Origin of the sequence: Thermomonas sp., from assembly GCF_041905325.1 — a bacterium.
Lineage (GTDB): Bacteria > Pseudomonadota > Gammaproteobacteria > Xanthomonadales > Xanthomonadaceae > Thermomonas.
On sequence record NZ_JAYRLK010000010.1, the window covers coordinates 1 to 57,671 of the forward strand.

The window sequence follows — 57,671 nt, forward strand, 5'->3', positions numbered from 1 at the left end:
CAAAGATCTCAAGGTCAGGCCTCAGCGCCTTCCCTTCTTGCCCCTCGACGCCGTAGCGTCCGAGTGAGCCGCCCATCATACAGGGGTTTGCATTGCTGTCAACACCCTGCCGTGAACTTTTTTCTTCCGCTTCAGGCCGGAGCCGTTGGCAGGAGGGCCGCAAATAATACCGGGGTTTGGATTGCTGTCAACACCCGGTGCGCTTCGCTTTCCTCGTCCTTGCCGCGGCGGCGGGCCGTCATCGACAAGGGCGCGCATCTTGCACCAGTCGGGCGCGTTTTGGAAGCCTTGTTTTCGCCCCCTGAATGCGGCTATTGCGCGCGCATGCAGGACACCCCATCAGTACATCAGCCCGCCCGGCGCAGGCGCACGCGCGCGAAGTTGCGCTTCCCGACCGCCAGCACTCCCTCGAAACCGGGCGTGAACACGCGCGCCGCATCCTCGAACAACTCGCCATCGACGCGCACCGCACGCTCCTTGAGCTTGCGGTTGGCCTCGGAGTTGCTGGGCATCAGCCCGGCCGCCACCAGCAGCGCCGCGATACGCAGCCCCTCCGCCGGCACCGCCACCTCCTGCAGCGGGAGGGTCGACAGGTCGCCCTCGCCGCGCACGGCGGCATGCCAGCCGGCGATGGCCTGCTCGGCCTGGGCCGCGTCGTGGAAGCGCGCCGCCAGCTCGCGCGCCAGCCGCAGCTTGATGTCGCGTGGATTCAACCCGGCCGCCACCTCGGTGCGCAGCCGCGCCGCCTCGTCGATGCCGATCTCGAAGCTGAGCAGGTCGATCCACTTCCACATCAGCGCGTCGCCGATCTTCATCGTCTTGGTGACGATGTCGATGGCCGGCTCATTGATGCCGATGTAATTGCCGAGCGACTTCGACATCTTGTTGACGCCGTCCAGGCCCTCCAGCAGCGGCATCGTCAGCACGATCTGCGGGGGCTGCCCGTGGTGCTCCTGCAGACCGCGCCCCATCAGCAGGTTGAACTTCTGGTCGGTGCCGCCCAGCTCGACATCGGCCTTCAGCGCGACGGAGTCGTAGCCCTGCACCAGCGGATACAGGAATTCGTGGATGGCGATGGACTGCTGCGCGGCATAGCGCTTGGCGAAATCGTCGCGCTCCAGCATGCGCGCCACGGTGTGCTGGCCGGCCAGCCGGATCATGTCGGCGGCGCTCATCGCGCCGAACCACTCGCTGTTGAAGCGCACCTCGGTGCGCTCGCGGTCGAGCACCTTGAACACCTGGTCGGCGTAGGTCTGCGCGTTGGCCAGCACTTCCTCGCGGGTCAGCGGCTTGCGGGTGACGTTCTTGCCGGTCGGGTCGCCGATCATCCCGGTGAAGTCGCCGATCAGGAAAATGACCTGATGCCCAAGCTCCTGGAATTGCCGCATCTTGTTGAGCAGCACGGTGTGGCCCAGATGCAGGTCGGGAGCGGTGGGGTCGAAGCCGGCCTTGACCCGCAGCGGGCGGCCGGAAGCCAGCCGCGCCGCCAACTCTTCTTGCTTGAGGATTTCATCGCTGCCGCGGGCGAGCACACCCAGCGCGTGTTGCAGTTCGGACACAGGCATTCCTCGGCGAGCGCCCGGTGGCGCTACGTATTCAGGGTGAAGTTAAGGACACGTTAACCGAAAAATCGGAAATTACCAACAGATTCAACGGGTTGACGCACACCCATCATGTGTCTATGGTACCGCGTCGGTCAAAATGCCACACGCGGGGATCACCACATGGTGGACAGCAATCATGACGCCGTTCGGCGCGAGAACCTTGAACGCGCCCGGGTCAATGCGGATCGTCCCACCACCACGCCCCCGATCGCGGCCTTTCGTGGCCGCTGGACCCGCCGGCAATGGGCGCATGCCAGTGTCCTGACGTCGATGGGCGTGCTGTTGGCAGCCATCGTGCCCGGTTTCTCCAGCGTGCTGGACAACCATGCCAGCCCGCAGACGCAGCGGATGACACTGCAGCTCACCCTGCCCAGGCCGGGCCGGCTGGCCGGCAAGGTGACCGATGACAATTGGCAATCGGTCACCCTCAAGCCCGGGCAAACCCTGAGTGGGGTGTTCGAGGAACTGGGCATCCCCTACGACCAATTGGCGCGGGTGATGCAGCACCCGCGAATCAAGCCCACCCTGCGCAAGCTGCGTCCCGGCACGCAGCTGAGCTTCAACCTGCCGCGCGACGGCAGCGTGCGGGCGATGCGGCTGGAGCCGGGCCCGGGGATCGGCGAGGCGCCGATCGAACTGGAATTCAACGGCGACACCCTGCGCGAGCACGCGGTGCCGGTGGAAATCACCACCCGCACGGTGGTACTGACCGGCGAGGTAGGCAAGTCCCTGTTCGCATCGGCGCGGCAATTGGGCCTGGGCAGCGCCCAGCTCAACCAGCTGACCGACGAGATGTTCAAATACGACATCGACTTCGACTCCGACCTTTCCGAAGACGACCGTTTCAGCGTGGTGGTGGACCAGACCTGGAAGAACGGCCAATTGGTCAACACCGGCCCGGTGCAGGCCGCCGCCTTCACCGTGGATGGCAAGGTCAAGAGCGCCTTCCGCTTCCTGCGTGATGGCAAGCCCGAATACTTCACCCCCGATGGCCGCTCGCTCAAGCGTCCGTTCATCCGCATGCCGATCCCCTATGCGCGCATCACCTCCGGCTTCGGCATGCGTCGCCATCCGGTGCTGGGCCTGATGCGCGGCCACATGGGGATCGATTACGCGGCCGGCACCGGCACCCCGATCATGGCGGCGGGCGATGCGCGGGTGGAGTTCGTCGGCCGCAAGGGCGGCTACGGCAACGTGGTGATCCTCAACCACGGCGGCGGCAAGACCACCCTGTACGGGCACATGTCGCGCTTTGCCGGCATCCACGTCGGCCAGCGCGTGGCGCAAGGCACGGTGATCGGCTACGTGGGCGCGACCGGCCTCGCCACCGGCCCGCACCTGCACTACGAATTCCGCGTCAATGGCGCGCACATGAACCCGATGAAGATGACCTTGCCGCCGCCGCAGCCGCTGGCCGGCAGCGACCTGGTGGCGTTCAAGGGCGAAACCGCGCACGCACTGGAAAAGATCCGCGAGGTGGAAAACGTGGTGTTCCAGCTTGACGACGGCAGCCGCATCGCCAGCACCGCCAAGCCCGCACCGGCGACGCGGAAGAAGGGCTGAGCACCTGCGGCGATGCGATACTGCGGGGCATGAGCACCGCAGCCCCCCTCTATCTCGGCCTGATCTCCGGCACCAGCGTCGACGGCATCGATGCGGCGCTGGTGCGTTTCCATGGCGACGGCCCGCAGGCACGTCCGGAACTGGTCCATGGACAGGTACTCGCGTGGGAGCCGTCGTTGCGCGCGCAGCTGCTGGCATTGGGGCAGCATGCGCAGGCGCTGACACTGGACGCGGTGGGCACGCTGGATGTCCGCATCGGCCACGCCTTCGCCGCCGCCGCGACGACCACGCTGCGTGCCGCCGGGGTGCCGGTGCAAGCCGTGATGGCCATCGGTTCGCACGGCCAGACCTTGCGCCACCGTCCGCACGGGGATACGCCATTCACGCTGCAACTGGGGGATGCGCACGTGATCGCCGAGCGCATCGGCGTGCAGGTGGTGGCCGATTTCCGCCGTCGCGACGTCGCCGCCGGGGGCCACGGCGCACCACTGGTGCCGGCTTTCCACGCCGCCACCCTGCATGACCCCGGCGAAGACCGCGCGGTACTCAACCTCGGCGGCATCGCCAACGTGACCCTGCTGCCCGCGCGGGGCACCGTGCGTGGCTTCGATACCGGCCCGGCCAACGGATTGATGGATGCCTGGTGCCTGCGCCACCGCGCGCAGCCGTATGACGCCGGCGGCGCGTTTGCGGCAATCGGCCGGGTGGATGCGGCGCTGCTGGCGCGCCTGCTGGCGGAGCCGTGGTTTGCCGCGCCACCGCCGAAATCGACCGGACGCGACCAGTTCCATCTCGACTGGGTGGAAGCCGCACTGGCCGGCAACGAAACCCCCGCCGACGTGCAGGCCACCCTGCTGGCGCTGACTACCCACAGTGCGGCCACGGCCCTGCAAGCCACCCAGCCGCACACGCGGCGGGTGATCGTCTGCGGCGGCGGCGTGCACAACCCGGTGCTGATGGCCGCCCTCGCCGCGGCGCTACCGGACGCGGTGGTCGAATCCAGCGCCGCGCACGGGCTGGACCCGGATTACGTGGAAGCGATGGCCTTCGCGTGGCTGGCCCGCGAGCACCTGGCCGGGCGGCCTGGCAACCTGCCCGCCGTCACCGGCGCGGCAGGCCCGCGCGTGCTGGGTGCGCGTTATCCGGCCTGAGCGGACACGCGGCCATTCAATGGGCCAGCCCCGTAAACCATGTCGGCGCGCATGCCCCCATGCCCGATGCGCCTGCTCGGCCCTGTCACCATCCACAAGCCGCGTGTCGGGTGGGGATTGAACTCCCTATACTCCTGTCACTTTTTTGGATGAGCTCCCTTCATGGCACTGCGACTTTGGGCATTCGCGTTTTTTCTCTGCGCCTTTTCCGCAGCGAGCGCAAAACAGCCAGCGCTCCTCTCGACGCCCGCGTTGCAGGTCGACGCATCCTTCGCGATCCGGACGTACACGGACAAGGAAGCCACGGCCAACCACCTGATACGCCCACTGAACGCATCGAATTCCATCCTCTATGAGCAGCAGTTCGGCGGTGGCGGTGCTGCGGTCGGCGTGCTGCTCGGCCCCCTCGGTGTCGCGGCCAACATTGCGGCCATCAAGAAGCGGACGGACACCGAAGCCCGGGCGCTGTCCGGGAAAATCCCGATCGATCCGGTGGCGCTGCTCGCGCCGATGCTGCGGGAAGCGGGCTTGTCCCGGGCGGACGAAGGCGGCACCGGCACGCTCAACATCAAGCCGTACATGACGCTGGTGAGTGCGGGCGACGGGAACGTCTGGGTTGGCACCGGGATCGACGTGAGCGATAACGCGGCTCGCCCCTGGACGGGCAAGTATCTGTATCAACTTCCGTCGCGGTGGTCGCACAGCGAATTGGCGGCGGGCCTGTCAGCGGAGCGCCAGCAAGCACTCGAAGCGCAGGTGAGTGCGGGATTGCGCGAAGCGCTGCGGTTGTACGTCGATGATGCAAGTGGAAAATTGACGGGCACGGAGCGGGTGAACTTTGCCGCGCCGTTCTTTTCACCGCGGTTCAAGCTGCAATTCCTTGGGATGGTCCTGCCGACGGACGGCGACCGGAAGCTTTTCCGCACGACGTTCGGCATCGTTTCGTTCCCTGCGGATGCCGCCGAAGTCACCAAACGCCTGAACTAGCGGGGCGCGCAGCTCGGGAAAAACTCAGGGCGGAGTCAGCTTGACTCGACGACGTCTTCCTCGACGAACACCCGCTGCCGCAACGCTGGCGTGAGCCAGACATACAGCAGCGCGGCGGGGATCAGCGCCAGCACGGTGATGACGAAATACATGCCGTAGCCGGTGGCCATCACGATGCCTCCGGCGAAGAAACCGAGGATCTTGCCCGGCAGGTTCACCAGCGAACTGAGCAAGGCGTACTGGGTGGCGGTGTGCTCCTGATTCACCAGTGCCGACAGGAATGCCACGGTGGGCGGGCCCAGCATGCCCAGGGTGAAGTTTTCGGCGGAAATGACGGCGGTCAGCACCCACAGATCGCCCTTGTGCAGCATCAGCAGCAGGTACAGCAGATTGCAGCTGCCACACACCAGCATCATGATCCCGAGTGATTTCCATGCCCCCAGCCGGCTCACCAGCGCGCCGCCGCAGAACACGCCCAGGATGCCCACCCACACGCCCCACAGTTTTGTGATGGAACCAATTTGGGTTTTGGTGAAGCCCTGATCGACGTAGAACGGGCTCATGATGCCGCCCACCGTGGCCTGTTCCGGCACCTTGAACAACAGGATGTAGGCCAGCACCGCGAGCGCCAGCGCCACCCCGTAGCGACGGAAGAAATCGGCAAACGGGTCCACCACCGCGCTGACCATGGCATCACCCCAGGCGGGATGCGGCTTCCGCAATACCTGCGGCTCGCGCGCCAGCAGGTTGGCCACCAGCGGGATGCCCATCGCCGCCGCCATCACCGCATAGACCAGGCTCCACGCGATGTGGTCGGCCATGATCGCGGCGAACGCGCCGGCCACGATCAACCCGATGCGGTAACCCAGCGAATAGGTGGCCACCAGCGCGCCCTGCGCATCCACCGGCGCGATCTCGATGCGATAGGCATCCACCGCAATGTCCTGCGTCGCGCCGAAAAACGCCACCCCAAGCGTGGCCGCGATGAACAGGCCCAGTTGCGCGGGCGTCAGCGCCGCCATCAGCAGCAGGCAGGCGACGACGCCCAACTGCGCCGCCAGCAGCCAGCCACGCCGCCGCCCCAGCCGTTTGAAGCCGGGCAGTTGCCAATGATCCAGCAGCGGTGCCCACACGAATTTGAAGGCATACAGCATGCCGGCACTGGCGATCATGGTGATGTCCTTCAGCACGATGCCGACATCCTTCAACCAGAACGCCAGCGTGCCGGCCACCAGCAGGAACGGCAGGCCGGAGGAAAATCCGAAGAAGAACATCGTGCCCGCCGCGGGCTGCGCGAACGATGCCCAGACCGAGGGCTTGGTGGGCCTTGAGGCATTCACTCGGCGTACTCCACCAGCAGCGGCGCGTGGTCGGAAAACTTCGGCTCGGGGAAGATCTCGGCACCGCGGATGCCGGCGGCGAGCCCCGGCGTGCACAACTGGTAGTCGATGCGCCAGCCGACGTTGTTGGCGCGCGCGGCACCGCGCTGCGACCACCACGAGTACTCCACCGCATCCGGCTTGGCGACGCGGAAAGCGTCCTTCCAGCCGTTGGCAGGCGGCACGATCAGGCCGTCATGGCAGCCGTCGGCGATCATCCCGCTGAGCCAGGCACGCTCGTGCGGCAGGCACCCGGAATTCTTCTGGTTGCCGGTCCAGTTCTTGATGTCGTTGCGGGCGCGGACGATGTTCCAGTCGCCGCACAGGACATATTCCCGGCCGCTGGCCAGCCAGCCATCCAGGATGGGTTTGAGCCAGGCCATCACCTCTTCCTTGAAGCCCTGGCGCTCCTCGCCCGAGCTGCCGGACGGGATGTAGAAGCTGACCACCGACAAGTTGCCGAAGCGCGCCTCGATGTAGCGCCCCTCGTCGTCGAACGGCGCCCAGCCCAGCGCGGTGCGCACCTCGTCGGGCGCGCGCCGGCTGTAGATCGCCACGCCGCTGTAACCCTTCTTCTGCGCATCCTTGAACCACGCCTGGTAGCCGTCGGGCCGGAACACGGCGTCGGCGAGCTGGTGCTCCTGCGCCTTGGTTTCCTGCACGCACAGCACATCCACGTCGCGTGCGGCGAACCAGTCGAAGAAACCCTTGGAGGCGGCCGACCGCAGGCCGTTGGCGTTGAAGGTAAGGATGCGCATGCGGCAAGGATAGCCGTTCCATGCGGTAACCTTTGGCGCTGTCCAGCAACCGCCCGGTCTTGCCATGCCCGACCATCGCCAACGCTTCCTGCAACTTGCCCTGCGCGCCGATGCCTTGCGCTTCGGCGAGTTCACCCTGAAATCCGGCCGCCTCAGCCCGTATTTCTTCAATGCCGGGCAGTTCCATTCCGGCGCGGCGCTCGCCGGGCTGGCGGGCTGCTACGCCGATGCGGTGGACGCCACCGGGCTGGACTTCGACCTGCTGTTCGGGCCGGCCTACAAGGGCATCCCGCTGGCCACCGCACTGGCCTGCGAATACGCCCGCCGCGGCCGCGACCTGCCGCTGGCGTTCAACCGCAAGGAAGCCAAGGCGCATGGCGAAGGCGGCAGCCTGATCGGCGCGCCACTGGCCGGCCGCCGGGTGCTGATCGTGGACGACGTGATCACCGCCGGCACCGCGATCCGCGAGGCGTTGGCGATCATCCGCGAGGCTGGCGGCATTCCTGCCGGCATCGTGATTGCCCTCGACCGCCAGGAGCGCGTGCACGAGGACGCCACCGCATCGGCCGCACAAGCCGTGGCCGGCGAGCATGCCATCCCGGTGATCGCGGTGGCCGGATTGGGCGACCTGCTTGCGTTGGCCGACGCAAGCACCGGGCTTGCCGCCCATCGCGATGCCCTGCTCGCCTATCGCGCACGCTACGGAATCGCCTGATACGCTCACGCCTGCCACAGGGGGACGCCATGCCGCACCATCGCCAACTTGCCGCCGCCGTTGCCGCCATCGCCTTGACCGGCCTGGGCAGTGCCGGCGCGCAAACCAAGCCACCCACCGAGAAAAAAATCTATTGCTGGGATGAAGGCGGCCGCAAGGTGTGCGGCGATGCGCTGCCCGCTTCCGCCGCCGACAGCGCGCGCACCGAACTCAGCCTGAAAAGCGGGCTGGTGACGGGCCGGGTCGATCGCGCGCTGACCGCGGAAGAGCGCACTTCCGCCGCACAAGCGGCCGAGGCGGCGCGCCTGCAGGCCGAAGCCGATGCGATGCAGAAGCGCCGCGACCTGGCGATGGTGGAATCGTATCTGACCGAAAACGACTTGCGCCGCGCCTATGGCGAACGCACCTCGCTGCTGGATGAAACCCTCAAAGCCAGCCGGCTGGGGCTGGTCAACCTGCGGCTGAGCCTGCTCTCGCTGTTGCGCCAGGCCGGCGACCAGGAATTGGCGAATGCCCCGGTCACCAAGGCCATGACCAGCGCCATCCAGGAGCAACATGCCGAACTGCTGCGCCAGCAGCAGATCCTGCTGGCACAGGAGACCGACCGTGCCGAGCTGGAGCGTGAGCTGGCCGATTCGTTGCGCCGCTACCGGGAAATGAAGCAGGGCACGACGCCGGCATCCGCCACGCCCGCCCCGGCCAACGCCAAACCCGGCGCCGGCTGACCACCCGGGCCGCCGCCCCGCCCGGACCCGGCGGGGCTTGGCCGCGCCACTTCAGAACGGCAGCCGCAGCTCCGGCTCCAACCGCAGCAAATGCTCGCGGAACGCCTGCTGGATGCGCGCCATGGTGTTGCTGCTTTCGGCATCGAAGCGCATCACCAGGACCGGCGTGGTGTTGGACGCACGCACCAGCCCCCAGCCGTCCGGCCAGTCCACGCGCACCCCGTCGATGGTGGTCAGGCGCGCGCTCTCGAAGGTGGCGGTAAGGCGGAAACGCTCCACGAACTCGTGGGGGTCGACATCGTCGGGCATCTCCACCTTGATCTCCGGCGTGGAAATGCCGTCCGGCAACGCGTCGAACACGGCCTCGGGCAGTTCGCCGCTGGTGTCCAGGATTTCCAGCAGGCGCGCCGCCGCGTAGATGCCATCGTCGAAGCCGAACCAGCGTTCGGCGAAGAAGAAGTGGCCGCTCATCTCGCCGGCCAGCGCGGCATCCACTTCGCGCATCTTGCCCTTGATCAGTGAGTGCCCGGTCTTCCACATCAGCGGGCTGCCGCCATGGCGCAGGATGTGCACGGGCAGCCGGCCGGTGCACTTGACGTCGTACACGATCATCGCGCCCGGGTTGCGCTCCAGCACGTCGGCGGCGAACAGCATCAGCAGGCGGTCGGGGTAGATGTTCTTGCCTGCCTTGGTCACCACGCCCAGGCGGTCGCCATCGCCATCGAAGGCGATGCCGAGGTCGGCATCCAGCCGCTGCACCATCTGCACCAGCGCTTCGAGGTTGTGCGGCTCGCTGGGGTCGGGGTGGTGGTTGGGGAAGTTGCCGTCGATGTCGCAGAACAACGGGGTGACATCGGCACCGATGGCCTCCAGCACGCGCGGCCCAAGCACGCCGGCGACGCCGTTGCCGGCATCCACCACCACTTTCAACCGCTGGCCGATCTGGATGTCGCCGGCGATGCGCTGCACGTAGTCCTCGCCGATGTCGCGTTCGTCCAGCGTGCCGGGCACGTCGGCATCCAGCAGGCGATCCTCGGCGATGCGGGCGTGCAGCTCCTTGATGGCATCACCGGCCAGGGTCTCGCCGCCGACCACGATCTTGAAGCCGTTGTAATCCGGGGGGTTATGGCTGCCGGTGATGGCCACGCCGCAACCGGTGCGCAGGTGGTAGCAGCCGAAATACACCACTGGCGTGGGGACCATGCCGATGTCGATGACGTTGCGGCCGGCCTTGCGCAGGCCCTTGATCAGGCCTTCCGCCAGGTCCGGGCCGGACAAGCGGCCATCGCGGCCGACGACGATGCTGTCCAGGCCCTGCTCGGCCATCACCGAGCCGATCGACTGGCCGATCAATTCGGCCACCCCGGCATCCAGCGACATGCCGATCACGCCGCGGATGTCGTAGGCGCGGAAGATGCGATGGTCGATGACCACCGGCACACGCGCATCCTTCTTCGGCGCATCGTGCTCGCGCACCTGCACCTTCGGCACATCCTGCGTCGGCAGCGCTTGCTGCAGGTCCAGCAGGGTAGGCCCGGCCTCCACCTCGCCCACCCCGGCCAACGCCAGCAAGCGCGGCCGCAACACGAACCACAACCCGCCCGCGACCAGCAGCAGCACGACGCCCAGCGCAAGCGCCGCCAGACCACCCAGCCCGAACGGTGTCGGGGTGTCATCGGGGATGGCGGCGGCCACCCGCAGCTCGCTGTCGGGGATCCGGATGCCCAGGGCCTCGGCGGCAACCCCCAACGCCTTGTCGCCACGCTCGATCACGCTGCGCTGGCCTTGCCGCAGAGCCATGTAGGTGCCACCCGGCAACGCCGGGCTTTCCACGCCACTGGCCAGCCGGGTCAACGGCAATTCGACGTACACCAACTGCGCCGCGGCCGCCTTCACCGGCGCAGCCAATGCCAGCCGGTGCTCGCCACCGGATTGCACGATGCGCACGGCGGGTTTGCCGGTGGCGATCGCCTCTTCGCTCACCGCCAGCATGCCGAAGCCGCTGCGCGGCAATGCGGTGTAAAGCGCGTCGAGATCGGCCGGCCACAATTCCACCCGCTTGGCCTCGTCCCAGTCGCGGCGCACCGCTGCAATCGCGGCTGCGCGATCACCCGCCGCGATCGCCGCGACAAACGCATGCGATGCCATTTGCGTGCCGAGCTTCTGGCGCTGCTCGTTGAGTGAGCGCCGCACCACCACCACCGCATCGTCGCGGGCGAACTCCAGATTGTGCTGGCGGTTGTCGTCGCGCATCCCCAGCGCGCCCGTCACCAGGCACCACAGCCCCAGTGCCACCAGCAGCAGCACCAGCCACGGCAGCAGCCGCGCGGTTTGCAGGGGATCGAACTGCACGCCCTTGCCTTCGCCGCCGTCGTCGTGCTCCTTGTTGCCGCCCAATCCGAACACAGCCATGCACGCTCCCCTGTTCAACGCACGCCGGTATGGCCGAACCCGCCCTGGCCCCGCGCACTTTCCTCGAAAGTATCCACCACTTGCAGCACGGCGCGCACTACCGGCAACAGCACCAGTTGGGCGATGCGGTCACCGGGGGCCATGGTGAAGGCGACATCGCTGCGGTTCCAGACGCTGATCATCAGCGGCCCCTGGTAGTCGGCATCGATCAACCCGGTGCCGTTGCCCAGCACGATGCCGTGTTTGTGGCCCAGCCCGGAACGCGGCAGGATCACCGCGCACAGGCCCGGGTCGCCGACATGGATGGCCAGCCCCGACGGCACCAGTGCGGTGGCCCCGGGCAGCAGCTCCAGGGGAGCCTCCAGTGCCGCGCGCAGGTCCAGCCCGGCGCTGTGCGCGGTGGCGTAGTCCGGCAACGGCCATTGCCCGCCGAAGCGCGCATCCAGCACTTTCACCTGCAAGACATGCGCATTCACGCCAGCCGCTCCTTGATCAAATCCAGCAACAGGCCCGCCAATTCGCACTTGGGGGCCGGGCCCAGCGCGCGCTCACCCGCGGCGTCGATCACCAGCAGGGCGTTGTCGTCGCTTTCGAACCCGCAACCGGCCACGCCCACGCGGTTGGCGCAGATCATGTCCAGCCGCTTGCGCTCCAGCTTGCCGCGCGCGTAACCGGCCACGTTGTCGGTTTCCGCCGCGAACCCCACCACCAGCCGCGGGCGTCGTGCATGGGTGGCCACGTCGGCCAGGATGTCGCGGGTCTGCACCAGCTCCAGCACCAGCGTGTCCTGCCCCGGCTGTTTCTTGATCTTGCCCGGTGAACAGGCGCGCGGGGTGAAATCGGCCACCGCCGCCGCACCGATGTAGACATCGCAAGGCAGCGCCGCCAGCACCGCCGCATGCATCTGCGCCGCGCTGCGCACGTTCATGCGCGCAACGCCGGCGGGGGTCTCCAGATGCACCGGGCCGGCCACCAGCACCACGTCGGCACCACGCGCGGCGGCTTCGGCGGCGATCGCGAAGCCCATCTTGCCGCTGCTGCGGTTGCCCAGGAAACGGGCCGGATCGATGTCCTCATAGGTCGGCCCGGCGCTGACCACGACGCGCATCCCCGCCAGCACCGCACTCATGCCATTGTCTCCAGCGCCATCACGATTTGCGCGGGTTCGGCCATCCGCCCGGGGCCGGACTCCCCTTCCGCCAGCGGGCCGTCGTCGGGGCCGGCCATGCGCACGCCGCGCGCCAGCAACGTGGCGATGTTCGCCTGCGTGGCCGGATGCTTCCACATGACGTGATTCATGGCCGGGGCCACCAGCAAGGGGGCCGTGGTGGCCAGGCACAGGGTGCTGACCAGATCGTCGGCCAGCCCGTGCGCCAGCTTCGCCAAGGTATTGGCGGTGGCCGGCGCGACCACCACCTGTTGCGCCCAGCGCGCCAGTTCCAGATGCCCCATCGCCGCTTCGGCCTGCGTGTCCCACAGGCTGGTACGCACCGGCCGATGCGACAAGGCCTGGAAGGTTTGCGCGCCCACGAAGCGCTGCGCGGCCTCGGTCATCGCCACCTGCACCTCGGCACCGGCATCGCGCAGCCGGCGCACCAATTCGGCGGATTTGTACGCGGCAATGCCGCCGCACACGCACAGCAGCACGCGGTAGCCGGCATTCGGAAATCTCGTCGCCTGCATCGGGCCGTTCCCTGACCTTGTTCCAAAGCGGCAGCTTACCCGATGCCGGGGCGTTCCCCGCTGCCGGAGACACCCGCGCCGCGACATCCTGCCCGCATGCACATCCGTGACTGGCCCGAAACCGAACGCCCCCGCGAAAAGCTGCTGGCCCGTGGCCCCGGCAGCCTGTCCGATGCCGAGCTGCTGGCCCTGTTCCTGGGTTCGGGTACCGCCGGCCAGGATGCGGTGGCCAGCGCCCGCACCCTGCTATCGCAACAGGAAGGGCTGCGCCGGCTGCTGGATCGCGACACCCGCGCCCTGACCCGCCTGCGCGGCATCGGCCCGGCCCGCGCCTGCCTGCTCAGCGCCGCGCTGGAACTGGGCACCCGGCACCTGGCCGCGCAACTGGAACGCGGTGAACCCCTGGGTGAGCCCGGCGCGGCCGGCCGCTACTTCGCCCAGCGCCTGCGCAAGCTGGGGCATGAAGTGTTCGCGGTGCTGTACCTGGATACCCGCCACCGCGCACTGGCGTTCGAGGAACTGTTCCACGGTGGCATCGACGGGGCCGAAGTGCACCCGCGCATCCTGGTGCAACGCGCACTGGCGCACGGCGCGGCGGCGGCGATCATCGGCCACAACCACCCCAGCGGCAACCCCGACCCCAGCGCCGCCGACCGCGCCGTCACCCACCGCATCAAGCAGGCACTGGCGCTGGTGGACGTGCGCCTGCTGGACCACTTCGTGATCGGCGATGGCCCGCCCACGTCGATGGCGCAGCGGGGCATGCTGTGAGGCCGCCTCGCGTACAATGGCCGGTCGTTGAATTGCCGCATCGCAGACCCCGTGAAAACCCAGCTCCGTGCCTTGATCTCCGAACTGATTGAAGGCGGCCTGACCGCCCTGCGCGACGCAGGCACCCTGCCCGCCGACCTGCCCACGCCCGAGTTCGTGATCGAGCGACCGAAGGAGCGCGCGCACGGCGACTTTTCCACCAACGTGGCGATGCTGCTGGCCAAGGCCGCGCGCAGCAACCCGCGCGCGCTGGCGCAACAACTGGTCGATGCGTTGCCCGCCTCCGATGCGATCGCCAGGGTCGAGATCGCCGGCCCCGGCTTCATCAACTTCCACCTGACCCCGGCGGCCTGGCAGCAGCAGGTCCGCGACATCCACGCCGCCGGCGCCGCGTTCGGCCGCAATGCCAGCGGCGGCGGCAAGACCGTCGGCGTGGAATACGTGTCCGCCAACCCGACCGGCCCGCTGCACGTGGGCCACGGCCGCGCCGGCGTGATCGGCGACTGCATCGCCCGGGTGATGGCCGCCAACGGCTGGGACGTGAAGCGCGAGTTCTACTACAACGACGCCGGCGTGCAGATCAACAATCTCGCCATCTCCACCCAGGTGCGCGCCAAGGGCTTCAAGCCCGGCGATGCGCAGTGGCCGGCCGACGCCTACAACGGCGACTACATCATGGATGTCGCCGCCGCCTACCTGCGCGGCGACAGCGTGGAAGTGGACGGCCACATCGTCACCGGCAAGCCCGACGCCGACGACCTCGACGCCATCCGCGCCTTCGCGGTGGCCTACCTGCGCCGCGAGCAAAACGCGGATCTGGCCGCGTTCGGCGTGTCGTTCGACCGCTATTTCCTCGAATCCTCGCTGTACACCGACGGCAAGGTCGAGGAGACCGTGCGCGAACTCATCGCCAAGGGCCACACCTACGAGGAAGGCGGCGCGCTGTGGCTGCGCAGCACCGATTTTGGTGACGACAAAGACCGCGTGATGCGCAAATCCGACGGCACGTACACCTATTTTGTGCCGGACGTGGCCTACCACTTATCCAAATGGCAGCGCGGCTACCAGCGCGCGATCACCGAGCTGGGCGCCGACCACCACGGCTCGCTGGCGCGGGTGAAGGCTGGCCTGCAGGCGCTGGATTGCGGCATCCCGGCGGGCTACCCCGATTATGTGCTGCACCAGATGGTGACGGTGATGCGTGGCGGCGAAGAAGTGAAGCTGTCCAAGCGCGCCGGCAGTTATTTGACCTTGCGCGATCTCATCGAAGAAACCAGCGCCGATGCGGTGCGTTGGTTTTTGATCGCGCGCAAGCCCGATTCGCAACTGACCTTCGACATCGACCTGGCGCGCTCGCAGAGCAACGACAACCCGGTCTACTACGTGCAGTACGCGCACGCCCGCGTCTGCAGTCTGCTGCGTCAGGCCGGCGAAAAGGGCTACGCGTACGACGCGGCAAATGGCGCCGCCTCGCTGCAGGTGCTGGACGATGCGCCGGCGCAGGAACTGCTGCGCGAGCTGTCGCGCTTCCCGGACGTGGTGGAGGCCGCCGGTGCCACGCTGGAGCCGCACCTGGTCGCGCAGTACCTGCGCGAGCTGGCCAACGCCTTCCACGGCTGGTATCACGCCAGCCCGGTACTGGTGGAGAACGCCGCCCTGCGCGATGCGCGCCTGACGCTGGCGCTGGCCACCCGCCAGGTGCTGGCCAACGGCCTGGACCTGCTGGGCGTGTCCGCCCCGGAGAGCATGTGATGGCGGCACGACGCGGAAAATCACAGGCCCGGCGCAACAGCTCCGGGAAGATGCCAGGCTGGGCGTGGCTGGCCATCGGCGTGGCACTGACGTTGGCGGCGGTCCTGCTGGTGCCGCGCATCCTGCCCACCCATGGCGGCGACGGCTTCTTCCGCCCCAAACCCAATCCCGACGCCTTGCCACCTGTGGTCAGCGACACCGGCGATGTCATCGCCCCGGATGCCGCCCCGGCCGGCAAGCCCGAATCGGACAAGCCCAAGCCCACCCAGTACGACTTCTACACCCTGCTTCCCGGTGAGGGCGTGCAGATGAGCGACGCCGAGCTGGCGGCCAGCGCCAAGGCGGAAGCCGAAGCTCAGGCGCGCGCACAGAAGTTGGCCACCGCCGCAACGGCCTTGCCCACGCCCGTCACCGACGCCGGCGCGACGCCGGCCCCCGCCAAGGCCGACACCGCCAAAGCCGATGCCGGCAAGCCGGAGGCCGGCAGCAAGGCACTGGCCACCGAAACACCTGCGGTGGGCGATGCCCACTACATCCTGCAAGCCGGTGCCTTCGGAGCCTCCGGCGATGCCGAAGCGGTGAAGGCGAAAATCGCGATGCTGGGCCTGTCGGCACGGGTGGAGTCGGCACAGATCGGCGACAAGACCGTGTACCGCGTGCGCATGGGCCCTTACGGCAGCGCGTCCGAACTGGCCGACGCCAAAGCCAAGCTCGGCGGCGGCGGACTGTCCGCCATTGCGGTGAAAACCCACTGACCGCACCCTGCGGCCGTCACCCGCACAGGGTGAGAAGTGTCACTCCCGCAGCAATGCCGGCGCATCTAGGCTGTACCCGTCCTCATTGATGGGCCAACGGCCATGCATGCAACGCAAGTGCTTTACACCACGCTCGTCGCCCTCTGGGCCGGCAGCGAAATCTGGCTGGGCCTGCGCAAACATGCCGGTACCGGCGCGCGTGACGGTGGCACCCTGCGCCTGTTGCTGGTCACCATCTATGCGTCCATTTTCCTGGCCGTGTGGCTGTCCCACGCGCATCTGCTGCCGTTCCCGGCCCCCCTGCACGCCCCGCTGTTCCATGCCGGCCTGGGCTTGATGGCAGGCGGCCTGGTGTTCCGCTGGTGGGCCATCCATGTGCTGGGGCGCTATTTCACCGTCAACGTCGCCATTGCCGACGACCACCGCATCGTCCGTGCCGGCCCCTACCGCTGGCTGCGCCATCCGTCCTACACCGGCGCACTGGCCACGTTCCTCGGCTTCGGCCTGTGCCAGGGCGACATGCTTTCGCTGCTGGTCGTCGGCATGCCGGTGACCTGCGTGTTCCTGTGGCGCATCCGGGTCGAAGAGCAGGTGTTGGCCACGGCGTTTCCGGTCGACTATCCGGCGTACGCACGGCAAACCCGTCGCCTGTTGCCCGGCATCTGGTAATCACGCCGCAGCGCTGCACGCCTTAGAATGCGGTGATGAAAACCACGCCCCGCACCGCCCTCGTCACCGGCGCCACCGCCGGCTTCGGCCGCGCCGCCGCGCGCCGCTTCATCGCCGCCGGCTGGCAGGTCATCGCCACCGGCCGCCGCGCCGACCGCCTCGACGCCCTGCGCGCCGAACTCGGCGAGGCCCTGCACCCCGCCTGCTTCGACATCCGCGACGAGGCCGCCCTGCGCGCTGCGCTGGATTCGCTGCCGGAACGCTTCCGCGGGATCGACCTGCTGGTCAACAACGCGGGGCTGGCGCAGGGCACCAAGCCCGCGCAGGAGGCGCTGCTGTCCGACTGGAAGACCATGATCGACACCAACGTCACTGCACTGGTGACGCTGACCCACGCCCTGCTGCCCACGCTCATTGCGCGCAAGGGCGCCATCATCAACATCAGCTCCACCGCGGCCACCTACCCCTACACCGGCGGCAATGCCTACGGCGGCACCAAGGCCTTCGTCAGCCAGTTCTCGCTGGGCCTGCGCGCCGACCTGCACGGCACCGGCGTGCGCGTGACCAGCATCGAGCCGGGCATGGCCGAAACCGAGTTCACCGTGGTCCGCACCCACGGCGACCAGGCCGCCTCCGACAAACTCTACGGCGGCGCCCACCCGATGACCGCCGAGGACATCGCCGAGACGATCTTCTGGGTCGCCAACCAGCCACCACACCTCAACATCAACCGGATCGAGCTGATGCCGACCTCGCAGTCGTTCGCCGGCTTCCAGGTGCATCGCCAGGCCTGACGCCCGGGGCCGGGTGAAGCAGGCACCCGATCAGGTCGCTGCGGCCGGGACCGCCGCGGAGGCCCGCAGGGCGCGACCGCGCAGCCGAAGGAACGGGCGCTCCACCGCGTAGTGCAGCAGTGCCGCCGCTGCCAGCGACGCCGCGCCATAGGCCAGCCACGCCACGATGCCGCGCCCGTCCAGCCATTGCCCCCAGTGCGCCTGCACCACGGCGTAGATCGGCTTGTGGACAAGGTAGAGACTGTACGAAATCGCAGCGATCCAGCCCGTACCCGGCAATGCTCGCGCGCCCAGCACGCCATGCGGCTGCGCACCGGCGAACACCAGCAGGGCCAGCCCCAGCGACAGCACCGGCCAGCCGATGCTGTTACCCAGCAGGCCGACGCGGTCGCGGAACAGCCAGAAGGCCAGCGCCATCATCGCCACGCCGGCCAGCGCGAACCCGTTGGCGTGGTTCGCGGCGCGGGCCCACGATGCGGGCCGGTAGGCCTGCCACGCCGCCAGCATCACCCCCAGCAGCAGGCCATCGAGCCGGTTCCAGGTCGGGTAGTAAATATCCTCGACGAACCACGGGCGCTGCGGCTGGATGGCGTCATCGTGCAGCCAGATCCCGCTGCGCAGCGCGATGCCGACCAGCAGCACGGCCACGCACACGGCCCAGAATTTCGCCGGCGACGGCCTGCGCGCCAGCAGCAGCGCCAGCGCCGGGAACAGCAGGTAGAAGTGCTCCTCCACGCACAGCGACCACGCATGCGAGAACGCGGCGTTGGCGGCGTAGTCGATGTCGAGATTCACCACGAACAGCGCGAACTTCCACCACGGCTCCATCCCAGGCGCCTCGCGGAAACCCGGCCACAGCAGATAGACCGCCAGCACCGCCCCGAACGCGGGCAGGATGCGGAACGCACGCTTGAGGTAGAACACGCGCAGCGACGGCACCGTGCCCCGCGCCAGCGGCCGCAGCAGCTGGCCGCCGATCAGGTAGCCGCTGAGCACGAAAAACAGGTCCACGCCCATCCAGCCGTAGCGCTCCAGCCACGCCCAGTCCGGCCCCAGCCCGCCGACGAGGAAGCCGTGGAACTGCATCGTCCACAGCACCGCGATGGCGCGCAGCAGGTCCAGGCCCGGCAGGTGCCGCGCGGAATCATGGAGTGCGTTCATGTGGTTCCCGAGCCCGCCCGACGCAGCCGCGCCAGCAGGGCTTCCATGTAGGTGCGGCTGGCACGCACCGGCGTGCCGTTGCGCAGGCGCAGCAGGGCATCGCGGTTCGCCAGCGGCTGCAGTTCGTCGATCATCGCCACCCGCACCAGCGCCGAGCGGTGCACGCGCATAAACGCCTGCGGGTCGAGGCGCTCCGCCAGCCGGTGCAGCGGCTCGCGCAGCAGGTGCGAACGCGCGCCGACGTGCAGGCGGGCGTAATCGCCGTCGGCTTCGATCCAGTCGACCTGCTCCGCATCGACATGGCGGATCCGGTTGCCGATACGGATCTCGATGCGACCGTCGGCGGTGGCTTCGTCGGCTTGCACCGGCAGGGTTCCGGCACGCAGCGCCAGCTGCTCGCGGGCGCGGTCGAGGGCCTCCGCGAAGCGCACGTCGTCGATGGGCTTGAGCAGGTAGTCGATGGCGCGCAGTTCGAACGCACGCACCGCGAAGCCGTCATGCGCGGTCAGCAGGATCGACAGCGGCCGCTGCGCCGGCGGCAACTGCGCCAGCACGTCCAGGCCGGACAGCCCGGGCATGCGCACGTCGACGAAGGCCAGGTCGACCGGCACCGTGCGCAGGCCGTCGAGCGCGCCCTGCCCGTCGGCATACTCGGCGGCCACGCGCACGTCGGCATGCGCCTGCAGCCGCGCACGCACGCCGGCGCGCGCCAGCGGCTCGTCGTCGAGAATGGCGATGCGGATCAAGGCGCCGCCCCCCGCAACCGCTGGCCATCGCGTTCGCGCCAGGGCAGGTCCAGCGCGACCCGGAAGCCGTCGCCGCCCGCACCCGCCGAGAACGCATGGTCGTCCGGGTACAGCGCCTGCAGGCGCTCGCGCAGGTTGCGCAGGCCGATCCCGTCGCTGTCGCCGGCATCGGGATCGCGCGCACCCTCCTCCCCGGACACATCGTTGTTCACCTCCAGGCGCAGGCGGTCGCCCTCCCGCACGGCGGTGATGTCCAACCGGCCCGCACCCGCGCCGGGTGCGATGCCGTGGCGGATCGCATTCTCGAGCAGCGGCTGCAGCAGCAGCCGCGGCACCCGCGCCTGCAGCACGTCCGGCCCGACCTGCCAGCGCAGCCGCAGGCGATCGCCCAGCCGCACGCGCTCGATGTCCAGGTAATCCTCGGCGGCGGCGATTTCCTCGCCCAGTGGCACCTCGTGGGCCTGCGGTGCGGCCAGGGTGCCGCGCAGGAAATCGCCCAGCCGCGCGATCATCGCCTGCGCCTCGGCATTGCGCTGCTCCGCCACCAGCGCCGACACCGCATTGAGCGTGTTGAACAGGAAATGCGGCTGCAGCTGGTAGCGCAGCGCGCGCAGCTCGGCGTCGCGCATCGCCGCGCGCGCCGCCAGGTGCTGCGCCTGCTCCCGGCGCAGGCGATAGGCATAGGCCAGCACCGCGTGCGATGCGCCCGCGGCCAGCAGCGCCAGCCAGCAGGACTCCAGCCCACCCAGCAGCGACGCCCAGTCCAGCGCGGGATCGCGCGTCCAGCCCATCGCGATGGCCAGCCACTGGCCCGCCAGGTTGTTGGCCACCGCCATCGCATAGGTCACGGCGAACACGAAGCCCAGCAGCCACCACCACGCCCGCCCGCGCCGCCACAGCGCCCGCTGCAGCGCCGCCAGCGGGATGCTCCACAGCAGGCACAAGCCCAGGTACAGGCCTTTGAAGGCCGCCGCGTGGCCGTGCCCGAGATCGGGGATCACCATCAACGCCAGCGAAGCGATGGCGGGCAATCCGGCCAGCAGCGCCAGCCAGAACGGCGGCTGCGCGGCGATGTGCGTTCGCGCTTGCGTCATCGCAGGCTCACGGTTGATGCACGGAATACAGCATCGACATGATCTTCCAGCCGTCATCCAGCTTGACCAGTTGCCAACTCTCGATGCCGCGGTTCTGCGCCACGCCGTCTTCCTCGTACACGTAGTCGAAGCTCACGCTGGCCATCGCACCGTCGGTGCGGATGTCGATGTCGCTGAACCGCTCGCGCTGCGGGCGTTCCGCCGCTTCCACCATGTCGGCGAAATGCCCGTAGCTGTCCGGACGCACCCGCTGCGCATCCGGGCGGCGCACTTTCAGGCGGGCGTACCCGGCGTCGCCCAGCACCGACGCCCAGGCGCCGGGCTGCGGCAGGAACAGGCCGCGCAGCGTCGCACCGTCGCGGGCCACGAGGGCCGCGTCGAAACGGCGGATCACCTCGCGCAGCTGCGCCTCGGCCACCGCGTCGTTCGGCGTGCGCGCCAGCGCCGGCGCGCAAACCAGCAATCCACCCAACAGCAAACCCCGGCCTGCCTTGCACCTTGCGTCCATCGCTGCTTCCTTGTGTGGTGGGATGCCGATTGGACGCCACCACCCGCGCCGCTGTCGATGCGGCTGCGGTGAGCCGGTGGAACGTGCGACGAACGGGTGGCGGCTCAGTGCTGCGGGGTGTCGTCGAGGTAGGTGTAGGCAGTCAGGCCACGCTCCAGGGCTTCGTTCAAACGCTCCGCTTCGGCCTTGCCAAGATCGGCGGCCCCCACCAATGCGCGGTAGCGGCGACGCAGGTCGTCGAGCTTGTAACCCACGTAGTCCAACATCACGTCGGTGGTATCGCCGCGGCGCTGCTGGCCGATCGCGAAACCCTCGCCACTGACCTTGACCTCGATGGCGTCGGTGTCGCCGAACAGGTTGTGGATGTCGCCGAGGATTTCCTGATAGGCGCCGACCAGGAAGAAGCCGATCCGGTAGTTCTCGCCCTTGCGCAGCTCGTGCAGCGGCAGCGAGGAATCGAGGTCCTCGTTCTCCACGTAGGTGTCGATCTTGCCGTCCGAGTCGCAGGTCAGGTCGGCGATGATGCCGCGCCGGGTCGGTGCTTCGTCGAGACGCTCGATCGGCGCGATCGGGAACACCTGGTCGATCGCCCAGACGTCGGGCATCGATTCGAACACGCTGAAGTTGACGAAGTACTTGTCGACCAGCCGCTCGTTCAGTTCGTCCAGCAGGTCGCGGTGGCTCTTCTCGTCGTAGGTCAGGCGCGCCTTCACCGCGTGGGCGATCGCATAGAACAGGTCGTCGATGCGCGCGCGCTGCACCAGGTCCAGTTGCCCCAGCGCGTACAGGCTCAGGCCTTCCGCATGCGCCTGGGTGGCCTCGTGGAAGACTTCCACCGCCGGCCGCTGCGCCATCTCCTCGTGCAGCTCGCGCAGCTGGCGCACCGGCGTGGACTCGTCGCTGTGCGGTTCCGGCACGCGGCCTTCCGGCGCGCGCTCGACCTCGCTGACGTTGGTCACCAGCACCGCATGGTGGGCGGTCATTGCGCGCCCGCTTTCGGTCAGCAGGCGTGGCGGCACCAGCCCTTCCTCGCGGCAGGCTTCGGCCAACGGCTGGACAATGCTGGAGGCGTAGTGGTGGATGCCGTAGTTGACCGAGTTGTAGCTGCGCGAGCGCGTGCCTTCGTAGTCGATGCCCAGCCCGCCGCCGACATCGATATGGGTGATGTGGGCACCCAGCCGCGACAGTTCGACGAAGTAACGGGTGGCCTCGCGCATGCCCGCGGCGATGTCGCGCACGTTGGAAATCTGGCTGCCCATGTGGAAGTGCAGCAACTGCAGGCAGTCGCCCATGCCGGCATCGCGCAGCTCCTTCCACAGGGTCAGCAGCTGGCGCGGGTCCAGCCCGAACTTGGCCTTGTCGCCGCCGCTGTTCTGCCACTTGCCGGCACCCAGCGACGCCAGCCGCATGCGCACGCCCAGGCCCGGCTTGATGCCCAGCGCCGCCGCTTCCTCCAGCGCGATCTTCAGCTCGGAGGGTTTTTCGATGACGATGAAGGTCTGCAGGCCGAGCTTGCGCCCGATCAGCGCCAGCCGGATGTATTCGCGGTCCTTGTAGCCGTTGCAGACGATGGTGCCACCGGGGCGCGACAGCGCCAGCACCGCCATCAATTCCGGCTTGCTGCCGGCTTCCAGCCCGAAGCCTTCACCGTGGTGCGTGGCCAGGGTGCCGGCCACGCCGGCATGCTGGTTGACCTTGATCGGATAGATCGCGGTGTAGCCGCCGCCGTAGTCCCAGTCCTGCCGCGCCTGCGCGAATGCCGCCTGCAACTTGCCGAGGCGATGGCCGAGGATGTCCGGGAAACGCACCAGCACCGGCAGGTTGCCGCCCTGTGCCAGCGAAGCATCGATGACCTCGGGCAACGCGATCGCCGGGCCCTCCGTGCCTTTGGGACGCACCACGATGCGGCCCTGCGCATCGACATCGAAATACCCATCCGCCCAATGCGGGATGGAATAGGTCTTGCGGGCAAGGTCGGACGACCACTGGGACATCGCGGGGGCACCATCGAACGCGGGAATCCGCGCATTGTAGGGTCACGCCGCCGGCCCTGCCCGCGCTGTGTTCAGCGTGCAGCCACCGCCTGCGCCATCTGCGCCACCGCCTGCACCAGCAGCGGGCGCGGCAGGGCGAAATTGAAGCGCACATGGCCCTGCCCGCCGTTGCCGCAATCGGCGCCATCGGTCATCGCCACCTTGGCATGCTGGCGGAAGAAGGCCTGCGGGCCGGGTGTCAGCGCCAACGCGCGGCAGTCCAGCCAGGCCAGATAGGTGCCCTGCGCGGGAATGCTGGCGATCTGCGGCAGCTGCGTGGCCAGCTGCTGCGCCAACACGTCGCGGTTGCCTTGCAGGTAGGCCAGCACGTCCTGCCGCCACGGCCCGCCCTGCGACCACGCCGCCGCGTGCGCGATCACCCCGAGCGTGCAGGTGGCATCGTTGACGCGATGACCGATCCTGCGCCACAGCGCCCGGTCCTCGTCGCGGCTCAGCACCAGTTGCGCGCACTTCAGCCCGGCCAGGTTCCACATCTTCGAGGCCGATACCGCGGTGATCGCCTGCCGGGCGGCCATCTCGCCCAGCGCCGCATACGGCACGTGCTGGCGGCCATCGAACACCAGCGGCGCGTGGATCTCGTCGGAAAACACCCGCGCGCCGTGCTTCTCGACGATCGTGCTGATGCGCTCCAGCTCCTCGCGGCCATAGACCTTGCCGATCGGGTTGTGCGGATTGCACAACAGCAGCATTCCCGCGCCCCCCGCGAACGCCGCGTCCAGCCCCGCTTCGTCCAGCTGCCAACCGCTGGCGGTGTGCAGCATCGGCAGTTGCACCACCGGATTGCCGGTCCACTCCAGGATCGGCAGGAAAGGCATGTAGCAGGGCACCGGCACCACCACCGGCGTACCGGCCGGCAGGACATGCCGCAGCACCGCTTCCAGCGCGCTCAACACATCCGGCATGACCTGGACGTCGGCAGCGTCCACCGCCCAGCCGTGATGCGTTTGCTGCCAGCGGGCGCAGGCGTCACCCAGGTCCTGCAGCAGCCGGGGCGTGAGATAGCCGGTCAGGCCATCGGCCAGCGCCTTGTCCAGCGCCTGCCGGACGGGCGGCGCGATGCCGAAATCCATTTCCGCCACGAATGCACCGATGCAGCCGGGAAAGGCCGTCCACTTGCGGCTGCCGGCGGCCACCAATTGGTCGGCGGTGATGACGTCGAACCGCGAAGTCTCCACAGGCGTGCTTCCTTCGAAATCATGAATCCGGACGCAACGGGCGTCGGTGCAGGCAAGGATACCCGGCCCACCTGCCGATTCCCGCTACAATCCGCGCCCCGGCACCATTTCCAGAGGCATACCGTCATGACCGAACCCACCTGGCTGCACGAGCAGTTCGAACCCACCGGCTCGTCGATCGGGTTCCGCGTGACGCGCAAGCTGGACGAGGTGCAGTCGCCGTTCCAGAAGATCGAGATCTTCGAGTCGACCGACTGGGGCAACGTCATGCTGATCGACGGCGCGATGATGCTGACCAGCCGCGACAATTTCTTCTACCACGAGATGATGGCGCACCCGGCGCTGTTCACCCACGCCAACCCCAGGCGCGTGGTGATCATCGGCGGCGGCGACTGCGGCACGCTGCGCGAGGTGCTGCGCCACCCCGGCGTGGAGAAGGCGGTGCAGTGCGACATCGACGAGCAGGTCACGCGGATGGCGGAGAAATACTTCCCCGAGCTGTGCGAATCCAACCACGACCCACGCGCCGAGCTGCTGTTCGACGACGGCATCGCCTACATGGCCAATTGCGCGCCCGGCAGCGTGGACATCGTGATCGTCGATTCCACCGACCCGGTCGGCCCGGCCGAGGGCCTGTTCAACCAGGCGTTCTTCGAAAGCTGCCACCGCGCGCTGAAGGACGACGGCATCCTGGTGCAGCAGAGCGAGTCGCCGCTGGCGCTGCTGAAGCTGATCCGGGAAATGCGCACGGAAATGGGCAAGGCCGGTTTCCACAGCTTCCAGACCCTGCCGTTCCCGCAGCCCTGCTACCCCACCGGCTGGTGGAGCTGCACGATGGCGAAAAAGGCGGCGCACGCCGATTTCGGCTTCCGCGAGGCCGACGCCCGTGGCAAGGGTTTCGATTCGCTGTACTACAGCGCCGACATCCATCTGGGCGCGCAACAGCTGCCGCCGTTCGTGGCCAAGGCGCTGGGTGGCTGAGCCGGCCACCCCGGCCCGGGCCATCCGGTTCTGCGACGGCCGGCACTGAAGTTGTATCCTGCCCCCATCTAAGCTGGCATCGGGTCGGCGCAAGGGCATCGATGGGCGAACCCCTCTCACGCATGAAAGGGTGGTTGCTGGCGGCGCTGCTGGCGTCGGCCACCCTTGGCGTGCCTGCGCAGCCGGCCACCGCACCCGCCGGTGCCGGCGGTGCCGCCAACTTCGACGCGGTGTTCCAGCAGGTCACCGGGCCGACCTCGATGGACATGACCTTCGAGGCCTACGACGCCGACCTGGATCGGCTGCGGGTGCTGCTGCCACCCGGTGACACCGCGCGCGACCTGCGCTTTCGCTCGGTCTATTGCGGCAGCAGCCGCTGGAAAGACCCGGCCCGCGGCCTGGCCTATACCGATGACGCCATCCGCCGCGCCAAGGCGGCCGGTGACACCGCATCGGAAGCGCGCGCGCTGTTCTGCCGCAGCACGTTCGTGATGCTGCTGTTCGGCACCCGCCAATCCCTGGCGGAAGCCGACAAGATGGTGACGCTGCTGCAAAACGGGACGGAGCGGCAGTTGTATGCCGAAGCCCTGATGCTGCGCGGCGGCCTGTATTCGGACCTGGGCGAACAGGCCAAGGCGCTGATGGATTTCCAGCGCGCACGCGCCGGCTTCCGCGCCGCCGGAATCGACCACGAAATCGACTTCCTGCTGATGAAGATCGCGGTGACCTACCGCCGCATCGGCGACTTCGCCCAGGCAGAACGCTATTTCACCCACTCGGTGGCGCGCGGGCAGGATGCGCAGGACTGGGACCGGGTAGTGTCCGACTTGATCCAGCTGGGGTATCTGTACGACGAGTCCGGTGCTCTGGCCAAATCGCGGGAGTCCTTCGAGCGCGCGGTGGCGCTGTCCTTGCAACACAAGAACGTGCTGGACGCGGCCACCGCACGGGTCGGTCTGGCCAGCACGCAGGTGACGCAGGGCGAGTTTGAAGCCGCACTGGCCACGCTGGCGCAGGCGCAAGCGGAGTTCAAAAGCGAACAGAGCAACCTGCATGACGACATGCTGCTGCTGGTGGCCGGGCAGGCACTGGCCGGCAAGGGGCAATTCCAGGAGGCCCTGTTGCGCTACCGGCAGGCCTTGCCCCTGATCCAGAAGGACGGCAACGACCGCTACCTGGCCCTGCTCTACAAGGCGCAATCGGCCAGCGAGGAAGCACTGGGCCGCACCGCCGATGCGTTGGCGGACTTCAAGCGGTACAGCGAATTGCAGACCTCGCTGCAAGGCAAGATGCGGCTGGAACAAAGCCGCCTGCTGGAATACGAATACGAAATCCGTCGCCGCGATTTCGAGAACCGCCGCCTGCGCGCCGAAGCCGACTCCCGCCAGCAACAGGTGAATGCGTTGCAGCGGGTCCGGCATTGGCAGACCCTCGCCCTGCTGCTGGGCGCGGTGCTGGCATTGATGCTGGCGTGGCTGGCATGGCGTCAATGGAAACGCTCGCGGCGGCTGCGCACGCTGGCCATGACCGACCCGCTGACCGGCGCGGCCAGCCGCCTGGCCATCGAGAAAATCGCGGATCGCGCACTGGCGACCGCGCAGCAGCATGGCGCGCCGCTGGCCGTGCTGCTGCTCGATCTCGACCACTTCAAGCAGGTCAACGATGGCTACGGCCACCCCGCTGGCGATGCCGTCCTGCGCGACACGGTGCAAGCCTGGCAGACGCAATTGCGCGGGCGCGATGCGCTGGGCAGGATCGGCGGCGAGGAATTCGCGGTGGTCTGCATTGGTGCCACGCAGGCGCAGGCGCTGGTGATCGCCCACCGCCTGCTGGAGGCCACCCGCACCCTGCGCCTGCCCGGCATCGACCCGGCACTGCGCATCGCCACCAGCATCGGCGTGGCGGAGGCCGCACCGGGAGAAACCCGGGAGGCGTTGTTCGCACGCGCCGACGCGGCGCTCTATCGCGCCAAGCAGCGGGGCCGCGACCGGGTGGAATGTTGATCCCACCCCCTCCCGCGCATGCACCGGCCGGCGCATACTTGCGCGCTTTCGGGTGACAGGGAGCGGCGATGCCCGCCAGCTGGCGACGTTTCTACCTGCGGCAAAGCCTGCTGCTGGCCGCCAGCGGCCTGGCGCTTGCCCTGCTGTTCCACTTCACCCGGCTGGACCTGTGGCTTGCTGACATCTGGTACGACCCCCAGCGCCAGTCGTGGCCCGCCCGCAACGCCTGGTGGGCCGCCAAGCTGGTCCACCAGTGGCTACGGTACGTGCTGATCGCCTGCGCCCTGGGCTGCATCGCACGGGCCTGGATGCGCCGGCACGCCGCCGATGCCGCCGGCTGGCGGGTGGTGGCCCTCTCGGCGCTGGCCGTGCCACTGGCAGTCTCGGTCTGGAAACGGCTCAGCAGCATGCATTGCCCCTGGGACATTGACCGCTTCGGCGGCGGGGCACCGTACTTCGACCTGCTGGCAACGGCCCCGGCCCACGTCGACCTGGTGGGTCGCTGTTTCCCGGCCGGTTTCGTGTCCACCAGCGGTTGGCTGCTGGCATTCGCGTTGCTGCGCTACCCGCAGGATCCACGCTTCAGCCGCCGCGCCGGCAGTGCCGCCGTGGCCCTGAGCCTGTTCCTGGGGATGGTCCAGCAAATGCGCGGCGCGCACTTCTTCTCGCACGTGCTGTGGACGTTGTGGCTGAGCTGGGCGGTGATCCTCGTCATCCACGCCGCAACCGGGGCCTGGCGCACGCCGGCTGCGCGCTGACTGCGCGCTACAGCGCGTCGGCGTCGAGCTCCCCGGTGCGAATCCGCACCACTCGCTCCAGATCCCACACGAACAGCTTGCCGTCGCCGATCTTGCCGGTGCCGGCGGCCTTCAGGATGGCGTCCGTCACCGCATCCACGCGGTCGTCCGCCACCGCGATCTCCAGCTTGATCTTGGGCAGGAAATCGACCACGTATTCGGCCCCCCGGTACAACTCGGTATGCCCCTTCTGGCGACCGAAGCCCTTGACTTCGGTGGCGGTGATGCCGGCCACGCCCACATCGGCCAGCGCTTCGCGCACATCATCCAGCTTGAACGGCTTGATCACCGCCATCACCATCTTCATCGACACGCCTCCCGTGGATGGTGCGAGCATACCGCGTGCGATGCGGGCATACTCCCGCCTGCGGAATCGGAATTTTCCTACCCCGCGACGCGCCCTGCACCGATGGTCCGCCAGCCCGCACCCCGGCACGCTGACCACACCGCAGGAGACCCCCCCCATGAACGACACCCGCATGATCGACCTGGCCCAACTCGACGAACTCGCCCGCCGCCTGAGCAGCCTGGTGCCACCCGCCCTCCGCGATGGCCGCGAGGAGTTGCAGCAGAACTTCAAGAGCGTGCTGCAGGCCGGGCTGGGCAAGCTGGACCTGGTGACCCGCGAGGAGTTCGACGTGCAGCGCGCGGTGCTGGCCCGCACCCGCGACAAGCTCGACGCGCTCGAACGCCAGCTGGCCGAACTGGCCGATGCCGGCCACGCCGACCGCGACAGCCTGCGCCACTGACGGCCGCCGCCATGAGCCTTGCAGTCGTGCACAGCCGTGCACGCACGGGCGTGCGTGCGCCCGGCGTCCGGGTGGAAGTGCACCTGGCCGGCGGCCTGCCGGCGATGTCCATCGTCGGCCTGCCGGAAGCCGCGGTGCGCGAGGCCAAGGACCGGGTGCGCGCGGCGATCCAGTGCGCGCAATTCGAATTCCCCGCGCGCCGCATCACCGTCAACCTGGCCCCGGCCGACCTGCCCAAGGACGGCGGCCGCTACGACCTCGCCATCGCCCTCGGCATCCTCGCCGCCAGCGGGCAACTGCCGGTCGATGCGCTGGCGGAATGGGAGTTCCTCGGCGAACTGGCATTGACCGGCGAACTGCGTGACGTCGATGGCACCCTGGCGGCGGCGCTGGCGATGGCCGGCAACGGCCGCCGCCTGCTGGTGCCGCCCGGCAATGGCGCGGAGGCGGCGTTGGCACGCGATGTCGAAGTGCGCACCGCGCGCACCCTGCTGGAAGTCTGCGCCGCGCTGGAGGGCCGCAAAACCCTGCCGGAACCGCAGCCGCTGCCCTGCCACGCAGCCAACACGCCCGACCTGGCCGATGTGCGCGGCCAGGCGCATGCCCGCCGCGCACTGGAAATCGCCGCCGCCGGTGCCCACCACCTGCTGCTGGTCGGCCCGCCCGGCAGCGGCAAGACCTTGCTGGCCTCGCGACTGGGCGGCATCCTGCCCGAACCCACCGATGCCGAGGCGCTGGAAGCCGCCAGCATCGCCGCCGCCAGCCGCCGCGGGCTGGATCTGTTGCACTGGCGGCAGCGCCCATTCCGCGCCCCGCACCACACCGCCAGCGCGGTGGCCATGGTCGGCGGCGGGGCGGATCCGCGTCCGGGCGAAATTTCCCTTGCCCACCACGGCGTGCTGTTCCTCGACGAACTGCCGGAGTGGAGCCGGCACGCGCTGGAAGTCCTGCGCGAACCCCTGGAGTCCGGCAGCGTCAGCATTTCCCGCGCCGCCCACCACTGCGACTTCCCGGCGCGTTTCCAGCTGGTCGCGGCGATGAACCCCTGCCCTTGCGGCTGGGCCGGCGACCCATCGGGACGCTGCCTGTGCAGCGCCGATGCCATCCGCCGCTATCGGGCACGCATTTCCGGCCCGCTGCTGGAGCGCATCGACCTGCATGTGGAAGTGCCGCGGCTGCCCCCCACCGCGCTGCGCACCGACGATGCCCCCGGCGAAGCCAGCGCCATCGTGCGGGCCCGCGTGGTGGCGGCGCGCGCGCGGCAGTTGGCACGCGACGGCATCGCCAACGCGCTGCTTGACCATACGCGCACCAACGTGTCCTGCCGGCTCGCGCCACGCGACACCGCCCTGCTGGAGCGTGCGGTGGATGCGCTGCAGTTGTCCGCGCGCTCGCTGCATCGCATCCTGCGGGTGGCTCGCACGATCGCCGACCTGGCCGGCAGCGATGCCATCGAAACCCCGCATCTCACCGAGGCCATCGGCTACCGCAAGCTGGAACGTGGCCGCGAACGCGCGGCGGCCTGAACGGCCCCGTGTCAGCGCGGCCAGACCCGCCGGTTCGGGTCGAATTCGGATGTCGTCATGGCCGGCGCGCGTGGGCCGAAGCCGCACACCACCAGCGGGCTCTGCTTGAAACCGGTCAGCCCGAAGGCGCGCTCCAGATCCAGCTCGTTGATCGCGCCGGTGACGAACGGCCCCAGCCCGGCCCGGGTGGCGCACAGTTGCAGGGTTTGCGACAGGTGGCCCGCGTCGAGCACGCAGACGCGGTAGGCCTTGGCATGGTTGCGGTACTTCCAGAAATTGCGATGAAAGCGCGGCGCCAGCACGCACAGCACCGGCGCGTCGGCGAAGAAATCCTGGCCGGCCACCGCGATGCGCGCGAACGCGCGCAGCTCCTCCGCACACCATGCCGTCGGTGCCGCATCCCCCAATGGCCGGGTTTCCAGATCACCCGGCTGCGGCGGCGCGACGCATGCCACCACCGGCTCCAACGCATGCCCATCGATGCGGTACCGGTACAGGCCCGCTGCGATGCCTTCCACCCGTTGCACGATCAGGAAGCATTCGATGGGATGCAAGGCCCCGCCGGAAGGGCTGGTGCGCTTGTACACCGTGAACTCGGGGGCCGGGCGGCCGATGCCGCGCGCACCGAACACCCGCGCCATCACTTGCGAGAACACGGCCAAAGGCAATGTGGCCGAGGCATCGAAATTGCGGCAGGTCGCGCGGGCATCCAGCAGCGCATCGAAGTCGTCATGGGCGATGCGTGGCAGGCCGATGGCGTCGTCGCCGTCTGCCTGCTCCCCGGTTGGCGGGGGCGGTGCACCGTGCTGCCGCAGAAGCCCGGCATTGGTATCCAGATCGTGTTCGGCCATGCTCCTGGGGCCGTCGATGCCGCCCCATCGACACGCCATGTGCGCCAGCGCGGCCACCGGAAACCACCCCTGCGCACGGAAGTCCGCGTCGGCCTGCGCCGCGTCCACACGCACGCAAGGCGTCTCCGGGTGCGCCAGCAGCAAGCCCGCCTGCAGCATCGCGTCCACGGTTCCCGCACCATGCCGTGCATCCAGCCCGGCGCGCGCCACCCAGTCCACCGCACTCAAGGACGCCAACAGCGCCACCTGCGCGGCGTCGACTTCCACGGCCGCCCCCAGGTGCGGCGCATGCGCGAACCAGCACAGCCGTGACACCACCCCGGTGCCACCGGCAAGCAGGTCATCCAGCCGGAAATCGGCAAGTTCGCGTGGTTCCAGCCACACCGTGGCACAGCGCCGGATCTGCATTGCCCGCTCCATCCCCATGGGTCGGGTGGTATTGTCCACGCTCTGTTCGCAATGAGGGGGACACCGTGGCACAAGACAGGATTCCACCGGCCGGGCTGCACCCGCAACTGGTCAAGAAGCTGCTGGACAACCTGGAAGACAACGATGACTTCCGCACGCTGTTCCAGCAATCGCCGGAGCAGGCGCTGCGTTCGCTGGGCTACAGCGACCCCTGGGACTGCCTGCAATTGAAGGCCGGCCAGACCCTTGCCTCGCCGGAGCAGATCCGCAGCCAGCGCCAGAAGCTGGAAGACGCCCTGCACACCGTCCAGCAGTTCGACTGCACGCTGTCCGCCCAAGCCGGGGTGTAACCACCTGCCGCACCCGCATGCGGCAGGCCCGACACCGGGCCTGCCTGCGTGCAACCCGCGGCAGGGTCGCTATCGCGTTACCGTCCCGTCGCCCGCACGCAGCGCCTGCGCCGCCGCTGCGGCGTTGAAGAACCGCAACACGTCGGTGGTGGTGCTTTCGGCGAACGCCCGCCCACGATGCGTCGCCAGCCACCGCGCCTGCACGGCCGCGGCACCCGTATCGCCCGTCGCCTGTTGCGCGCGCTGCATCGCCCAATGCACTGCCACCAACGCGTCATCGCGTCCGGCCAGCAGGCGCAGGCGTGCGACCGCCGCAGCCGGCTTGCCGGCGATGCGTTCCTGTTCGGCCAACACCACCTGCTGCAATTGCGCCAGCGTCGGGTAGTCGCGCACCGCCGCGCTGCCGGATACCGCTTGCAATGCCTCCGCCACCAGCGCGGCATCGCCGTGCCAGGCGGCCAACAGCCCGGCGTAGAGACGCAACTCGCTGGACGCCGGCGGATACACCGCGTCCACCTCCGCCTGCCCGGTGGCGACCCTGGCCAACAACCCGCGCACCGCCACAGCCGCGCTCGCCTGCCCCGACAACACGTCGACGCTGGCAACGGCGGCCTGCGCGCGCAGCCTGTCGAGTGCGTCGACATCGCCCTGTGGCAGCTGCGCCATGGCAGTGGCCGCCGCAGCGGCGGCCTGCCACTGGCCACGATCGATCCAGGTCACCACCGCCGCATCCCCTTGCCAGCCGTTGCGCCCCGCCGTGCTTTCCAGATAGACCTTGTCGGCCTGCGCATGCTGGCCCTGCGCATCAAAGACGCGAGCGTAATACTCACCGCCACCACTGAACCCGCCTTGCCGCGAACGCTGGAATTCCACCGCGGCCTCGGCGTAACGCTCCTGCCCCAACAAAGCGATCGCCAGGCCGTAGCGCGAGACTTCCACGCGCGCGTACTGCGGTTTCATGGTGCGCCGATACAGCTGCTCCATGGCATGGAAATCATTGCGTTGATGCCACTGGTTGGTGGCCAGCCGGCCAAGGGTGCGCGCATCGTCCGGATACAGCGCCAGGTATTCCTGCGCCTGCCGGAAATACACCGCCGGGACCGCATGCTGCTGCTGCAGCAGTTCGATACGGGCGCGCTCCTGCGGCGACAGCCGCTGCGGCAGCGCCAATGCCTTCGCACGTTCGGCGGTGGCCGCCGCGACTTCACCGAGGCCGGAATACAGATCCGCCATGTCCGCGTGGGCCAGCGCGAATTGCGGGTCCAGTTGCAATGCGCGCCGGTACAGGCCCAATGCCTGCTCGCGATCGCGTGTGGTCATCGTCACCTTGCGGGCCACCGCGAATGCCTTCAACGCGTCCAGGCTGGGGGTGGCGACGTTGGGCAGCGGCACCGAGGTCTTCTGCACGTTCTGCATCGCTTCGCCCAACTTGCCGCGCAACTGGTCGGTGACGTTGTCGATGGAGCCCAGCGCCGATTCGATGCCGCGCCCATCGGCCATCACCGCATACACGGTGGTCTGCGTGCGCGGGTCGACGACTTCGGCGCTGACCCGCAACCGCCCCCCGACTTCCGCCACGGTCGGCAGCAGCAACGCGCGCGCACCGTCGCGCAGGGCAATTTCCGAACCCAGCGTGCGATCCACGGCCGTGTCCGGCTTGCGCTGCATGTTGCCCAGGGTCTCGCGCACCCGCAGGTCACTGAGCACGTTGACGTGGCGCGACTGCTCCAGGCTGATGCGGAAGGCCTGCTCCAGCGAATCGTCGAGGCGCGCATCGCCGGTGAGGTTGCGCAGGTCGCCCACCACCACCCAGTCGCGCTCGGCGAAGGCGATGGCAGGCTGCGGGCGCGCCAGGAACCAGCCCCCGAAGGCCAGCGCCGCCACCATCATCGCCTCCGCAGCCAGCGCCACCGGACGCCGCCACAGCGGCAGGTCACGCCACGCCTTGGGGGTATGCGCCGGCATCCGCAGCGGGGCAAGGCCGGCCTCGCCCACTTCGAAAATCTCCTGTGCCTCGGGAATACCCTTGAAGCGCCAGCGCCCGTAGGGCTTCCAGACCAGCAGTTCGCCGCGCTCGCCCAACTCCCGCGCGGCACGATGCGCCAGCGGTTCGGCGGTGGCCGAGAGCAGGATCTGCCCCGGCCGCGCCAACGCCATCAGCCGGCCGGCAAGAGGTTTGGCCAAGCCTTCCACCTCCAGTGACTTGGCCCCCAACTGCACGGCATCGGCGCTGTTCTCCCACAGCAGCACCTCCCCCACGTGCAGGCCCGCCCGCGCCAGCAGCGGTTGCCGGATACCCTGCTCGCGCCCTAGCTCGCGCAGTCCGCGCGCGTAGTCGAGGGCAAAAGCCAACCCGTCGATCGGGCGCTCGAAAATCAGCAACAGGCCATCGCTCCGGTCGATCAGGCGGCCGCGCCAACGTTGCTGCAACGCCAGTACCAGCCGATCGTGGGCGCGGAACAATTCCGCGGCGGGCTTGTCGCCAAGGCGCTCCACCAGTCCGGTGGAATCCACCAGGTCGGTCAGCAGCAGGGTGCGTACCTGCGGGGTGGCGTGTGCCCCCTCTTCCGGCATGTCAGTCCTGCCACTCGAAACGGCTGCCACCCAGGCGCTTGGCCCGGTATAGCGCGGTATCCGCGCGGATGTACCAATCTTCCCAGCCTTCCGCGCCGGCGCCGGTGCCGATGCCGCAGGCGCCGATGCTGAGCGTGGTCATCTGCGGCGGCAGTTGCCGCATGCGTTGCAGGATGCGCGCGCTGTCGACGATGTAGCCGGCCACCTTGGCCACGTCGTCGGCACCCTGCCCCTGCAGCAGCAGCGCGAATTCATCGCCCCCCAGCCGACAGGCCATGTCGTCCGGGCCGGCCACCGCCCGCAGCAGGTTGGCCACCCCTTGCAGCACGCGGTCCCCGGCCGGGTGGCCGTGGTCGTCGTTGATCGCCTTGAAATGATCGCAGTCCACCAGCACCAGGCTGCACCCCGGCAGGTGACCAAGCCGGCGGCGGTCCTCGATATGCATCCACAGCCCGCGGCGGTTCGCCAACCCGGTCAATTCGTCGGTGCGGGTCAGCGCCTCGGTGCGGCTGAGCTGCTGGTGGGTGGAGCGCAGGGAATCGAGTGCGTCCTGCAACTCCTGGTTGCGACCGCGCAGGTATCCGATCAGGCGTTGCTCGTTGTGCACCACGCGCGCGATGGCACGGCGCAGGAAGTGCGACAGCGGGCCGGGGGCCCGTTGCGCCAAAAGATCGAATTCGCCACGTCCCAGCCGCAACAACGAACCGGCCGAAGTCGCCACCGCATCGGCGCTGCGCACATGCGTACCGATCAGCAATCCCAGTTCGCCGAAGAAGCCCTGCGGGCCCAATCGCTTGCCCACCAGGTCGTCGCCGAAATTCAACTTCACCTCGCCGCTGTTGATGACGAACATGTCGTCCCCGGCATCCCCGCGGCGGAACAGGCGCTGCCCGGCCTCCACCGGATACGGGTGGCCCACCTGGGCAAACAGCGCGTACTCGGACGCCGCGAGCACCGAAGCGTCGTGCTCGTCGTGCTCGTCGTGTTCGCGTATTTCCGCATTCCCCACCAGCTGCGCGGACACCCGCCTCTCCCCAAGATTTCCAGGCCAGTCTGCAGCCCAGCATACACCTCGGACATGGCGGACAAACAGCACGGGCCACCCTTTGGGCGGCCCGTGACGCGTGTCGCAAATCCCCGCTCAGGCGGCTCGGCGGTCGTGGAACTGCTCTTCCTCGGTGCTGCCCTTCAGCGCCACCGTGGACGACTTGCCGCCCTGGATGGTCTGGGTGATGGCATCGAAATAGCCGGTGCCGACCTCGCGCTGGTGCTTGACCGCGGTGAAGCCACGCTCGGCGGCGGCGAACTCCTTCTCCTGCAGCTCGACGAAGGCGCTCATCTGCCGGCGCGCATAGCCGTGGGCGAGGTCGAACATGCCGTAGTTGAGCGCGTGGAAGCCGGCCAGGGTGATGAACTGGAACTTGTAGCCGTAGCTGGCGATTTCCTTCTGGAATTTCGCAATCGTGGCGTCGTCCAGGTTCTTCTTCCAGTTGAACGACGGCGAGCAGTTGTAGGCCAGCAGCTTGCCGGGGAACTTGGCATGGATCGCCTCGGCGAACTTGCGGGCGAACTCCAGGTCGGGCTTGCCGGTCTCGCACCAGACCAGGTCGGCATACGGCGCGTAGGCGAGGCCGCGGCTGATCGCCTGGTCCAGCCCGTTCTTTGTCTTGTAGAAGCCCTCGATGGTGCGCTCGCCGGTGCAGAACGGCTTGTCGTTGTCGTCCACGTCGGAGGTCAGCAGGTCCGCCGCCTCGGCGTCGGTGCGGGCCACGATCAGCGTGGGCACGCCCATCACGTCGGCGGCCAGGCGCGCGGCGGTCAGCTTCTCGATGGCCTCGCGAGTGGGCACCAGCACCTTGCCACCCATGTGGCCGCATTTCTTGACGCTGGCCAATTGGTCTTCGAAATGCACGCCGGCGGCACCGGCCTCGATCATCGCCTTCATCAATTCAAAGGCGTTGAGCACGCCGCCGAAGCCGGCCTCGGCGTCGGCCACGATCGGTTGCAGGTAGTCGATGCTGTCGTCGCCTTCCGCGTGCGAGAGCTGATCGGCACGCAGCAAGGTGTTGTTGATGCGCTTGACCACCTGCGGCACCGAGTTGGCCGGGTACAGCGATTGGTCGGGGTACATCTCGCCGGCCAGGTTGGCGTCGGCCGCCACCTGCCAGCCGGACAGGTAGATGGCCTTCAGGCCGGCCTTGACCTGCTGCATGGCCTGGTTGCCGGTCATCGCGCCCAGCGCGTTGACGAACGGCTCGCTGTGCAGCGACTTCCACAGCTTCTCGGCACCCAACCGGGCCAGCGAGTGCTCGACCGGGACGGTGCCGCGCAGGCGCACCACGTCCTCGGCGGAGTAGCTGCGGGTGACGCCGGCCCAGCGCGGGTTGTTGGCCCAGTCCAGCTTCAGTTGTTCGGCAGTCGGCAGATGGTTCTTCATGGGGACACCTCGTGGGGTTGGCGGCAGCGGAGGAAAGTCGGGATGTGGTTCAATCGATGCGTTCGTAAGCGGGAAGCGTGAGGAACTCGGCCAATTCGTCGGCATGGGTCAGGCGGTCGAGCAGGCCGATCGCCTCGGATACCCGCGCGGCGCCGGGGATGCGGCGGGGGTCGCCCAGCCGGCTGGGCAGCCCGATCAGCGCGCGCTCCAGCAGCACGAAGTCGACCGGGGTGCCGTCGTCCAGCGACAGCGGCTGGCCGCCGGCATCGGCCCCCGACGGCCCTTGGCCGGCGGGAAGATCGGCGAAGTGCAGCCACTGCCACAGCTGGGCGCGGGCGATCTCGGCGGTGGCGGCGTCCTCCATCAGGTGGTGGATCGGCACACAGCCGTTGCCCTCCAGCCACGCGGCCAGGTAGCGCACGCACACTTCGACGTTGTTCTCGAAGCCGGCGCGGGTGATCGTGCCCAGCGACGGGCGCAGCAGGTCCTCGGCCTCGACATGCACGTCGTCGCGGGCGACATGGCGCTGGTGGGGGCCCGGCATGCGCGCGTCGAACACCTCGCGGGCAATCGGGATCAGCGCCGGATGCGCCACCCAGGTGCCATCGTGGCCCGCGCCTACCTCGCGCAGCTTGTCGGCGCGCACGCGCTCCAGCGCCGAAGTATTCGCAGCCTCGTCGCCGCTGATCGGGATCTGCGCCGCCATCCCGCCCATCGCATGCGCACCGCGGCGGTGGCAGGTCTGCACCAGCAGTTCGGCATAGGCGCGCAGGAACGGCTGCACCATGGTCACCTGGCTGCGCTCCGGCAGCACGCGGTCGCGGTGCCGGCGCAAGGTCTTGATGTAACTGAAGATGTAGTCCCAGCGCCCGCAGTTCAGGCCGACGATGCGGTCCTTCAGCGCGAACAGGATCTCGTCCATCTCGAACGCTGCCGGCAGGGTTTCGATCAGCACCGTGACCTTGATCTGGCCGTGGGCCAGCCCCAGCCCGTCCTCGATGGCCGCCAGCGCCTGCTCCCACAAGGCGGCTTCTTCCATCGACTGCAGCTTGGGCAGGTACAGGTAGGGGCCGCGGTCGCGCCCGGCCAGCACGTGGGCGTTGTGGAAGGCGAACAGGCCGGCATCGAACAGCGATGCCGACATCCGCTGGCCGTCCACCAGCACGTGCTTCTCGTCCAGGTGCCAGCCGCGCGGCCGCACGATCAGCACCGCCTGCTCGGCCTGCGGGCGCAGCTCGTAGCGCTTGCCGCCAGCCTCATGCACCAGCGCGCCGCTGATCGCCGCGCGCAGCGCCTGCTGGCCGGTCAGCAGGTTGGTCCAGGTCGGCGCGGTGCTGTCCTCGAAATCGGCCATGTAGCAGTTGGCGCCGGAGTTCAGCGCATTGATGACCATCTTCGGGTCGACCGGGCCGGTGATCTCGACGCGGCGATCCAGCAGCGCGGCCGGGGTTGGCGCCACGGTCCAGTTGCCGCGACGGATCTGCACGGTGTCGGCACGGAAATCCGGCAGCGCGCCGGCGTCGAAGGCCTGCTGGCGGATGCGACGGGCGGCCAGCCGGGCCTGCCGCTCGCCCTCGAAGCGGCGGTGCAGGCCGCCGAGGAAGCCGAGCGCGGCGGGGGTCAGCAGGGCGTCCTGCCCGGGCACCCGTCGGGTGATCTCCACGCCCTCGCCGGGGCGGTCTTGCAGCACTGCGGACATCGGCGGCTCCGTGGAACGTGTGGGGAAGCCAACCATCCGCCAGCGTGTGGTATTTGACAAACTAGATTTATCAATAATAAATATAATTAAATTAAATATGTTTTTAGAATAAATGCCCAAAACCCCACCCGCTGCCCTGCGCTTTGCCTACAAAGGCTCACGCCTGAAGCCATTGCGGGCGTTCTGCCAGGTCACCCGGCTGGGCTCCATTTCACGCGCGGCCGAGGCGCTGTACCTCAGCCAACCGGCCGTGACCCTGCAATTGCAGGCGCTGGAACGCGAACTGGGGGTGCGGCTGTTCGAGCGCAGCGGCCGCCGCCTCACCCCCACCCGCGAAGGCGACCTGCTGTACGAGATGGCGCGCCCACTGGTGGAGGGGCTGGACAACCTGGCCGCCAGCTTCCGCGAGCAGGTGCGCGGGCTGGATGCCGGCGAACTGCACGTGGCCGCCGGCAGCTCCACCATCCTGTACCTGCTGCCGGGGATCGTGGATGCGTTCCGCCAGCGCCACCCGGACGTGCGCCTGAGCCTGCACAACGTCACCGGCGCCAGCGGCCTGGACCTGCTGCGCAGCGACGCCGTGGACCTGGCGGTGGGCTCGATGCTGGACGTGCCGGCCGACCTGAGCTACGCGCCGGTCTACCGCTTCGAACCGATGCTGATCACCCCGCCCGACCATCCATTGGCCAGCAAGCCCGAGCTGGCGCTGGAAGACCTGTCGCCGTACGGGCTGATCCTGCCGCCCAAGCGCCTGACCACCTACCGGCTGGTGGACCTGGTGTTCCAGCAGAACCGGGTGCCGTACACGGTGGCGCTGGAAGTGGGTGGCTGGGAGGTGATCAAGCAATACGTGGCGATGGGGCTGGGCATCAGTATTGTTACTGCGATCTGCCTGACCGACGCCGACCGCCAGCGGCTGGCCGCGCGCTCGCTGGCGCGCTGGTTCCCGTCGCGCAGCTACGGCATCGTGATGCGCAAGGGCAAGTTCCTGTCCAAGCAGGCGCGCGCGTTCGTCGAACTGATCCAGCCGGAGGTGCTCACGCCGCGCGGCTACGACGAGAGCGGGCATTCGGAGCGGTAGGCGGGGAAAGGCGGCCAGGTTCACTTCCAATGCATCGAAGTGAACCTGGACTGCCCCGCCTTCCAAGGACACCTGCGAATGGGGACAACCGCAGATGGGCTGGAACGAACGTCAGCGGCCCGGCATCGCCAGCGTGTCGGTCTTGTAGATCGCCACGTGCGGCACGCCGTCTGCGCCGATCCAGCCGCGGTACATGCCGCCGGTGTTGAACGGGAAGGCGATGCTGCCGTCGGCACCCAGTGCGATTGCGCCGCCGTCGCCGCCCTGCTTCGGAATGACGCCATTGATGACATCATCGGCCGCTTTCGCCAGTGGGTCGCCGGCCAGCCGCACGCGCGCGCAGATCTCGTGGGCGGCGGCATTGCGGATGTAGAACTCGCCCCAGCCGGTGCCGGAGACCGCGCAGCGCGCATCGGCCCAGGTGCCGGCACCGATGATCGGCGAATCGCCCACGCGGCCGTAGCGCTTGTTGGTCATGCCGCCGGTGGAGGTACCGGCGGCCAGGTGCCCCTGCGCATCCAGTGCCAGCGCGCCGACGGTGCCGAAATAGGCCTTGCCGGGCAGCACCAGCGGGACGCGGCTGGCCTGCGCGTTCTTTTCCTCCTGCAAGGCTTTCTGCAACGCCTGCCAGCGCTTTTCGGTGCGGAAATACGCCGGGTTCACCAGCGGGATGCCCTGCTCCTTGGCGAACATCTCCGCGCCGTCGCCCACCATCATCACGTGATTGGAGTGTTCCATGATCGCGCGTGCCAGCAGGATCGGGTTCTTCACCCGGTGCAGGCCGGCGGCGGCACCGGCCTTGCCGGTGGCACCGTCCATCAGCGAGGTGTCGAGCTCGTTGCGGCCATCGTGGGTGAAGACCGCGCCACGGCCGGCATTGAAGTGCGGATCGTCCTCCAGCACGGTGATGGCGGCCGTCACCGCCTCCACCGGCGGGCTGCCCGCCAGCAACTTCGCATGGCCGGCACGCAGTGCGGCTTCCAGTGCCTGGCGGACGTCCGCCTCTTCCTGCGGGGTGAGGTCGCCGGGCTCCACCCCGGCACCGCCGTGGATCACCAGCGTGGGACTGTCCAGGGCCACCAGCACGCCATCGCGCACGCCGAAACTGCGCTCCACCGCAGGCCGCTCCACCTGCCCCGAGGGCAGATGCAGCAGCGAGTGCACACCCGCCACCTCCACCTCGAACCGATCCAGGTTCATCGGCTTGTCTTCGGCTTGCCGGGCCGCGAACCCGCCACGCAGCACCACCGCCCCGGCGCCCGGCGCCGAGGCGTAGACGCGCGCGGTGCCATCGCCTTCCACCGCCACCGCTGCCGCCTCATCCACGCCCAGGCCCAGCAACGGCCGCTGAGCCAATTGCTCGGACTTGGCCAGGAAGGCCGCCAGCCTTCCCAGCCGGCCACGCTCGCTGAAATGGGTATCGGTGATCACGCCCTCCAGCAGGGCGAAATCGAGGAAGCCGGTTTCGATGGTGATGCCATCCCCCAGCGGGTCGGCCAAGGCGCGCGGGCTGGTGATGCTGCCGCCATCCATCGCCCCGTACAGGTATTCGCCCTGGACGGCGAGGCCGGCGCTGGTGCCGCCCAGCGGCTTGCCCGCCTTGACGTGTGCGTTCAGCGCCGCCGCCAGCGGCGTGCCGCGCCAGTAGCGCACATACCGGGCCTGATCGCCACCGGCCAGGAAGATGCCGTCGGCATGCTTGAGCGCGGCCAGGATCTTCGGGTCGAAGGCGGCATCGCGATCCTTGAACACGAAGGTTTCCACCGACTGGATGCCGCCGATCTTGTGATAGAACTCCTCGCCGATCTCGCCGCCCAGCGACGCCCGCAACACCACGATGTGGCCATTGCCGGCATGTTGCAGGAACCAGTGCAGGGCATCCTGGTTGCGGTCGCCCCCCCCCATCAGCAACAACCCCGGCTGCACCTTGCCGGGTGTCTTCGCCGTGGTGTCGCCCAGCACGTAGTGGCCCACGTTCGCCGCCCACACCGGCAGCGCCGCCAGCAATGCCACCAGCAAGATCGCCCCGCCTGCACGTTGCCTCATCGTCCACACCCCGCCTGATGGTTGTCGCCAAGTAAGACGAACGGATGCGCGATTTCCCCCGCCCTTCCGCACGCCGGGAGTTCCGCTATGGTAGATGGATGCAGACCGCACTCGACCACTGGTTCGTTCGCGAAATCCTGGCCCACGAAGAGGCGTTGATGCGCTTCCTGCTCCGCCATTGGCCGCAGCGCGAGGAATTGCACGACCTGCGCCAGGAGTTGTACGCACGCATCTACGAGGCCGCGGCCCGGTCCCTGCCGGCGCAGCCGAAGGCGTTCCTGTTCGCCAGCGCCCGCCACCTGCTGGCCGACCGCGTCCGGCGCAGCAAGGTGGTGTCGATCGAGCCGATGGGTGATTTCGAGCCTTCGCACGTCTTGGTGGATGAGGTCTCGCCGGAACGCTGGTGCGGCGGACGCCAGGCACTGCGCCGCCTGTCCGCTGCGCTCGAGCAGCTGCCGCGACGCTGCCGTGAGGTGGTGTGGCTGCGCCGGGTGGAGGAGTTGTCGCAACGCGACGTGGCCTTGCGTCTGGGCATCAGCGAGAAGACCGTGGAAAAACACATTGCCAAAGGGATGCGCCTGCTCGCCGATGCGCTGTACGCCGGCGAAGCCCCTGCCGCTGCGGGGGCCGCGGAAGCGCAGCCGCGCACGCGCAGGATGCGGGACTGACCGGCCATGACCACGGACAGCCGGAGCATTGAACAGACCGCTGCCGAATGGCTGGCGCGGCGCGACGGCGGGACATGGGACGCGACCGACCAGACCGCGCTGGCGCAATGGCTGGGACAGGCCACCACCCACCGGGTGGCGTTCCTGCGCCTGCAAGCCGCATGGGAGGAAGCGGGCAGGCTGCGCGTGCTGGCCGATGGCACCGCGCACCGCGCACCGCCGCCGGACGATCGCCGCGCACAGATGCTGCGCGACCTGCCGCCGCGCGTGCGCGTGCCTGCACAAGCGCGTCGCCTGCCGCGCTGGCTGGCCGCCGCCGCACTGGCGGTGGTGACCCTGCTGGCCAGCCGCGACTTCCAGCCGCGCACCACCGCCGATGTCGCCAGCTATCGCACCGTGATGGGCGAAGTCCGCACCCAGCCGCTGGCCGATGGCTCGCGCGCCATCCTCGCCAGCGACAGCCGCATCGACGTGCGCCTGTCGCCCACCCGGCGCGACGTGGCGCTGGCACGCGGCGAGGCGATCTTCGAAGTCGCCAAGGATCGCCAGCGCCCGTTCATCGTGGCGGCCAACGGCTACCGAGCGGTGGCGGTGGGCACCCGTTATTCGGTGCAGCGCGATGCCGCCGGCCTGCGCGTGGTGGTGACCGAAGGCACGGTACGGCTGGAGTCCCCGGACGGCGGCACCACGGCCCAGCCCTCGGTCTTGCTGCCCGCCGGCAGCGTGGCGCTGGTGCGCGGCAACGGCGTACTGGTGCGCAGTCTGGCGCTGGACGAAGCGCAACAGCTGCTGGATTGGCGCGATGGCCTGCTGGTGTTCCGCGACACCCCGCTCACCGACGTGGCGCGCGAGTTCAACCGCTACAACGCCCGCAAGCTGGTGATTGCCGATGACACCACCGGCGCGCTGCGCATCGGCGGCAGTTTCCGCTGGGACAACCAGGACGGGTTCGTGCGCCTGCTCGAAGCCGGCTTCCCGGTGCGCGCCGAAGCCGGCCCCGACCGCATCCTGCTGCACACGCGCTGAGGGCGCGGTGCGGGGGATTTCCCGCAGTCATTCGTCACCGACATTGATCGCGCCGCTTCGAGCGCACCCAGGGGAACCATCGCCATGACATCGCTCCGCCCGCTTCGCCTCGTGCTGCTTGCACTGGCCTGCTCCACCGCGCTTGCCGCGCAGGCGCAGACCGCCCCCCGCATCGACATTCCCGCCGGCGACCTCGCCGGCGCGCTGGATGCCTATGCCCGCCAGTCCGGCACCCAGCTGGTGTACCGCGCCGACCAGCTCAAGGGCGCCAGCAGCAAGGGCCTGAACGGGCAAGCCGCCTCGCCGCAGGCGCTGGACGCGCTGCTCAAGGGCAGCGGCTTCCGCGCCCAGCGCGACCCCTCCGGCGCGGTGTTGATCGTGCCCGCCACCAAGCCCGCCGCACCTGCGCGCCCCGCCGCCAAGCCGGCGCAGGCCGCCAGCGACAGCCCGGTGACCAACATGGAGGCGGTGCAGGTGACCGGCTCGCGCATCCCGCGCGCGCAGGTGGAGGGCCCGGCACCGATCACCGTGGTCAGCGCCGAACAGATCAAGGCCGCCGGTTTCACCAGCGTGCCCGAGGTGTTGCGTTCACTCAGCCAGAGCAGCGGCAGCGTGCAGGGCCAGCAGAACACCTTCGGTGCCCAGACCACCCCCGGCGCGCAGGCGGTGGACCTGCGCGGCCTCGGCCCCAACCACACCCTGGTGCTGGTCAACGGCCGCCGCATCGCCGACTTCCCGCTGCCGCTGGGCGGCAAGAGCAATTTCACCGACATCGGCAACATCCCGCTGGGCATGATCGAGCGCATCGAAGTGCTGACCGGCAGCGCCTCGGCCGTGTACGGCTCCGACGCGATGGCCGGCGTCATCAACTTCATCCTGAAGAAGACCGCCGACGGCACCACCCTCGACTACCGCTACGGCGACACCAGCCATGGCGGCGGCGCGTCGCACGACCTGACCATCTCCAGCGGATTCGAGCACGGCAACCTCACCGGCGTGGTCGGCCTGGAACTGATCGACAAGAAGCCGCTGTGGGGCTTCGAGCGCGGCATCCAGGACTCCACCCTCGATGGCCCCAGCGCACGCAGCCAGCTGCCGCGCCTGATCGCGATGATCAACAAAAGCGCCCCCACCGACGGCTGCGCGGCGATGGCCGGGCTGAACGACGGCACCACCGTGCAGGCCACCGACACCCGTGGCCGGCTGTATTGCGGCAGCTCCCGCGCCATTGCCTATCGCACCATCCAGAACGAACGCCGCGGTGCCACCGCGTATGGCTCGTTCGAATACCGCATCTCCGACACCCTGAGCTGGTTCGCCGACACCCAGATCGGCTACCAGAAGGTCAAGTTGTACAGCGGCACCAACGGCAACGTGCTGACCTCGAGCGTGGGCAACATGGCCAGTGACGGCATGGGCTGGGCGTTCCAGGACCCGAACTCGGCGGACACCGACGACAACATCTTCTACAACGCCAATACCGACCGCTACGAAGTCTGGCAGCGCCAGTTCACGCCCGAAGAAGCGGGCAGCCTGGCCAGCCGCATGAACGTCACCACCGAGAAGACCTTCGCCATCACCACCGGCTTCAAGGGCAGCTGGGGCGGCAACTGGGGCTGGGAGGCGGCCTACAACCATTCCCAGTACAAGGCCGACGTGAGCATGCCGCGCATCCGGCAGGATGCCGCCAACACGCTGTTCCTGGGCCAGCGGCTGGGCTATGACGACGACGGCTACGCGATCTACGCGCCGGACCCCGCGCGCCTGTTCAAGCCATTGACCACCGCCGAATTCGCCTCGATCGCGGCGATGTCCACCTTCCGCCCCAAGGCGGCCAACGACAATCTCAGCCTCACCTTCGACACCCCCGCCCTGTTCACGCTGCCGGCCGGCGATGCCGGTTTCGCCGGCGTGATCGAATACGGCAGGCAGTCCTATCGCATCAACCCGGACCCGCTGGCGCTGACCGACACCGCCTACTTCGGCCCCCGCTACGGCGACGGCAGCGGCCATCGCGGCCGCTGGAGTGCCGCCGGCGAACTGCGCCTGCCGCTGCTGTCCACGTTGCAGGCCAGCGTGGCCGGCCGCTACGACCGCTACGGCTACGACGGCAAGCACCCGTCCAAGTTCACCTACAGCGCCGGCCTGGAATGGCGTCCGCTGGACACGCTGCTGGTGCGCGGCTCCTACGGCACCGGCTTCCGCGCGCCCGACATGCATTACCTGTTCGCCGGGAATGATTACTACCGCAAGGTCTCCACCGACTATTTCCATTGCCGCACCGACGAGCCCGGCTACGGCAATGCCGACTGCTACGACGACGGCAGCTGGGACATCAACACCCGCGACGTGTACGCCGGCAACCGCAACCTGGAAGTGGAAACCAGCCGGTCCGCCACCATGGGCCTGGTGTGGTCGCCGTCGTCCAATTTCGACATCGCCCTGGACTACTACAAGATCCGCGTGAGCAACCAGGTGCAGACGCAGGACCGCGAACTTCTGCGCATCACCGAAGCCAACTGCCGCCTCGGCACCACCGAGTCCGGCGCCAGCGTGGACATCCACTCGCCCTCCTGCGTGGATGCGCTGGCCCGCGTCATCCGGGATGCCAACGGTGACATCACCAGCGTGCACTTCGGCCCGATCAACATCGCCCAGGAGCAAACCTCGGGCATCGACGTCACCGCCAACTATCGCCTGCAAACGGCGATGGCCGGCGATTTCCGCTTCACCGGCAATTACAACTGGACCCGTCGCCACACCCGCCAACTGTATCCGGGCGACCCCACCGAAGACATGCTGGACGTGGGCTTTGCCGACACCACCCTGCCCGGCCGCAAGGCCAACCTGGGCGTGACCTGGGACCAGGGCGCCTGGGGTGCCAGCCTGTTCGGCAACTACCTCGGGCGCGTGGCCAACTACGCCAACGATGCGTGGACGCCGGCCACCTGGCGCTTCAATGCCGGCGCACGCTACGACATCAGCAACCACTTCCGCGTCGCGCTGACGGTCAACAACCTGCTGGACAAGATGCCGCCACGCGATGCCACCTGGTCGGCCTACCCGTACTACGACACCTCGTGGTTCGACAGCTTCGGCCGCAGCTTCTTCGTGCAGTTGACCTACAAGTTCGGAGGCAAGGCGCTGGACTGACCGGACGCTGCGCGCGCAAGGCACCCCTTGTTGCCCCGGCCCGGCCGGGGCTTTTTTTGCGCGCTCAGTCCGCCGCGGGCACGGGAGCGCCGACGAAGCGGCGATAACCTTCGTAGTGGTGGAACGCGAAACCGGAGAATGCCGGATGCGTGCGCAGGGCGGCTTCCACCTTGCCGGCCTCGACCTCGAACGCGGCTTCGCCGATGCCGTGGAAGCTGAGCTTCGCCAGCCCGCCGGGATTGAATTCCAGCCCGATCACCACCCGCTTGCCAACCCGATCGGCGTAAGCCAGCTCGTCCTGCGCATGCGAGAGGATCGAATCGCGCCCCTCGGCATGGTTGCGGTAGTCCATCAGCGCCACGTAATCGGTGAGGTCGGCGACGTGCTCGCTGACCGGCTTGCGCGCGCCGCGCCATTCCAGCGGGATGCCGTCCCACCAGAACGGCATCGCCGGGCCGATGGGCAGCGCCTGCCCCGAGGCGCGTTTGGCCGCCATCATCGCCGCGGTCATGTCGAGGAAGCCGCGCAGCAGGCGCGGGCGGGTGGCATCCTCCCATGCGTCCAGCAGGTGCGGCTCGATGTCGTAGTTCACGCCGTCGAAGCGCTCGCCCGGTGCCGCGGCGGCGTTGTAATCCAGCACCCGCCGCAGCATCGCCACCGCCTTGCGCTGGTGCCGCGGCAACACATAGCGTTCGGTGTGCAGGTACCAGGAGCCCAGCAGGGCATACACCTGGATGCCGTTCGCGTGGGCAGCGCGGATGAAATCGCGGTAGCGGTGCGGCTGCTGCACGATCAGGTTGCGCCCCGCGAAGGCGTCGGCATACAGGTAGACGATGCCGATGCGCCTTGCCCGCAGGAACGCCAACGCCTCGGCGGCCACCTGCGGTGACGCCAGCATCGCCCCGGTTGGCGCTTCCCACGTCCACACCGCGCGTGGCGCAGGCGTGGCGGCGGGTATTGCCACAGATGCGGGTGCGGGTGCCGGCGTCCATGCCCCGGCGCCCGGTGCCAACGCCAACAGCACGGCCAGTTGCAGCACCCGCGCCCAGCGCGTCCTCACGGCATCCTCATGGCGAGGCGGGCCCCTGGACATCCAGCGGCACGTGATAGCGCCCGCGCCCGACCGGCTTGCCGGTGTCCGGGTCCCAGGGGCGCACGGACACGAAATAGCGCCCCGGTGCCGACGGCCGCGGCAGGTGCAGGCGCACCTCGCGGTGTGCATGCGGGCCCAGTTGCACGGCCGCGCCATACCCTTCGTCCAGTTCGCGCCCATCCTCCGCCGACAACACCGCCAGCGGCACGAATGGCCGGGAGCCTGCCGCATCACCATTGGCGAAGGTGACCAGCAGCCGGATGCCATCGCTTGCCGGCGTCAGCGCCAGCGCCTCCACGCTCACGCCCGCCGCCTGCGCGGTGACGGCCCCGGCGCGCGCCACCGTCACCGGCGCTGCCCGGTAGGCCACCAGGCGCGGGGTGGCCCCTTCCGGTGACAGCCGCCGGTCGCGCAGGAACGTGGCGTTGGCCGTCTGGTAGGCGCGCAGCCGCGCCACCACCTGCGCGCGCACGGCCGGGTCTTCGACCTCCGCCGCACGAATGCCGTCCTGCAACTCGAACAAACGGCCGTCGTGCAGGAACCAGCGCCCGGACACGAAATCCAGCGCGCTGGTCTTGGTCTGCTTCAGCGGGAATTCGCCGCCGCTGCGGAACCCGCCCGCCATGTCCAGGCCGGTGCCGGTCCACGCCACCTGTTCCGGCCGTTGCAAGCCATAGGTGTGCGCCAGCAGGGCCAGCAGCGAAGGCGTCACGTCGAGGTGCGACGACACCGCACGCACCCGTGCCGGCTGCCGCAGCAATGGCGAGAACACCAGCAGCGGCACGTGGTAGCGCTCGATGTGGGTATCCATCGGGATTTCCGGCAGGCGATGATCGCCGGTGACGACGAAAATGGTGTCGGCATACCACGGTGCGCTGGCGACGGCCTCGAAATAGCGCCGCAACTGGTCGTCGGTGTACAGGATGGCGCTGTAGATGTCGGCTTGTTCCCGGACCTGCGCGCGCCGCTGCGCGGGCATGCCCAGCGCCTGCATGCGTGGCTCCAGCCGTGCCCGCCAGGCCTGCTGGCCGGGGAAGCGGTAGTTGGTGTGCATGCTGATCGTCTGCACGCCCAGCACGAAGGGCACCTGCAAGCGCGCGCTGTCGGCCAGTACCCGCGAGACCAGTTCGTGGTCTGGGTAGCCCCACTCGCTGAAAGGATTGCGCTGGTAACCGGGGCCGAAGGCACCCAGATCAACGACCTCCCGCACCCCTTGCCGTTGCAGGAACGTGCGTTCGTCGTCGAAGCCGGCATCGGTGCCGCTGTAGAACGCGGCGTGGTAGCCCTGCCGTTGCAGGATGTTGAACAGCCCTGCGTGCGCCGGCATTGCCGCACCCAGCCCGGTGAAGCCCTGCTCGCCCATCGGCAGGGACGCGAACAGCGACGGCAGCACGCCGAAGGTGCGCCCCTGGTTGGCCAGGAAATTGTCGAAATACAGGCTGCGCGCCGCCAGCGCGTCAAGGAACGGGGTGAAGCTGCCGAGCGCCGCATCCGGCCCGGAGAACGACCGCCCCAGCCCTTCGACCACGATCACCACCACGTTCGGCGGGCGGCCATCGCGGGTGGGGCCAAAGTAGGGGCCCAGTGCGTCCGGCGTGGCATCGGGATGCAGGAAGGGATAGGCCGGGTCGGCGGCCACCGCACCCGCATCCCGGGTGGCGGCATGCGCGGAGCCGGCCGGTACCGCATCGGCCCGCCACCAGCGCAGGCTGTCGGCGACGAAGTAAGCACCCTTGCTGGTGGCCACCGCGCGCGCCGCCTCGCCCGCCAGCACGCGCACACCGGGAGCCAGCGGCAATGCCCAACTGGCAACGGCGGCCAGCAGCAGGCCGGCCAGCACGCCGGAGGTGGCGGGCAGCGGGCGGCGCGCGCGCCAGGCCAATGCGCCCCACAACACCAACAGCGGCAACACCAGGCCAATGGCACCGGCCACGCCGATGTCCGCACCCGCGCCCCCCAGCGTGGTGCGGATCTCGGTGAGGCTGTACCCGAACAGGTCGGCACCCAGCGGCACCCCGGCGGTCAGGAAATACTGCTCCAGCAGCGCCTGCCACAGCAGGAACGCCGACCACGACAAGGCCACGGCCAGCCGTGCGGCGCGCCGCGAGCGCAACCCGGCCAGCAGCCAGGCGAGCAGGCACAGCAGCGGCAGCGCGCGCAGCAGGAACAACATCTGGCCGCCCAGCGCCAAGGCCAGTACCGGCAGCACCGGGGCGGCGGCCGGCAGCGCACGCGTCGTCCACCACAGCGCCAGCACCAGCTGCGCCAACAACAACGCCGGCAACCACGCCAGCAGGCGCGCAGCGATGCTGTCACGCCCGTCAGTGGCGGGCCGGGGCACGTTATCCCGCCTCACCAGCGTCGATACAACGCGACGGACAGCTGGTGCTCGTGGATGCCATCGGCATCGTCGGCATAACCCAGGCCCAGCTTGACGCCCCAGTTGCGCTGGACGTACCGCACCCAGCTCACGCCCAGCCAGGCATTGCTGTTGCGCACCAGCGCGCCGCTGCGATCGAGATCAACGCTGCGGCCATGGCCGGCGCTGACTTCGAGGTAATCGTCGGCATTGCCGCGGTAGTAATTGCGCAGCACCCCGCGATGGCTCCAGCTGCCCGCCCCCACGCCCGGCACGTGCTGCAACTTGTAGCGCGCATACCAGTTGCCGACGTAACGGCCGATGCCGACGCCGTAAAACGTCGTGCCAGTACCGAATTGCAGGTGGTCGCTGCTGGCCGACAGCTCCCAGCCGCTGCCTGCCCCCTGGAACAGCTCCACGCGCCATGCGTTGCGCGCCAGGATGCCGCTGGCAGGACCGCGCTGATAGCGCGCATTGGCGTAGGCGCGGTTCCACAGGGACACGTAACCGTCCAGCGCCCACGCCATATCCCGCTGGCGGAAGTGGTCGGCCTGCAATCCCTCCAGCGCCAGCGAGCCGCGCGTGAACTTGCGCCGCAGCGAGACACTGGTATCGGTCCAGGCATCGCGGCCGCGGTTGAAGCCGGTGTAGTCGAGCCCGGCACGCAACTGCCAGCGGTAGCCATCCTCGCGCATGGCATCGGCAACCGCCTGCTGCGGTTGGGTGGACGCCAGCAGGCCCGCCACGTCGCCGGGATCGGCACCGCGGCTGCCGGCGGCCGTGAAATCGGCGCGGGCAGCCGCGCTGTCACCGGCGGCGCGGTAGGCGCGGCCGCGGGCGATCAGCGGTGCCGGCGCATCGGGTGCCAGCGCCACCCACGCCGCATAAGCGTCCACCGCCTGCCGCGGGCGATCGCTCCACAGGTAGAGATCGCCCAGCGCCGACCACGCATCGGCGTAGCCGGGCTTGGCCACCACCACCGCGCGCAGGTCGTGTTCGGCTTCGGCATGGCGGCCCATCCAGGCTTGCGTGCGGCCGCGTGCAAGCAGCACGTCGCTGTTGCCCGGCGATTCCAGCAGCATCGCGTCATACAGGGCCAGCGCCTGCGCCCGTTGCGCCGGGTCACCGGAGGTGGCCAGGTCGCGGGCAAGGCGCAAGCGGGTGTCGAAGTCTTCGGCCGGCCGTGCGGCCGGTGCCGGCAATGCGGCGGCGGTGGCCGGCGTGCCCAGCAGCGCCGCCTGCAGCAACAAGGGGTACAACACACTCATGGATTCGTCCTTGGCATGGGGTGCAAACACTCCGGGGCCACCGGCCCAGGGCGGGCGCCGGCCTGTCCGGGCCCGCTTTCGTCCCAATCGCCGTGGCGGCGCATGTGGCCCCAGCCGGAACGCCGCCGCAACTTGAGCAGCCAACGCAGCAGGCCCACCACCCGGAACAGCGAGGTCAACTGGCGATAGCCGAAGTTTTCCAGCACGGCCACCACGAACAATTTGAGCTGCTGGCCCGGGCGCGGATACAGATGGAAGGAAATTTCCTCCAGCATCATCGCATTGACCGACAGCAGCACGCCCAGCCCCACCGAAGCAAACAGGAACACGAAGAATGCCTGCATCGACAGCATCCCGGCCAACCCGAGGATGACCACCGAGGCATAGCCCAGCACTTCCACCACCGGCCCCAGGCATTCGAACAGCAGCATGAACGGATACGCCACCCAGCCGACCGCGCCGCCGTTGCGGCGGAACATCAGTCGCCAATTGCCGAACAGGCTTTCCGCCAGGCCCTGCTGCCAGCGCACCCGCTGGTTGAACAGCGAACGCAAGTCGGCCGGCACCTCGGTCCAGCAGATCGGGTCGGGCACGAAAGCGATCTTGTACGGCCGCTTCTCCTCGCGCATGCGGTTGTGCAGCCGCACCACCATCTCCATGTCCTCGCCCACCAGGTCGCCCTTGTAGCCGCCCGCCGCGATCACGCGTTCCTTGTAGAACACGCCGAATGCGCCGGAGATGATCAGCAGCGCGTTGATCGGCGACCAGCCCAGCCGCCCGAACAGGAACGCGCGCAGGTACTCCATCGTCTGCACCAGCGGCAACACGCGGTCGGACAGGTCCACTTCCGAAAGCAGCCCGTCCTTGACCTTGCAGCCGTTGACGATGCGGATCACCCCACCGGTGGCGATCATGGACGCGTCCTCCAGGAACGGCTGCACCACCCGCGCCAGGCTGTCCGGCTGCAGGATGCAGTCGGCGTCGACCACGCAGAACAACGGATAGCGGGCGGTGTTGATGCCGGCGTTCAATGCATCCGCCTTGCCGCCATTGACCTTGTCCACCAGCCGCACGCGGCCGTGCTGCGGCGATGCGAAGATCCGCTTCACCGGCTCGGTGTGCAGGCGGCTGCGGTAGGCCTCGGGGAATTCCACCAGCCCGAACGTGTCCACCACCACCGGCAGGGTCTCGTCGGTGGAGCCGTCATTGACCACCACCACTTCGAAATTCGGGTAACTCAGGCGCAGCAGCGAATGCACCGTGGCGACGATGGTGCGGGCTTCGTTGTGGGCCGGGACCAGGATGCTGACCGGCGGCTGGTAGTCGGAAAAATTGCGCACGCGGAAGCTGGCGCCATGTTCGCGGGTATAGCGCAGGATGGCGAACATGGCGATGAAGTTCAGCGCCAGATAGACCACGTTGATGCAGACGAAGTACAGCAGGAAGGCCCATTGCAGCCCTTCCAGTGCATGCGCCAGCCCGGGGCTGATGTCGGCGTTCATGCCGCCGCCGCCAATGCCTGCTCCGCCATGACCTGGGTGAGGATGTCGCGGGCAAAACGGTCCGGCTGCCCTTCGCGCAACTGCGCCAGGCGGGCACTGTCGCCCCCGCACAACTGTTGCAGCGCCTGCGCGGTGCGGTAGCGCACCCACCACTGGGCATCGGCCAGCAACGGCAACAGCACCGCGATGTCCCCCGGCCCGCCCAACCGGCCGATGGCCACCGCCGCATGCATGCGCACGTGCCAGCGTTCATGCGCGAGCAGCGGCCGCACCTTGTCGATGTCGGCCGGGTCCGCCACCACTTGCAGGCAGGTGGACACCAGGTGTTCGTCGTGCGGCTCGGCCAGGATCCGGCGCAGCACCGGCGCCGCCGCCTCCGGGCTGACCCCGGCGAGGAAACGCACCATCCGCGGTGCCACGTCGTCGTTGGCGCGCAGGGTGGCGCTACTCAATTCCCGCCGCACCACCTCCGGCCCGGCCTCGTTGAGGAACTGCGCGATGCCGCCGTCCACCCAATCCTGGCGCGCCACGATCTGCGGCACCACCCGCTGCACCGCGCGCACGGGGTCGATCCGCATCAACGCCCGCGCGGCGCTGATCGAGATGATCGGGCTGGGGTCGTCGATCAGGCCCTGGATGCGCTCGAAACTGCTGGCGCTGCGCAGGTGGCCCAACGCGATGATGGCCATGACCCGGTCGTGGAAGTTGCCGTGCGCCGCCATCTTCTCCAGCTTCGGGGCCAACCCCACCTCCCATGCCAACTGCAACATGCCGGAGTTGTCGCTGCCGCCCGGGGCTTCGTGCAGTTCGTTCCAGGCATCGACGAAGCCACTCATGTCGCGATCCGGCAACGACGGCACGGCGACCGGCGCCGCCCGCATCGCCTCGCCCAGCACCTGCTTCCAGCGTCGGGTGGCGCGCAGGTGGTTGCGCTCGCGCCGCAGCGCCAGCTTGCGCAACACGATGATGGCCGCCAGCAGCACCACCGCCGTCACGGTGACGCTCAGCCCCACCCAGAACGCGAACACCACCTGCGGGTCGTCGCTGTACAGCAACTCGAACACGTTCACGAAGGGCTCCTTGCCAGTGTCATCCACGCACGCGGACACGCCGCCAGCCGCCGCTTCCGCAGCCGCTGCCTCCGGGTTCCCGCCGGGTGCTTGAAAAATCGCAAACGTCCTCCTTGCCGGTGATGCAACCCCCGTTGCCGCGCGACCATGGCCGGCGGCAGCGAGGCGGACCTGGGACGGGGGGGGCGCGCAGGCACCGGCCCCGCAGCCGAGGCCGCGCCGGAATTGAGACGCAATTCGCATGCCAAACCTTGCCGCCGCCACCACGACCGCCCGCAAGGGCTTTACGGCCCGCCCGGATTGACGCCACGCGTCAGTTGCCGCCGCATCGCGACAGGATCGGCTGGACGGATCAGCCGGATTGGGTCACATCGTGCCAGCGGCCCTTGAACGGCGCATACCAGCGCTGGATGCGGGCGATGTCGGCCGCCATGTCGTCGGTCAGCGCGAAAGCCGGGCCAATGACCAGCCTGCGGCTGGGGTAATCGAACGCCACCGCCAGCACCGGCACGTCGGCCGCACGGGCGATCCGCCAGAAACCCGGCTTCCACTGCGCCACCTGCGTGCGGGTGCCTTCCGGGGCCATCGCGTACCAGATGCACGCACGCCCGCGCATCGCCGCCGCCGCCTGTTCCACTACCCCCTGCGGGGCTTTGCGGTTGACCGGAATCACCCCCTGCCAGCGCAGCAGCGGCCCCATCAGCGGAATCTTGAACAGGCTGTGCTTGCCCAGGATGGACAGCCGGATGCCCAGCGCCAGCTTGGCGGCGATCCCCCACACGCCATCCCAGTTGGACGAATGCGGGGCGGCAATCAGCACCGCCTTGGGTACATCCGGAAAGGCACCCACCATGCGCCAGCCGCCCAACCGCAGCACGATGCGCCCCAAGCCCTGCATGACACGATTGCGCGGCATGCGCGGCGCGCATGCGGGCAATGCCGGTACTGCCCCCTGTTGCGTTGCGTCGTTCAATCCCACCCCCGCCCGCTGCGCCCCTGCTTGATGCTCGCACGCCCGCGCTTCTCACCCAGACGGCGCTCTTTCGATGCGCGCGAGGGCTTGGTGGCCACGCGCGGCCTGGGGGCCTGCAAGCCGCCTTCGATGAACGCAGCCAACCGCACGCGCGCATCCTCGCGGTTGCGCTCCTGGGTGCGGAAGCGCTGCGCCGACAGCACCAGCACGCCTTCGGCGGTCATGCGCCGGTCGCGCCGGGCCAACAGCCGCGCGCGCACGGCCTCGGGCAGGGATGGCGATCCGGCGACATCGAAGCGCAGCTCCACCGCGGTGGCCACCTTGTTGACGTTCTGTCCACCCGGCCCCGACGCCCGCACGAAGCGTTCGACCAGTTCGTCATCGGCGATGTGAAGGGCCCCGACCTGCATGCACACCAGTCTAATCGAGTCCGATCGCCGCACAGTTGCATCCCCCCCTGCGCGGTTGCGAACATGCCGCACCTTTTGCCGGAGCCGCCCATGCGCCGCTTTGTCCTCTCGCTTGCCTTGCTGTGCACCCTCACCCCCGCAGTTGCCGCCCAACCGCAGGCAGTACCTGCGCAGGCCACCATGCAGGCCGCCAGCGATGCCGACCTGGATCGATTGCTGAAGGCCATGGACATGCAATCGATGATGGCGGGGATGATGCAGCAGATGGTCGACGCGCAGGGCAACCTGGTGGCGCAGTCCTTCGCCAAGGACATGACCGAGGCCGACAGGGCGCGCATGCAGGCGGTCCTCGACAAGACCCATGTCATCCTGCAGAAGCACATGGCGTGGTCCGCGCTGGAGCCGGTGGTGCGCAAGGTCTATGCGCAGGTGTTCAGCAAGCAGGAAGTGCTGGCGATGACCGCGTTCTATTCCAGCCCGGAAGGTACCTCGATCCTGAAGAAATCCCCGCAGGCGATGGCGCTGACCATGCAGGAAATCCAGCCGATCGCCCTGGCGGCGATGGCCGAGGTCAAGACCATGGTGGAGCAGGAAACCCGCGCCGACACCCGCACCCCGCCCCCGGCCAGCCCCGGCGCGAAGCCGTGACGCGCTGCGCGCGCCGCGGCGCGGGTGGGTGAACGCCAGCCGGCGCACGTGCAGCCGCACGCGAGGATGCCCGGCACGCGGAAGCTGCGGCGGTGGTGGCCGCCGCCGTGGCCGGGACGCCGATCAAGTGGTACGCGAGGGGCTTGAGGTGGCGGCGGGTGCCGCGGACGCCACCGCAAGGCCGCGCTCCAGCCCCAGCGCCAGCAGCATGCCGGCCAACTGCGCCAGCACGAATCCCCCCGTATCCGCGGGGCGGATGCCGGCAAACGTCTGCGTCAACGCCCGTGCCAGGGTCACCGCCGGATTGGCGAACGAGGTACTGGCGGTGAACCAGTACGCGGCGAAAATGTAACCGGCCACCAGCAGCGGGATGGCCGCCGGTCGCTGGCGCAGGCCCAGCAGGATGGTCAGCAGCAGGCCGCAGGTGGCCACGGCCTCGCTCAGCCATTGCCCGGCCCCGCTGCGGACGTGGGTGCCGGGCTGCAACAGGGGTTGCTCGAACATCGCATGCGCCAGCAGCACGCCGGCCACCGCGGCCAGCACCTGCACGCCGACGTACGCCAGCGCCTCGCGCGTGGTCAGTGCGCCCCGCAGCCGCATGGCCAGCGTCACCACCGGGTTGAAATGCGCGCCCGAGAGCGGCCCCAGCACGGTAATCAGCACGTACAGGATCGCCGCCGTGGCGGCGGCATTGGCCAGCAGCGCCAGGCCGGCATCGCCGCCGCTGAGCGTCATCCCCATGATGCCGCTACCGACCACGGTAGCCAGCAGCGCGGCGGTACCCAGCGCCTCGGCCAGCAAGCGCCGACCCAGCGCCATCACAGCGTCTCCAGCAAGCGCTGCACGCGGGCATCGATCTCGTCGCGCACCGCCCGGTAGCCGGTATCGTCCAGCGCGCGCGGATCGGGCAATGCCCAATCCTCGCGGCGTGCTGCCGGTACCCACGGACAGGCGTCGCCGCACCCCATGGTGATCACCGCATCGAACGCACCTTCGATGTCGGCCAGCGACTTGGAGGCATGGCCGGACAGGTCGTAGCCCAGCTCGGCCATGCAGCGCACCGCCTTCGGATTGATCTGCCCGGACGGGCGCGAGCCGGCACTGACCGCCTCGACGCGACCGCCACCGCGCAGCCGCGCGAAAGCCTCGGCCATCTGGCTGCGGTTGGAATTTTCCACGCACACGAACAACACGCGCGGACGGGGGGTGGATGCATGCATGGCATCAACCGGAGCAGCGGACATGCCTCACGCCCCCAGCGTTGCGCAATCGATCACGAAGCGGTATTTCACGTCGCCCCTGAGCATGCGCTCGTAGGCGGCGTCGATGGCGTGCGCGTCGATCATTTCGATGTCGGCGGTGATCCCGTGGTGTGCGCAGAAATCCAGCATTTCCTGGGTTTCGGCGATGCCGCCGATCAACGAGCCGGCAATCGCCTTGCGGCCGAAGATCAGGCCCATCACGCTGGGGCTGGGGTGTGGCGAAGCCGGCGCGCCCACCAGGCACAAGGTGCCGTCGCGCTTGAGCAGGGCGGTGTAGGCGT

General features: G+C 68.8%; 49 protein-coding genes and 2 pseudogenes (1 of these 51 running past the window's edge). 21 read left to right on the forward strand and 30 right to left on the reverse strand.

The window, feature by feature from the left end; translation table 11 throughout:
- Window positions 1-347 precede the first annotated feature (347 nt).
- Entirely contained in the window at window positions 348-1,559 is a 1,212-nt protein-coding gene (tyrS, locus tag ACE3OK_RS10520) for a tyrosine--tRNA ligase (protein WP_374249497.1), read from the reverse strand.
- Window positions 1,560-1,724: 165 nt separating this feature from the next.
- Between tyrS and ACE3OK_RS10525 the strand changes: the two genes are divergently transcribed.
- From ACE3OK_RS10525 to ACE3OK_RS10535, 3 genes are all read left to right on the forward strand, one after another.
- On the forward strand, window positions 1,725-3,167 hold the full coding sequence (locus ACE3OK_RS10525) for a M23 family metallopeptidase (protein WP_374249498.1): 1,443 nt from the start codon (window positions 1,725-1,727) through the stop codon (window positions 3,165-3,167).
- A gap of 29 nt (window positions 3,168-3,196) precedes the next feature.
- Window positions 3,197-4,318: an anhydro-N-acetylmuramic acid kinase gene (locus ACE3OK_RS10530; RefSeq protein WP_374249499.1), complete on the forward strand. Its 1,122-nt coding sequence runs from the start codon at window positions 3,197-3,199 to the stop codon at window positions 4,316-4,318.
- Window positions 4,319-4,480: 162 nt separating this feature from the next.
- Window positions 4,481-5,305, forward strand: coding sequence for a hypothetical protein (locus tag ACE3OK_RS10535; protein ID WP_374249500.1), 825 nt, complete (start codon window positions 4,481-4,483; stop codon window positions 5,303-5,305).
- Window positions 5,306-5,340: 35 nt separating this feature from the next.
- Here the strand turns inward: ACE3OK_RS10535 and ACE3OK_RS10540 are convergent, their stop codons facing one another.
- Complete coding sequence (locus tag ACE3OK_RS10540) at window positions 5,341-6,645, reverse strand: MFS transporter (protein ID WP_374249501.1); 1,305 nt, start codon at window positions 6,643-6,645, stop codon at window positions 5,341-5,343.
- Entirely contained in the window at window positions 6,642-7,442 is an 801-nt protein-coding gene (locus ACE3OK_RS10545; RefSeq protein ID WP_374249502.1) for an exodeoxyribonuclease III, read from the reverse strand. The genes ACE3OK_RS10540 and ACE3OK_RS10545 overlap by 4 nt, the downstream gene beginning before the upstream one ends.
- Before the next feature lie 64 nt (window positions 7,443-7,506).
- Here ACE3OK_RS10545 and pyrE point away from each other — a divergent pair, with 64 nt between their 5' ends.
- Both pyrE and ACE3OK_RS10555 read left to right on the forward strand, forming a co-directional pair.
- A complete protein-coding gene (gene pyrE, locus ACE3OK_RS10550) occupies window positions 7,507-8,157 on the forward strand; it encodes an orotate phosphoribosyltransferase (protein WP_374249503.1) in 651 nt (216 codons plus the stop codon).
- 29 nt (window positions 8,158-8,186) lie between these two features.
- Complete coding sequence (locus ACE3OK_RS10555) at window positions 8,187-8,882, forward strand: hypothetical protein (RefSeq protein WP_374249504.1); 696 nt, start codon at window positions 8,187-8,189, stop codon at window positions 8,880-8,882.
- Between the two features lie 51 nt (window positions 8,883-8,933).
- On the opposite strand, the gene ACE3OK_RS10560 is transcribed toward ACE3OK_RS10555, so the two are convergent.
- The 3 genes and pseudogenes from ACE3OK_RS10560 to coaBC form a co-directional block, all read right to left on the reverse strand.
- Window positions 8,934-11,294, reverse strand: a complete 2,361-nt coding sequence (locus tag ACE3OK_RS10560; RefSeq protein ID WP_374249505.1) for a phosphomannomutase/phosphoglucomutase — start codon at window positions 11,292-11,294, stop codon at window positions 8,934-8,936.
- Between the two features lie 14 nt (window positions 11,295-11,308).
- Entirely contained in the window at window positions 11,309-11,770 is a 462-nt protein-coding gene (dut, locus tag ACE3OK_RS10565) for a dUTP diphosphatase (protein ID WP_374249506.1), read from the reverse strand.
- Window positions 11,767-12,977: pseudogene (coaBC, locus tag ACE3OK_RS10570) on the reverse strand (bifunctional phosphopantothenoylcysteine decarboxylase/phosphopantothenate--cysteine ligase CoaBC). The gene dut and the pseudogene coaBC overlap by 4 nt, the downstream one beginning before the upstream one ends.
- Before the next feature lie 96 nt (window positions 12,978-13,073).
- On the opposite strand from coaBC, the gene radC reads away from it, so the two are divergent.
- The 5 genes from radC to ACE3OK_RS10595 all read left to right on the forward strand — a co-directional run bounded on the left by radC (window position 13,074) and on the right by ACE3OK_RS10595 (window position 17,718).
- The gene (gene radC, locus ACE3OK_RS10575) at window positions 13,074-13,748 is read left to right on the forward strand and encodes a DNA repair protein RadC (protein WP_374249507.1); all 675 of its coding nucleotides are present in this window, start codon (window positions 13,074-13,076) and stop codon (window positions 13,746-13,748) included.
- A 51-nt stretch (window positions 13,749-13,799) separates the two neighbouring features.
- The gene (gene argS, locus ACE3OK_RS10580; RefSeq protein WP_374249508.1) at window positions 13,800-15,500 is read left to right on the forward strand and encodes an arginine--tRNA ligase; all 1,701 of its coding nucleotides are present in this window, start codon (window positions 13,800-13,802) and stop codon (window positions 15,498-15,500) included.
- Complete coding sequence (locus ACE3OK_RS10585; RefSeq protein ID WP_374249509.1) at window positions 15,500-16,255, forward strand: SPOR domain-containing protein; 756 nt, start codon at window positions 15,500-15,502, stop codon at window positions 16,253-16,255. Before argS ends, ACE3OK_RS10585 begins: the two co-directional genes overlap by 1 nt.
- 102 nt (window positions 16,256-16,357) lie before the next feature.
- On the forward strand, window positions 16,358-16,924 hold the full coding sequence (locus tag ACE3OK_RS10590; protein ID WP_374249510.1) for an isoprenylcysteine carboxylmethyltransferase family protein: 567 nt from the start codon (window positions 16,358-16,360) through the stop codon (window positions 16,922-16,924).
- Window positions 16,925-16,959: 35 nt separating this feature from the next.
- Complete coding sequence (locus ACE3OK_RS10595; protein ID WP_374249511.1) at window positions 16,960-17,718, forward strand: SDR family NAD(P)-dependent oxidoreductase; 759 nt, start codon at window positions 16,960-16,962, stop codon at window positions 17,716-17,718.
- 30 nt (window positions 17,719-17,748) lie between these two features.
- On the opposite strand, the gene ACE3OK_RS10600 is transcribed toward ACE3OK_RS10595, so the two are convergent.
- From ACE3OK_RS10600 to ACE3OK_RS10625, 6 genes are all read right to left on the reverse strand, one after another.
- Window positions 17,749-18,879 (reverse strand): acyltransferase family protein, encoded by a 1,131-nt coding sequence (locus ACE3OK_RS10600; RefSeq protein ID WP_374249512.1) that lies wholly within the window; start codon window positions 18,877-18,879, stop codon window positions 17,749-17,751.
- Window positions 18,876-19,625, reverse strand: a complete 750-nt coding sequence (locus ACE3OK_RS10605) for a LytR/AlgR family response regulator transcription factor (protein WP_374249513.1) — start codon at window positions 19,623-19,625, stop codon at window positions 18,876-18,878. The genes ACE3OK_RS10600 and ACE3OK_RS10605 overlap by 4 nt, the downstream gene beginning before the upstream one ends.
- Window positions 19,622-20,719, reverse strand: coding sequence for a sensor histidine kinase (locus ACE3OK_RS10610; protein WP_374249514.1), 1,098 nt, complete (start codon window positions 20,717-20,719; stop codon window positions 19,622-19,624). Before ACE3OK_RS10610 ends, ACE3OK_RS10605 begins: the two co-directional genes overlap by 4 nt.
- Before the next feature lie 7 nt (window positions 20,720-20,726).
- A complete protein-coding gene (locus ACE3OK_RS10615) occupies window positions 20,727-21,227 on the reverse strand; it encodes a nuclear transport factor 2 family protein (protein WP_374249515.1) in 501 nt (166 codons plus the stop codon).
- A gap of 104 nt (window positions 21,228-21,331) precedes the next feature.
- Window positions 21,332-23,221, reverse strand: a complete 1,890-nt coding sequence (speA, locus tag ACE3OK_RS10620; protein ID WP_374249516.1) for an arginine decarboxylase — start codon at window positions 23,219-23,221, stop codon at window positions 21,332-21,334.
- Between the two features lie 71 nt (window positions 23,222-23,292).
- Window positions 23,293-24,456, reverse strand: coding sequence for a MalY/PatB family protein (locus tag ACE3OK_RS10625; protein WP_374249517.1), 1,164 nt, complete (start codon window positions 24,454-24,456; stop codon window positions 23,293-23,295).
- 126 nt (window positions 24,457-24,582) lie between these two features.
- Here ACE3OK_RS10625 and speE point away from each other — a divergent pair, with 126 nt between their 5' ends.
- The 3 genes from speE (at window position 24,583) to ACE3OK_RS10640 (ending at window position 28,198) form a co-directional block, all read left to right on the forward strand.
- Window positions 24,583-25,437, forward strand: coding sequence for a polyamine aminopropyltransferase (gene speE, locus ACE3OK_RS10630; RefSeq protein WP_374249518.1), 855 nt, complete (start codon window positions 24,583-24,585; stop codon window positions 25,435-25,437).
- 122 nt (window positions 25,438-25,559) lie between these two features.
- A complete protein-coding gene (locus ACE3OK_RS10635) occupies window positions 25,560-27,440 on the forward strand; it encodes a diguanylate cyclase (protein WP_374249519.1) in 1,881 nt (626 codons plus the stop codon).
- A gap of 68 nt (window positions 27,441-27,508) precedes the next feature.
- On the forward strand, window positions 27,509-28,198 hold the full coding sequence (locus ACE3OK_RS10640; RefSeq protein ID WP_374249520.1) for a phosphatase PAP2 family protein: 690 nt from the start codon (window positions 27,509-27,511) through the stop codon (window positions 28,196-28,198).
- Between the two features lie 7 nt (window positions 28,199-28,205).
- Here ACE3OK_RS10640 and ACE3OK_RS10645 read toward each other — a convergent pair whose 3' ends face one another.
- A complete protein-coding gene (locus ACE3OK_RS10645; RefSeq protein WP_374249521.1) occupies window positions 28,206-28,544 on the reverse strand; it encodes a P-II family nitrogen regulator in 339 nt (112 codons plus the stop codon).
- Between the two features lie 172 nt (window positions 28,545-28,716).
- Here ACE3OK_RS10645 and ACE3OK_RS10650 point away from each other — a divergent pair, with 172 nt between their 5' ends.
- Both ACE3OK_RS10650 and ACE3OK_RS10655 read left to right on the forward strand, forming a co-directional pair.
- On the forward strand, window positions 28,717-28,986 hold the full coding sequence (locus tag ACE3OK_RS10650) for an accessory factor UbiK family protein (protein ID WP_374249554.1): 270 nt from the start codon (window positions 28,717-28,719) through the stop codon (window positions 28,984-28,986).
- 11 nt (window positions 28,987-28,997) lie between these two features.
- A complete protein-coding gene (locus ACE3OK_RS10655) occupies window positions 28,998-30,512 on the forward strand; it encodes a YifB family Mg chelatase-like AAA ATPase (protein ID WP_374249522.1) in 1,515 nt (504 codons plus the stop codon).
- 11 nt (window positions 30,513-30,523) lie between these two features.
- Here ACE3OK_RS10655 and ACE3OK_RS10660 read toward each other — a convergent pair whose 3' ends face one another.
- Window positions 30,524-31,771, reverse strand: a complete 1,248-nt coding sequence (locus ACE3OK_RS10660; protein WP_374249523.1) for a putative peptide maturation dehydrogenase — start codon at window positions 31,769-31,771, stop codon at window positions 30,524-30,526.
- A gap of 65 nt (window positions 31,772-31,836) precedes the next feature.
- Between ACE3OK_RS10660 and ACE3OK_RS10665 the strand changes: the two genes are divergently transcribed.
- A complete protein-coding gene (locus tag ACE3OK_RS10665) occupies window positions 31,837-32,121 on the forward strand; it encodes an NHLP-related RiPP peptide (protein ID WP_374249524.1) in 285 nt (94 codons plus the stop codon).
- Between the two features lie 69 nt (window positions 32,122-32,190).
- On the opposite strand, the gene ACE3OK_RS10670 is transcribed toward ACE3OK_RS10665, so the two are convergent.
- The 4 genes from ACE3OK_RS10670 to aceB all read right to left on the reverse strand — a co-directional run bounded on the left by ACE3OK_RS10670 (window position 32,191) and on the right by aceB (window position 38,831).
- Entirely contained in the window at window positions 32,191-34,695 is a 2,505-nt protein-coding gene (locus ACE3OK_RS10670; protein ID WP_374249525.1) for a putative peptide modification system cyclase, read from the reverse strand.
- Between the two features lies 1 nt (window position 34,696).
- Entirely contained in the window at window positions 34,697-35,719 is a 1,023-nt protein-coding gene (locus ACE3OK_RS10675) for a diguanylate cyclase domain-containing protein (protein ID WP_374249526.1), read from the reverse strand.
- A 117-nt stretch (window positions 35,720-35,836) separates the two neighbouring features.
- Complete coding sequence (gene aceA / locus ACE3OK_RS10680; RefSeq protein WP_374249527.1) at window positions 35,837-37,132, reverse strand: isocitrate lyase; 1,296 nt, start codon at window positions 37,130-37,132, stop codon at window positions 35,837-35,839.
- A 49-nt stretch (window positions 37,133-37,181) separates the two neighbouring features.
- A complete protein-coding gene (aceB, locus tag ACE3OK_RS10685; RefSeq protein ID WP_374249528.1) occupies window positions 37,182-38,831 on the reverse strand; it encodes a malate synthase A in 1,650 nt (549 codons plus the stop codon).
- 112 nt (window positions 38,832-38,943) lie between these two features.
- Between aceB and ACE3OK_RS10690 the strand changes: the two genes are divergently transcribed.
- On the forward strand, window positions 38,944-39,912 hold the full coding sequence (locus ACE3OK_RS10690) for a LysR family transcriptional regulator (RefSeq protein WP_374249529.1): 969 nt from the start codon (window positions 38,944-38,946) through the stop codon (window positions 39,910-39,912).
- A gap of 111 nt (window positions 39,913-40,023) precedes the next feature.
- On the opposite strand, the gene ACE3OK_RS10695 is transcribed toward ACE3OK_RS10690, so the two are convergent.
- Together ACE3OK_RS10695 and ACE3OK_RS10700 are read right to left on the reverse strand one after the other, a co-directional pair.
- Window positions 40,024-41,028: an isoaspartyl peptidase/L-asparaginase family protein gene (locus tag ACE3OK_RS10695; RefSeq protein WP_374249555.1), complete on the reverse strand. Its 1,005-nt coding sequence runs from the start codon at window positions 41,026-41,028 to the stop codon at window positions 40,024-40,026.
- Between the two features lie 180 nt (window positions 41,029-41,208).
- Window positions 41,209-41,958: pseudogene (locus ACE3OK_RS10700) on the reverse strand (cyanophycinase); the annotation flags it as partial.
- 98 nt (window positions 41,959-42,056) lie between these two features.
- On the opposite strand from ACE3OK_RS10700, the gene ACE3OK_RS10705 reads away from it, so the two are divergent.
- The 3 genes from ACE3OK_RS10705 (at window position 42,057) to ACE3OK_RS10715 (ending at window position 46,805) form a co-directional block, all read left to right on the forward strand.
- Window positions 42,057-42,626, forward strand: a complete 570-nt coding sequence (locus ACE3OK_RS10705) for an RNA polymerase sigma factor (RefSeq protein ID WP_374249530.1) — start codon at window positions 42,057-42,059, stop codon at window positions 42,624-42,626.
- A 6-nt stretch (window positions 42,627-42,632) separates the two neighbouring features.
- Window positions 42,633-43,652, forward strand: coding sequence for a FecR domain-containing protein (locus ACE3OK_RS10710; protein ID WP_374249531.1), 1,020 nt, complete (start codon window positions 42,633-42,635; stop codon window positions 43,650-43,652).
- Window positions 43,653-43,736: 84 nt separating this feature from the next.
- Window positions 43,737-46,805, forward strand: coding sequence for a TonB-dependent receptor (locus ACE3OK_RS10715; RefSeq protein ID WP_374249532.1), 3,069 nt, complete (start codon window positions 43,737-43,739; stop codon window positions 46,803-46,805).
- A 64-nt stretch (window positions 46,806-46,869) separates the two neighbouring features.
- On the opposite strand, the gene ACE3OK_RS10720 is transcribed toward ACE3OK_RS10715, so the two are convergent.
- From ACE3OK_RS10720 to arfB, 7 genes are all read right to left on the reverse strand, one after another.
- Window positions 46,870-47,865 carry a hypothetical protein gene (locus tag ACE3OK_RS10720; protein ID WP_374249533.1) on the reverse strand — a complete coding sequence of 332 codons (996 nt, stop codon included), beginning with the start codon at window positions 47,863-47,865 and terminating at the stop codon, window positions 46,870-46,872.
- A gap of 7 nt (window positions 47,866-47,872) precedes the next feature.
- Entirely contained in the window at window positions 47,873-50,239 is a 2,367-nt protein-coding gene (locus ACE3OK_RS10725) for an LTA synthase family protein (protein WP_374249534.1), read from the reverse strand.
- An 11-nt stretch (window positions 50,240-50,250) separates the two neighbouring features.
- Window positions 50,251-51,525, reverse strand: a complete 1,275-nt coding sequence (locus ACE3OK_RS10730; protein WP_374249535.1) for a YaiO family outer membrane beta-barrel protein — start codon at window positions 51,523-51,525, stop codon at window positions 50,251-50,253.
- On the reverse strand, window positions 51,522-53,027 hold the full coding sequence (locus tag ACE3OK_RS10735) for a glycosyltransferase family 2 protein (protein WP_374249536.1): 1,506 nt from the start codon (window positions 53,025-53,027) through the stop codon (window positions 51,522-51,524). The genes ACE3OK_RS10730 and ACE3OK_RS10735 overlap by 4 nt, the downstream gene beginning before the upstream one ends.
- A complete protein-coding gene (locus tag ACE3OK_RS10740; RefSeq protein WP_374249537.1) occupies window positions 53,024-54,097 on the reverse strand; it encodes a HEAT repeat domain-containing protein in 1,074 nt (357 codons plus the stop codon). The genes ACE3OK_RS10735 and ACE3OK_RS10740 overlap by 4 nt, the downstream gene beginning before the upstream one ends.
- 352 nt (window positions 54,098-54,449) lie before the next feature.
- Entirely contained in the window at window positions 54,450-55,013 is a 564-nt protein-coding gene (locus ACE3OK_RS10745) for a lysophospholipid acyltransferase family protein (protein ID WP_374249538.1), read from the reverse strand.
- Window positions 55,014-55,066: 53 nt separating this feature from the next.
- A complete protein-coding gene (gene arfB / locus ACE3OK_RS10750) occupies window positions 55,067-55,480 on the reverse strand; it encodes an alternative ribosome rescue aminoacyl-tRNA hydrolase ArfB (protein WP_374249539.1) in 414 nt (137 codons plus the stop codon).
- A 90-nt stretch (window positions 55,481-55,570) separates the two neighbouring features.
- On the opposite strand from arfB, the gene ACE3OK_RS10755 reads away from it, so the two are divergent.
- On the forward strand, window positions 55,571-56,128 hold the full coding sequence (locus ACE3OK_RS10755; protein WP_374249540.1) for a DUF2059 domain-containing protein: 558 nt from the start codon (window positions 55,571-55,573) through the stop codon (window positions 56,126-56,128).
- Between the two features lie 123 nt (window positions 56,129-56,251).
- Here the strand turns inward: ACE3OK_RS10755 and ACE3OK_RS10760 are convergent, their stop codons facing one another.
- The 3 genes in view from ACE3OK_RS10760 to ACE3OK_RS10770 are tightly spaced (at most 27 nt apart) and all read right to left on the reverse strand, a layout consistent with a single transcriptional unit that may run on beyond the window.
- Window positions 56,252-56,947, reverse strand: a complete 696-nt coding sequence (locus ACE3OK_RS10760; RefSeq protein ID WP_374249541.1) for an aquaporin — start codon at window positions 56,945-56,947, stop codon at window positions 56,252-56,254.
- Window positions 56,947-57,348: an arsenate reductase ArsC gene (locus ACE3OK_RS10765; protein WP_374249542.1), complete on the reverse strand. Its 402-nt coding sequence runs from the start codon at window positions 57,346-57,348 to the stop codon at window positions 56,947-56,949. Before ACE3OK_RS10765 ends, ACE3OK_RS10760 begins: the two co-directional genes overlap by 1 nt.
- A 27-nt stretch (window positions 57,349-57,375) precedes the next feature.
- A protein-coding gene (locus tag ACE3OK_RS10770) for an NAD(P)-dependent alcohol dehydrogenase (RefSeq protein WP_374249543.1) crosses the window boundary here: on the reverse strand, window positions 57,376-57,671 show its final stretch. The gene runs 757 nt beyond the window's last position; only the last 296 of its 1,053 coding nucleotides appear in the window; its start codon lies beyond the right edge, outside the window — the gene reads right to left on this strand; its stop codon occupies window positions 57,376-57,378.

Coding starts and splice junctions, on each gene's coding strand:
- ACE3OK_RS10545 (WP_374249502.1), bottom strand. CDS start 7,442: ATGCGCATCCTTACCTTCAACGCCAACGGCCTGCGGTCGGCCGCCTCC.
- ACE3OK_RS10735 (WP_374249536.1), bottom strand. CDS start 53,027: ATGAACGCCGACATCAGCCCCGGGCTGGCGCATGCACTGGAAGGGCTG.
- ACE3OK_RS10690 (WP_374249529.1), top strand. CDS start 38,944: ATGCCCAAAACCCCACCCGCTGCCCTGCGCTTTGCCTACAAAGGCTCA.
- ACE3OK_RS10645 (WP_374249521.1), bottom strand. CDS start 28,544: ATGAAGATGGTGATGGCGGTGATCAAGCCGTTCAAGCTGGATGATGTG.
- ACE3OK_RS10595 (WP_374249511.1), top strand. CDS start 16,960: ATGAAAACCACGCCCCGCACCGCCCTCGTCACCGGCGCCACCGCCGGC.
- ACE3OK_RS10600 (WP_374249512.1), bottom strand. CDS start 18,879: ATGAACGCACTCCATGATTCCGCGCGGCACCTGCCGGGCCTGGACCTG.
- ACE3OK_RS10765 (WP_374249542.1), bottom strand. CDS start 57,348: ATGCATGCATCCACCCCCCGTCCGCGCGTGTTGTTCGTGTGCGTGGAA.
- aceB (WP_374249528.1), bottom strand. CDS start 38,831: ATGTCCGCAGTGCTGCAAGACCGCCCCGGCGAGGGCGTGGAGATCACC.
- speE (WP_374249518.1), top strand. CDS start 24,583: ATGACCGAACCCACCTGGCTGCACGAGCAGTTCGAACCCACCGGCTCG.
- ACE3OK_RS10670 (WP_374249525.1), bottom strand. CDS start 34,695: ATGCCGGAAGAGGGGGCACACGCCACCCCGCAGGTACGCACCCTGCTG.
- ACE3OK_RS10660 (WP_374249523.1), bottom strand. CDS start 31,771: ATGCAGATCCGGCGCTGTGCCACGGTGTGGCTGGAACCACGCGAACTT.
- ACE3OK_RS10655 (WP_374249522.1), top strand. CDS start 28,998: ATGAGCCTTGCAGTCGTGCACAGCCGTGCACGCACGGGCGTGCGTGCG.
- radC (WP_374249507.1), top strand. CDS start 13,074: ATGCACATCCGTGACTGGCCCGAAACCGAACGCCCCCGCGAAAAGCTG.
- ACE3OK_RS10615 (WP_374249515.1), bottom strand. CDS start 21,227: ATGGACGCAAGGTGCAAGGCAGGCCGGGGTTTGCTGTTGGGTGGATTG.
- ACE3OK_RS10525 (WP_374249498.1), top strand. CDS start 1,725: ATGGTGGACAGCAATCATGACGCCGTTCGGCGCGAGAACCTTGAACGC.
- ACE3OK_RS10730 (WP_374249535.1), bottom strand. CDS start 51,525: ATGAGTGTGTTGTACCCCTTGTTGCTGCAGGCGGCGCTGCTGGGCACG.
- ACE3OK_RS10635 (WP_374249519.1), top strand. CDS start 25,560: ATGAAAGGGTGGTTGCTGGCGGCGCTGCTGGCGTCGGCCACCCTTGGC.
- ACE3OK_RS10535 (WP_374249500.1), top strand. CDS start 4,481: ATGGCACTGCGACTTTGGGCATTCGCGTTTTTTCTCTGCGCCTTTTCC.
- ACE3OK_RS10710 (WP_374249531.1), top strand. CDS start 42,633: ATGACCACGGACAGCCGGAGCATTGAACAGACCGCTGCCGAATGGCTG.
- ACE3OK_RS10755 (WP_374249540.1), top strand. CDS start 55,571: ATGCGCCGCTTTGTCCTCTCGCTTGCCTTGCTGTGCACCCTCACCCCC.
- ACE3OK_RS10715 (WP_374249532.1), top strand. CDS start 43,737: ATGACATCGCTCCGCCCGCTTCGCCTCGTGCTGCTTGCACTGGCCTGC.
- ACE3OK_RS10760 (WP_374249541.1), bottom strand. CDS start 56,947: ATGGCGCTGGGTCGGCGCTTGCTGGCCGAGGCGCTGGGTACCGCCGCG.
- ACE3OK_RS10560 (WP_374249505.1), bottom strand. CDS start 11,294: ATGGCTGTGTTCGGATTGGGCGGCAACAAGGAGCACGACGACGGCGGC.
- pyrE (WP_374249503.1), top strand. CDS start 7,507: ATGCCCGACCATCGCCAACGCTTCCTGCAACTTGCCCTGCGCGCCGAT.
- ACE3OK_RS10555 (WP_374249504.1), top strand. CDS start 8,187: ATGCCGCACCATCGCCAACTTGCCGCCGCCGTTGCCGCCATCGCCTTG.
- ACE3OK_RS10745 (WP_374249538.1), bottom strand. CDS start 55,013: ATGCCGCGCAATCGTGTCATGCAGGGCTTGGGGCGCATCGTGCTGCGG.
- arfB (WP_374249539.1), bottom strand. CDS start 55,480: ATGCAGGTCGGGGCCCTTCACATCGCCGATGACGAACTGGTCGAACGC.
- ACE3OK_RS10585 (WP_374249509.1), top strand. CDS start 15,500: ATGGCGGCACGACGCGGAAAATCACAGGCCCGGCGCAACAGCTCCGGG.
- ACE3OK_RS10650 (WP_374249554.1), top strand. CDS start 28,717: ATGATCGACCTGGCCCAACTCGACGAACTCGCCCGCCGCCTGAGCAGC.
- ACE3OK_RS10590 (WP_374249510.1), top strand. CDS start 16,358: ATGCATGCAACGCAAGTGCTTTACACCACGCTCGTCGCCCTCTGGGCC.
- ACE3OK_RS10640 (WP_374249520.1), top strand. CDS start 27,509: ATGCCCGCCAGCTGGCGACGTTTCTACCTGCGGCAAAGCCTGCTGCTG.
- speA (WP_374249516.1), bottom strand. CDS start 23,221: ATGTCCCAGTGGTCGTCCGACCTTGCCCGCAAGACCTATTCCATCCCG.
- ACE3OK_RS10610 (WP_374249514.1), bottom strand. CDS start 20,719: ATGACGCAAGCGCGAACGCACATCGCCGCGCAGCCGCCGTTCTGGCTG.
- ACE3OK_RS10530 (WP_374249499.1), top strand. CDS start 3,197: ATGAGCACCGCAGCCCCCCTCTATCTCGGCCTGATCTCCGGCACCAGC.
- aceA (WP_374249527.1), bottom strand. CDS start 37,132: ATGAAGAACCATCTGCCGACTGCCGAACAACTGAAGCTGGACTGGGCC.
- ACE3OK_RS10705 (WP_374249530.1), top strand. CDS start 42,057: ATGCAGACCGCACTCGACCACTGGTTCGTTCGCGAAATCCTGGCCCAC.